Raw genomic sequence first — 49,255 nt, 5'->3', positions numbered from 1 at the left:
TCGCCGCATGCGGCTTGAAACCCCTGCTACGCCCAGCGTCCCGCGGCTTCGATTCCCGCCGCCTTGGGTGCGTGGTGGAGGCGAAAAGCAAGAAATCGCTTGGCGATTTCCCTCTAGTTAGAGGAATCGGAGAGCCTTGCGCTTGCAAGCGCAAGTCGCTGCGCAGGTTCGCCGCATGCGGCTTGAAACCCCTGCTACGCCCAGCGTCCCGCGGCTTCGATTCCCGCCGCCTTGGGTGCGTGGTGGAGGCGAAAAGCAAGAAATCGCTTGGCGATTTCCCTCTAGTTAGAGGAATCGGAGAGCCTTGCGCTTGCAAGCGCAAGTCGCTCCGCAGGCTCGCCGCATGCGGCTCGAAACCCCTGCTACGCCCCGCGTCCCGCGGCTTCGATTCCCGCCGCCTCGTTGGCGCAAACGAAAAAAAACCGTCCACTGGACGGTTTTTTTGGATGCTATGGTGGAGGCGGCGGGAATCGAACCCGCGTCCGCAAGCACTCTACAGACAGTTCTACATACTTAGCACTGCCATTTAATTTAACCGGTACAACGCGGACGTGCACGCTGTGTACAAGCGAGTTACCTATTATTTAGTCGAATACTAAGTAGCCCAGTATCAGACGAGTCCCTGTAAATGACTCTAGAGCTTTTAACGGCCCACCCCAGGGACGAGGTGTTCTAGAGCTAACAGCAATTAAGCTGCCAGTGCGTACGAGTTATCGTTTGCAGTTAAGTTTTTTCAGGTTGTATTTACGAGGTAGCCCGCCCTCGGTATGCCCTGCACTGCTTTGCAACCCACGTCGAAACCAGGTCGCCCCCACAGAACGTTCATTGTAGCGCAAACGGGGGCCGCGTGCGATGTCTGTGCCCATGGCGCGCGCAGGTCATGCAGCGCCGATGCAGGGGGCGCAGCACCCCGCCATCGGCCCCGCTGACGCTGGCAGACGTCGCCCTTGCCCGTGGCGAGGCGGCGCGCGTTTGATGGAGCGCAAGGGGTGTTATTGCGCGCCAGTTCGGGAAACGGACGGGGGCTGGAACGCTGGCGCGTTGTCGTATGCTCGACCCATGGTGAATGACTTCGGAGGCGATCATGCGCGCTTTGGTGTTTCACGGACCCGGGCAACGTGCCCTGGAAGAACGGCCGATGCCCGCGCTGACCGCGCCCGGCGATGCCGTCGTGCGGCTCACCCGTACCACCATCTGCGGCACCGACCTGCATATCCTCAAGGGCGATGTGCCCAGCTGTCAGCCCGGTACCACGCTGGGGCACGAGGGTGTCGGCGTGGTCCATGCGGCAGGGCCGTCCGTCAGTGGCTTTCGGGTAGGGGAGCGGGTACTCATTTCCTGCATTACGTCCTGTGGCCGTTGTGAATATTGTCGCCGAGCCATGTACTCGCATTGCCTCGATGGGGGCTGGATACTCGGCAACCGTATCAATGGTACCCAGGCCGAGTACGTACGGGTGCCCCACGCCGATTTCAGCTTGCACCACATCGCCGATGGCGTCGACGAAGCGGCACTGACTATGCTCAGCGATGTTTTGCCGACGGGGTTTGAATGCGGCGTGCTCAACGGAAAGGTGCAGCCGGGTGGCAGCGTGGCCATCGTCGGCGCCGGGCCGATCGGGCTGGCGGCACTGCTGACGGCACAGTTTTTTACGCCCGCCGTCCTCGTCGTCATCGACCCCGACAGCAAGCGCCTGGAACTGGCGCAGCGCTTCGGCGCCACCCATTGCATGAAGCCAGGCGCCGATAGCGCCGCGCAAGTGATGGCCCTCACGGGCGGGCGCGGCGCCGATACCGTCATCGAAGCGGTCGGCGTGCCAGCAAGCTTCGCCTTGTGCGAAGAGCTGGTGGCGCCGGGCGGGGTGATCGCCAATGTCGGCGTGCACGGCACCAAGGTCGATCTGCATCTCGAGCGCCTGTGGTCGCATAACATCAGCATCACCACGCGCCTGGTCGATACCGTCACCATCCCCCAACTGATGCGGGCCGTCAGCGCGCGGAAAATCGACGCCAGCCAGTTCATCACGCACCGCTTTCCGCTGTCCCAGATCGAAGACGCCTACCAGACCTTCGGCGCCGCGGCACAAAGCGGGGCCGTCAAGGTGGTTATCGAAGTCAGTGACTAACACCGGCCATACAGGCGAACGCCAAGGCCTGGTTTTTCTATCGCATCACAACTCTGGAGTTCACCACATGAAAACGATTCACTCGACCTTGCTAGCCGCTGTTCTGGCTGTTGTAACGGCACTGACGCTGCCCGGCAGCGCTGTCCTGGCCCAGACCAGCCCTGCCGCCGCGGCAACGCAGGCCGCGCCCGCCGCTGCCACGCCCAGCGCCACCACCAGCCGCCAGGAAGCTGCCGCTGCCAAGCGCGTCAGCGAGGCGGTTGCCGTGGTCGCCCGGATGGAAGCGGTGCCAAGCATGAAGCCGTTGCTGCAAACGGCCAAGGGGGTGTTCATTATCCCGACCTATGTGCGCGCTGCGCTGGGCGTGGGGGCGACCGGCGGCGCCGGGGTCTTGCTGGTCAAGCGGCCCGATGGCAGCTGGAGCGATCCGGCCTTCTATAACCTGGGCGGCATCAGCGTGGGTGCCCAGGCCGGGGCCGAAGGGGGACCGGTGGCGCTGGTGCTGAACAACGATGTGGCGGTGTCGAAGTTCATGCAAAAAACCGAGTTTTCGCTCAATGCGAATGCGGGTCTGACCATCATCAACTGGGCCAAGATGGTGCAGGGGACGGCAGGCGATGGCGACGTCGTCGTCTGGACCGGCACCGAAGGGCTGTTCGGCAACGTGGCGGCCGTCGGCATCAACGGTATTCGCTACAGCCAGAATGCCAATAATGCCTACTACCGCCAGACGGTGGCAGCGCAAGACGTGATCGCGGGCAAATACACGAATCCCCAGTCCGAGCCCTTGAAGCAAACACTGGCAAAGGCCGCCGCCAAGTCCTAGCGCCGGCGTGGCGTTCCGGTGCCCGCGCACTAGCGGGTGCTCTGGCAGACAGGTCGTGCCTTGGCGTGTCGGCAGGCAGTCGTTACGCCGGCGAGAGATATCGAGTTGCACCACGCCGCTGGCGTGTCAATGCGACGCTACCAGTCGCACCGCGACGCTGGCGTGCGAATAGGGGATTGAAAGGCGCACCGGGACGCTGGCATGGTAATGGGGATTCAAAGGCACACCGCGACGCTGGCGTGGCGATGAGCGATTGAAAGGCGCACCACGACGCTGGCATGGTAATGGGGATTCAAAGGCACACCACGACGCTGGCGTGGCAATGAGCTATTGAAAGTCGTACGGCTAAGCTGGCGTGTCGATGGGCGCGTGAAAGTCCTACCGCCACGCGGGAGTGCGGGTATGTGGCCGTGCGCTTGATGGCCGCACCGGCCGCAGCACTACGCTGGCGTGTCGGCGCGCGTCTGCGCAGGCGTCAGTTCACGCAGGGCGTGCAGCAGGTCCAGTGGCGAATCGAGCAGGTAGTCGGCGCCCCAGTGCACGGGTTCGAGTTCGCCGCAGTAGCCCCAGGCGCACGCCACGGTGACCATGCCGGCGGCGCGGCCCGCTTCGATGTCGCGCAGGTCGTCGCCCACGTACCAGCAGTGCTCGGGGGCGACGTCGAGCCGGCGCGCGCCTTCGATCAAAGGGGCAGGGTGGGGCTTGGAAAAACCGGTGGTGTCGCCCGAGACGATGCAGCCGGCATGCGCCAGGCCGATCTGCGGCATCAGCGGATCGGTAAAGCGCGCCGGCTTGTTGGTGACCACGCCCCATGCCATGCCAGCGGCGCTGATGCCGTCGAGCAGTTCGACGACGCCGTCGAACAAGGTGCTCTCGACCGCCATCGCACCCTGGTAGCGCTCGAACCATTGCACGCGCAATTCTTCGAAGCCTTCGTCGGCGGGCTGCAAGCCGAAGGCGGCGCCGATCATGCCGCGTGCGCCGGCCGATGCGGTGGGACGCAGCACGGCGTACGGGGTCGGTTCGAGGCCCCGCTCGGTGCGCAGGAAGTTGACGGCGGCGGCCAGGTCTGGCGCGGTGTCGGCCAGCGTGCCATCGAGGTCGAACAGGATGGCACGCGGTGCCGACGTCGGAAGAATACGGGTCATGAAGTTTCTTGAGGGATTACAGCGGTTTCGAGCAAGCGATCATGTAGTTGACGCTGGTGTCGGCGTTGAGCGAATACACCTTCGTGAAGGGGTTGTACGTCATGCCCTTGATGCCATCGAGCTGCAGGCCAGCCTGGCGCACGAACTGCGACAGTTCGGCCGGCGTGACGAACTTGGCGTAGTCGTGGGTGCCCTTGGGCAGCAGGCGCAGCACGTATTCGGCACCGATGACGGCGAACAGGTAACTTTTCGGATTGCGGTTGAGGGTCGAGAAAAACACCTTGCCCCCCGGTTTGCACAGGGCGGCGGCGGCGCGCACGATCGAGGCGGGGTCGGGCACGTGCTCGAGCATTTCAAGACAGGTCACGACATCGAACTGGCCCGGCTCGCGCGCGGCCATGTCCTCGGCGGAGATCAGCTCGTAGCGCATCGTCACGCCCGCTTCGAGGCTGTGCAGGTCGGCCACTTTGAGGGCTTTCTCGGACAGGTCGATGCCGGTCACGTCGGCACCTTTGCGGGCCATCGATTCGGCCAGGATGCCACCACCGCAACCGATGTCGATCACCTTGCGCCCGTTTAACGGGGCGCGCGCATGGATCCACTCGAGGCGCAGCGGGTTGATGTCGTGCAGGGGGCGGAATTCGGACGTCGGATCCCACCAGCGGTGGGCAAGGTCACTGAATTTCTGGATTTCGTGGGGGTCGGCGTTTGCATTCATGGGGGGAATCATAGCGGGTATTTGCGGGCCTGGGCGAACGGGTGAGAATTTGCGCGTGTCACCATAAAAAAACCCCGCCGTGGCGGGGTTCATGGAAGAGCGTCCCAGCACCGTGCCAGGCCGCCCCGCCGTAGCAGGGTGGCCTGGCACAGCGCCGTAGCGCTGTTCAAGAATTACTTCGAGCGGGTACCGACGACTTCGATTTCGACGCGACGGTTTTTGGCGCGGCCTTCGGCAGTCTTGTTGTCAGCCACGGGCGCTTTTTCGCCTTTGCCTTCGGTGTAGATACGGTTCGCTTCGATACCTTTGTCTTGCAGGTACGCTTTGACCGCTTCAGCACGACGTACCGACAATTTCTGGTTGTACGCATCGGTGCCGACCGAGTCGGTGTGACCGACGGCGATGATGACTTCCAGGTTCATGCCTGCCAGTTTCGAGCTCAGGTCGTCCAGGCTGGCTTTGCCGGCTGGTTTGAGGACGGCTTTGTCGAAGTCGAAGAAGGCGTCAGCCGAGTAGCTCACTTTTTCCGACACGGCCACTGGCGCGGCAACGACAGGTGCCGGTGCTGGTGCTGCTGGTGGTGGTGCGATCACGGGTGCTGGCGGCGCGACGCATTTGCCGTTTTCCAGTTTTTCTGGAGCTACGCACAGTGGCAGATCGCAACCTGGAACGGCATCGGCCGGGGTCCAGTAGCCAGTACGCCAGCACAGGCCGAACGGGTTGCGGGCGATCACGCCGCGCGCATCCTGCACATAAGCACTGTAAGGGGAGTTGGCCTTGATGTCGACGCTCAAGGGGGCATACGGTGGGGCGGTCGGCGCGCTGCTCTGGGCGTAGGCGCTGCCGGCCATCGCTGCGGATGCGGCGAGAACGAAGGTGGCTAATTTATTCATGTTTCTTCTTCCTTTCGGGGGGTAATATCCGCAGCAAACACTGCGCAACTGGCGTGCATGGACAGAATAGTAACATCAACTTAAGCGGTGTTCGCGACCTGCTTGCGAAACAGGCAATTGAATTTCCCGGCCATTTTGCCACACCCGGCGAAGCAGTACGACGCTGCCATGAACCTTTCCCTAGCCCTTTTTCAGTGCACGTTGTTTCCTTGCAACATATGCACCATGCACCGTGAAGGTGCTTGACAAGCGCGCGCTTGGTGCGGTTTTGGCTACATTGCCCAGGTACGGAATTGTTCTATAGCTATTCGTGACATGGTAAAATCCTTCGCTTGCAGCGCCTGTACGGCCGCCTGCGCCGCTTGAAGCATAACCATATATAGCCTGAGACCAGCCCCCCGCAATGGATCAATTCGCAAAAGAAACAATTCCGATTTCCCTCGAAGAAGAGATGCGCAAGAGCTATCTCGATTACGCCATGAGTGTGATCGTCGGCCGCGCCTTGCCGGATGTGCGCGATGGCCTCAAGCCGGTGCACCGCCGCGTGCTCTTCGCCATGCACGAGATGAACAACATCCACACCCGGCCCTACGTCAAGTGCGCCCGCGTGGTCGGTGAAACCATGGGTAAGTACCACCCCCACGGCGACGCCTCGATCTACGACACGCTGGTGCGGATGGCCCAGGATTTCTCGCTGCGCTACACGCTCGTAGACGGCCAGGGCAACTTCGGCTCCATCGACGGCGACTCCGCCGCGGCGATGCGTTACACCGAGTGCCGCCTCGACAAGATCGCCAGCGAAGTGCTGGCCGACATCGACAAGGACACGGTCGACTTCCAGCCCAACTACGACGGCAAGGAAAAAGAGCCGACCGTCCTGCCCACCCGCATCCCGAACCTGCTGATCAACGGTTCCTCGGGGATCGCCGTGGGCATGGCGACCAATATTCCGCCGCACAACATCACCGAGACCATCAACGGCGCGCTGCACGTGCTGCGCAATCCCGATTGCTCGATTGATGAACTGATCGAGATCATCCCGGCGCCGGACTTCCCCACCGCCGGCATTATCTATGGCGTCTCGGGCGTGCGCGACGGTTATCGCACCGGCCGTGGCCGCGTGGTGATGCGCGCCAAGACCCACTTCGAGGAATACGGCAAGGACGGCGGGCGCATCGCCATCATCGTCGATGAGCTGCCCTACCAGGTCAACAAGAAATCGCTGCTCGAGCGTATCGCCGAGAACGTGCGCGACAAGAAACTCGAAGGCATCAGCGATATCCGCGACGAGTCCGACAAGTCGGGCATGCGCGTGGTCATCGAGCTCAAGCGCGGTGAAGTGCCGGAAGTGGTGCTCAACAATCTGTACAAGCAGACCCAGTTGCAAGACACCTTCGGCATGAACATGGTGGCGCTGGTCAATGGCCAGCCGAAGCTGCTCAACCTCAAGCAGATGCTCGAGTGCTTCCTGGCGCACCGCCGCGAAGTGGTCACGCGCCGCACCGTGTTCGAACTGCGCAAGGCGCGCGAACGGGGTCACATGCTCGAAGGCCTGGCCGTCGCGCTGGCCAACATCGAAGACTTCATCGCCATCATCCGCGCCGCACCGACGCCGCCGGTGGCCAAGACCGAACTGATGGCCCGCTCGTGGGATTCCTCGCTGGTGCGCGAGATGCTCACCCGCACCGCCGCCGGCGGCACCATCGGCGGCATCGAAGCCTTCCGTCCCGAGCATTTGCCCAAGCATTACGGCATCCAGGCCGATGGCATGTACCGCCTGTCGGACGAGCAGGCCCAGGAAATCCTGCAGATGCGCCTGCAACGCCTGACCGGTCTCGAGCAGGACAAGATCGTCGCCGAGTACAAGGAAATCATGGAGCACATCGCCGATCTGCTCGACATCCTGTCGAAGCCATCGCGCGTGACCACCATCATCACCGACGAACTGACCGTCATCGTCAACGAATACGGCACCGGCAACAAGGACGTGCGCCGCTCGGCCATCGAGATGAACGCCACCGACCTGGAAACGGAAGACCTGATCACCCCGCAAGACATGGTGGTGACCCTGTCGCACACGGGCTACATGAAGTCGCAGCCGATTTCCGAGTACCGCGCGCAAAAGCGTGGCGGCCGCGGCAAGCAGGCCATGGCGACCAAGGAAGAAGACTGGATCGACCAGCTGTTCATCGCCAACACGCACGATTACATCCTGTGCTTCTCCGACCGCGGCCGCATGTACTGGCTGAAGGTATGGGAAGTGCCGCAGGGTTCGCGCAATTCGCGCGGCAAACCGATCGTCAATATGTTCCCCCTGCAGGACAACGAGAAGATCACCGTGATCCTGCCGTTGTCGGGCGAGAACCGCACCTTCCCGGAAGACCATTACGTGTTCATGGCGACCTCGCTCGGCACCGTCAAGAAGACGCCGTTGCGCGATTTCTCGAATCCCCGCAAGGCCGGCATCATCGCGGTCGACCTCGATGACGGCGACTTCCTGATTGGCGCCGCCCTCACCGACGGCGAGCACGACGTCATGCTGTTCTCCGACTCCGGCAAGGCAGTGCGCTTCGAGGAATCCGATGTGCGTCCGATGGGCCGCACGGCGCGCGGCGTGCGCGGCATGAACCTGGAAGAGGGACAGAACGTCATCGCCCTGCTGGTGGCGGAAAATGAGCAGCAGTCGGTGCTCACGGCCACCGAAAACGGCTACGGCAAGCGTACCCCGATCACCGAGTACACGCGCCACGGCCGCGGCACCAAGGGCATGATCGCCATCCAGACCAGCGAGCGCAATGGCCGCGTGGTGGCCGCCACCCTGGTCGAGCCGAAGGACGAGATCATGCTCATCACCACCGGCGGCGTGCTCATTCGCACGCGCGTTTCCGAGATCCGCGAAATGGGCCGCGCCACCCAGGGCGTGACCCTGATCGCGGTGGAAGACGGCACCAAGCTGTCGGGCCTGCAGCGCATCGTCGAGACCGACCTGGAAGACGTGGTGACCTTGCCGGGCGCCTTGCAGGCGGAGGAACCGGAGTCGCGGGCGCCGACGGTGGGCAATCCCTTGCCGCCGGAAGCGTCGAGCGACAGCGACCTGCCGCCCGAGGGCGACGCGGGCAGCTAAACAGCAGCAACTGAAGGGGGAGCCGCGGCTCTCCCTTTTTTTCTTTATACTGGGTGCATTCAGTACCCTGGTAACCGTGCAGGAATCGCTTTGACCCACATTTACAATTTTTCCGCCGGCCCCGCCGTCTTGCCGAAAACGGTGCTCCAACAGGCCGCCAGCGAGATGCTCGACTGGCACGGCAGCGGCATGTCCGTGATGGAGATGAGCCATCGGGGACCCGAATTCATCTCGATCTACCGGCAGGCCGAAGCGGATCTGCGCGAACTGCTGGCGGTGCCGGACAATTACCGTATCCTGTTCCTGCAGGGCGGCGGACTGGCCGAGAACGCCATCGTGCCGATGAATTTAGTGGGGCGCTGCGCCGGGTCGCCCACCATCGATTTCGTCCACACCGGATCCTGGTCCGGCAAATCGATCAAGGAAGCGGCCCGCTACGCCCGCGTCAACGTCGCCGCCAGCGGCGAGGGCGAACAATTTACCAGCGTGCCGCCGCAAGCGTCGTGGCGCCTCACCCCCGGCGCCGCCTACCTGCACCTGTGCACCAACGAGACCATCGACGGCGTCGAGTTCGACTTCGTGCCCACCGTGCAGGGCGCGGTGCCGCTGGTGGCCGACATGTCCTCGCACATCCTCTCGCGCGTGATCGACGTGTCGCAATACGGCGTCATCTTCGGCGGCGCGCAAAAGAACATCGGCCCGGCCGGCCTGACCCTGGTGATCGTGCGCGAGGACCTGCTCGGCCATGCGCTGTCGATCTGCCCGTCCGCCTTCGACTGGAAGACGGTGGCCGACAACGACTCGATGTACAACACGCCGCCCACCTACGCCATCTATATTGCCGGCCTGGTGTTCGCGCACCTGAAGCAGCAGGGCGGGGTGGCGGCCATCGAAGCGATCAACATCGAAAAAGCGCGCCTGCTGTACGCCGCGCTCGACGCCGACGATTTTTACAGCAACCGGGTGGCGCCGGCCAACCGCTCGCGCATGAACGTGCCGTTTTACCTGCGCGACGAGACGAAAAACACCGAATTCCTGGCCGGCGCCACCGCGCGCGGCCTGCTGCAACTGAAGGGCCACAAGTCCGTCGGCGGTATGCGCGCATCGATCTACAACGCGATGCCGATCGAGGGCGTGCAAGCCCTGGTCGATTATTTGAACGAATTCGCCGGCCGCTGAAACGATGCGGCCGGCCGCGCCCCGGCCGCCTGGCCGGGGCGCTCCCTTCGAACCAATGTAAGCGAATCATGACAGACAAACTGACTCCCTTGCGCGTGCAGATCGATGCGATCGACGCGCAACTGCTGGACCTGTTGAACCAGCGCGCCCGCCTGGCCCAGCAAGTAGGCCACGTCAAGGCCGAGACGCGCGCCCCCGTGTTTCGCCCCGAGCGCGAAGCGCAAATCCTGCGCGGGGTGGCCGAGCGCAATCCCGGCCCCCTCAAGAGCGCCGACCTGCAAACGATTTACCGCGAAATCATGTCGGCCTGCCGCTCGCTGGAAAAGCGCGTGGTGGTGGCCTACCTGGGCCCGGCCGGCACGTTTTCCGAGCAGGCCGTCTACCAGCAGTTCGGCGGCGCCGTCGACGGCCTGCCCTGCGTGTCGATCGACGAAGTGTTCCGTGCCACCGAGGCCGGCACCGCCGACTTCGGCGTGGTGCCGGTTGAAAATTCCTCGGAAGGGGCGATCAACCGCACGCTCGACCTGATGCTCGCCACCACCGCCCTGATCAGCGGCGAAGTGGCGATTCCCGTCCATCACAGCCTGATGAGCAAGACGGGCTCGATGGACGGCGTCACCGTGGTGTGCGCCCACTCGCAGGCGCTGGCGCAGTGCCAGGGCTGGCTCAATCAGCACTACCCGCAACTCGAACGGCGCGCCGTCGCTTCGAACGCCGAAGCGGCGCTGATGGCCGCCAACGACGCCACCATTGCCGCCATCGCCAGCGAGATGGCGGGCGAGCAGTACAAGCTCGGCGTGGTGCAGGCGCACATCCAGGACGACCCGCACAACCGCACCCGCTTTGCCATCATCGGCCACCTGCAAACGAACCCGTCGGGCCTGGACAAGACCTCGATCGTGATGGCGGTGCCGAACAAGGCCGGCGCCGTCTACGAAATGCTGGCGCCGCTGGCCACCAACGGCGTGTCGATGACCCGCTTCGAATCGCGCCCGGCGCGCATCGGCACCTGGGACTACTATTTTTATGTGGACATCGAGGGCCACGGTTTCGATCCCGCCGTCGCCAAGGCGCTGGTCGAACTGAAAGACCGCGCCGCCTTTTTCAAGGTGCTCGGCTCCTACCCCGTCAGCCTGTAATTTCAAGAAAAGAGATTTTATGAACAAGCCCGACCTTTCCTCCTTTGGCCCCGACTACGTGCGCGCCATCGCCCCCTACCAGGCCGGCAAGCCGATCGCCGAAGTGGCGCGCGAGTTCGGCCTGGATGAAGCGGCCATCGTCAAGCTGGCATCGAACGAAAACCCGTTCGGCGTGCCCGACTCGAGCCGCGCGGCGATGGCCGCCGCGGCCGCCGAACTGGGGCGCTATCCGGACGCCAACGGCTTCGCCCTGAAAGCGGCGCTGGCCGAGCGCTACCAGGTGCCGGCCGACTGGATTACCCTTGGCAACGGCAGCAACGACATCCTTGAAATCGCCGCGCACGCCTTTGTCGCCGCCGGCCAGTCGGTGCTGTATTCGCAGTACTCGTTCGCCGTCTACGCGCTGGCCACCCAGGGCGTGGGCGCGCGCGCCATCGTCGTGCCCGCCAGTGACTACGGCCACGACCTCGACGCCATGCTGGCCGCCATCGCCGACGATACCCGCCTGATTTTCATCGCCAACCCGAACAACCCCACCGGCACCTTCATCCCCGCCGCGCGCATCCAGGCCTTCCTCGACCAGGTGCCGCGCCATGTCGTCGTCGTGCTCGACGAGGCCTACAACGAATACCTCGACGCCGAACACCAGTTCGAGTCGGCCGACTGGGTGCGCAACTACCCCAACCTGATGGTCTCGCGCACCTTCTCGAAAGCCTACGGCCTGGCCGGCCTGCGGGTGGGTTTTGCCATTGCCCAGCCGGCGCTGACCGACCTGATGAACCGCATCCGCCAGCCTTTCAATGTCAATTCGCTGGCCCAGGCGGCAGCCATTGCCGCGCTCAACGACAAGGCGTTTCTGGCCCGGGGCGCCGCCAACAACCGCGCCGGCTATCGCCAGTTCGTCGAAGCGTTCGACGAACTGGGGCTCGAATACGTGCCGTCGTTCGGCAATTTCGTGCTGGTGCGGGTGGGCGCCGAGCCTGACGCGGGTGCGCGCGTGAACCTGGCCTTGCTCAAGCTGGGCGTGATCGTGCGCCCGGTCGGCAACTACGGTTTGCCGAACTGGCTGCGCGTGTCGATCGGCCTGCCGGCGGAAAATGCCGTGTTCATCGGCGCCCTCAAGAAAGTGCTGGGCTGATGCTCGATAAAGTCGTCGTCATCGGGGTCGGCCTGATCGGCGGCTCGTTCGCGCTGGCCCTGAAACAGGCCGGCGCGGTGCGCGAGGTGGTGGGCATGGGCCGCTCGCGGCAGGCGCTCGAGCGCGCCCTCGCACTGGGCATCGTCGATGCCATCACCAGCTCGCCCGAGGAGGCCCTGCGCGGGGCATCGCTGGTGCTGATCGCCACGCCGGTGGCGCAGACGGGGGCGATCCTGGCGGCGCTGGCGCCGTTCCTGGAAGCGGGCACCATCGTCACCGACGCCGGCAGCACCAAGAGCGACGTGGTGCTGGCCGCGCGCGCCGCGCTGGGCGACAAGCTGCACCAGTTCGTGCCGGGCCACCCGATTGCCGGGCGCGAGTCGAACGGTCCCGATGCCGCCATCGCCGACCTGTATGCAGGCAAGAAAACCGTGCTCACGCCGCTGCCCGAGAACCGCCACGGCGACATCGAGCGGGTGGCCGACGCCTGGCGCGCCTGTGGCGCCGCGATCCACCAACTGAGCCCGCAGCAGCACGACCAGGTGTTCGCCGCCGTCAGCCACCTGCCGCACCTGCTGGCCTTCGCGCTGGTCGACGACATCGCGCGCAAGCCGCATGCCGACCTGCTGTTCCAATACGCCGCCAGCGGCTTTCGCGACTTTACCCGCATCGCCGGCTCCTCGGCCGAAATGTGGCGCGACATCTCGCTGGCCAACCGCGACGCGCTGCTGGGCGAATTGGACGCCTATCTGGCACAATTGACGACGCTGCGGGGCCACCTGGCCGGGCACGACGGCGCCGCCATCGAGGCCGTCTACGCCAACGCCCGCCGCGCGCGCCGCGCCTGGACGGGCGAAATCGAAGCGGGTGAACCCGCCGCCCCCCGCAGCGCCGAATAATTCAAGGATTTTCCGCATGAGCCAAGTCAAACACTATCCCGCCCACATCGACCTGCCGGCGGCTATCCACGCCGCCGGCACGGTCACGCTGCCGGGTTCGAAATCGATTTCGAATCGCACCTTGCTGCTGGCCGCCCTGGCCGGCGGCAGCACCACCATCATCGACCTGCTCGCCTCCGACGACACCATGGTGATGCTGGGCGCGCTCCATTCGCTGGGCATCAAGTGGGAGCAGATCGACGCGCGCACCCACCTGGTCCATGGCGCCAACGGCGTGCTGCCCGTGCACCAGGCCGATCTGTTCATGGGCAACGCCGGCACCGCCATCCGTCCCCTGACCGCGGCCCTGGCCGTGATCGGCGGCGACTACACCCTGCACGGCGTCTCGCGCATGCACGAGCGGCCCATCGGCGACCTGGTCGACGCCTTGAACGCCGTCGGCGCCCAGATCGAGTACACGGGCGAAGCGGGCTTTCCGCCCCTGCGCATCCGCCGCGGCCACATCCACGCCGCGACCATGTCGGTGCGGGGCAATGTGTCGAGCCAGTTCCTGACGGCGCTGCTGATGGCGGCGCCCCTGATGGCGCGCGAGCACGCCGTCACCATCGCCGTCGAGGGCGAGCTCATTTCCAAGCCCTACATCGAAATCACCCTCAACCTGATGCGCCGCTTCGGCGTGACGGTCGAGCAGGACGGCTGGCAGTCGTTCACGGTGCAGCCGGGCCAGCACTACACCAGCCCCGGCACCATCCACGTCGAAGGCGACGCCTCGTCGGCGTCCTACTTCCTGGCCGCCGGCGCGATCGGCGGCGGGCCGGTGCGGGTCAACGGCGTGGGCGCGGCCAGCATCCAGGGCGATGTGCGCTTTGCCGACGCGCTGGCGGCGATGGGCGCCACCATCACCCGCGGCGACACCTGGATCGAGGCGTCCGCCGACGGCCCCCTGCACGCGATCGACATGGATTTCAACCATATTCCGGACGCCGCCATGACGATCGCGGTGGCCGCGCTGTACGCCGAGGGCACCTCGACCTTGCGCAATATCGGCAGCTGGCGCGTGAAAGAGACCGACCGCCTCAGCGCCATGGCCACCGAGCTGCGCAAGCTGGGCGCGACGGTGGAGGAGGGCGCCGACTACCTGCGGGTGACGCCGCCGGCGCAGATCGCCGCCGCCACCATCGACACCTACGACGACCACCGGATGGCGATGTGTTTTTCGCTCGCCTCGCTCGACGGCAAAATCCGGCGCGGTAACGTGATGCGCATCAACGACCCGAAGTGCGTCGCCAAGACCTTCCCCGATTACTTCGAGACCTTCGCCTCGATCGCGAAGAACGAGTTGTTTTAGGCGCGCGGCCTGACCCACCAGCATGGCAGCGCCTGCCTCCTCCCATAAAGAAGAAAAATGTCCCATTCCACCATCCCCGTTATCGCCATCGACGGCCCCACCGCCTCCGGCAAGGGCACCGTCGCCCACAAGGTGGCCGACCGCCTCGGCTTCCACTACCTCGACTCGGGCGCGCTGTACCGCCTGACGGCGCTGTCGGCGATCCGCCGCGGCACCGACCTGGCCGACGAACACGCGCTGGCCAAGCTGGCCGAACACCTGCCGGTGCACTTCGCCGGCCCGGCGATCCTGCTGGCCAACGAAGACGTCAGCGCCGCCATCCGCGCCGAACAGGTGGGCAACCTGGCCTCGAAGATCGCCGCCCTGCCGGCGGTGCGCCAGGCCCTGTTTGCCCTGCAACTGGGTTTTCGCAAGGCGCCCGGCCTGGTGGCGGACGGGCGCGACATGGGCACGGTGATTTTCCCCCATGCGCCCCTGAAGATTTTCCTCACCGCAAGCACTGAGGCACGCGCGCAACGCAGATATAAGCAATTGATTGACAAGGGAATTTCTGCTAGTATGAAAGACCTCCTGTCAGATCTGAAAGCGCGCGACGATCGCGATATGCATCGCGCCGTCGCCCCTTTGGTCCCTGCGGAAGGCGCCCACCTGCTCGACACTTCCAATATGACGGCCGATCAGGCCATTGAGGAAGTACTCGACTGGTGGGCACAGCGCAACGCGAAGTAAGCGCGCGCTAACTGCGGCGCCCCAGGCTGATGCTATCAATATGACGGCCGAAGCCGGCCCTTGAGGTAGTGAGGATCGCGGCGCAGCGAGCAGGTGAAAGTCCTGGCAGTAAAGTTGTAAAAATGCAATATCGTGGTGCCCGCCGCGGCAATGGTGTCGACGGCAGGCGTGGTTCAACCTCAACCCAGTTTAAGTCGCCTCCTGCGAACTCTGCTGGCTAACTCGTGTACAAACTATGTCAACAGCAACAACTGAAGCAACTGGTATGGAAAGTTTTGCAGCGCTCTTCGAGGAATCGTTGTCGAAGCAAGATATGCGCTCCGGCGAAGTTATTTCCGCTGAAGTCGTGCGCCTCGACCACAATTTCGTGATCGTCAACGCCGGCCTCAAGTCCGAAGCTTTTATTCCCATCGAAGAATTCAAGAACGACCAGGGCGAACTGGAAGTTCAAGTCGGCGATTTCGTTTCCGTAGCGATTGAATCGCTGGAAAACGGCTTCGGCGACACCATCCTGTCGCGCGACAAGGCAAAACGCCTGGCGTCGTGGCTGGCTCTGGAAAAAGCCATGGAATCGGGCGAGATCGTCGTCGGTACCGTCAATGGCAAAGTCAAGGGCGGCCTGACCGTTCTGACCAACGGCATCCGCGCGTTCCTGCCCGGCTCGCTGGTCGACACCCGTCCTGTCAAGGACACCACCCCGTTCGAAGGCAAGACCCTGGAATTCAAGGTCATCAAGCTCGATCGTAAGCGTAACAACGTCGTGCTGTCGCGTCGCGCCGTCATCGAAGCATCGATGGGCGAAGAGCGTCAGAAACTGATGGAAACGCTCAAAGAAGGCACCGTCGTTACCGGTATCGTCAAGAACATCACCGACTATGGCGCTTTCGTCGATCTGGGCGGCATCGATGGTCTGTTGCACATCACCGACCTGGCATGGCGCCGCGTGCGTCACCCGTCGGAAGTGCTGACGGTTGGCCAGGAAATCACTGCCAAGGTCCTGAAATACGATCAAGAAAAGAACCGCGTCTCGCTGGGTGTCAAGCAGCTGGGCGACGATCCCTGGACCGGTCTGTCCCGTCGTTACCCACAAGGCACCCGCCTGTTCGGTAAAGTCACGAACCTCACCGACTACGGCGCATTCGTCGAAGTCGAGCAGGGCATCGAAGGCCTGGTCCACGTGTCGGAAATGGACTGGACCAACAAGAACGTCGCTCCTAACAAAGTCGTCCAGCTGGGCGATGAAGTTGAAGTGATGGTCCTGGAAATCGATGAAGAGCGTCGCCGTATTTCGCTGGGCATGAAACAGTGCAAAGCAAATCCATGGGATGACTTCGGCGTGACCCACAAGAAGGGTGACAAAGTCCGCGGCGCCATCAAGTCGATCACCGACTTCGGCGTGTTCATCGGCCTGGCTGGCAACATCGACGGTCTGGTGCACCTGTCCGACCTGTCGTGGACCGAAACGGGCGAAGAAGCTGTCCGTCGCTTCAAAAAAGGTGACGAACTCGAAGCCATCGTGCTGGCCATCGACGTTGAGCGCGAACGCGTTTCGCTGGGCGTCAAGCAGCTCGAAGGTGACCCGTTCAACAACTTCGCCGCCATGAACGACAAAGGTTCGCTCGTCACCGGTACCGTCAAGTCGGTTGAGCCTAAAGGCGCTGTCATCGGCCTGTCCGAAGAAGTCGAAGGCTACCTGCGCGCTTCCGAAATCTCGCGTGACCGCGTGGAAGACGCCGGCACCCACCTCAAAGTGGGCGATTCGGTCGAAGCACTGGTCATCAACATCGATCGCAAAGCGCGCAGCATCCAGCTGTCGATCAAAGCGAAAGACAATGTCGATACCCAGGAAGCGATGCAGAAAATTGCAGCAACCTCCGACAACAATGCAGCTTCGGGCACCACCAGCCTGGGCGCACTGTTGAAGGCCAAGTTCGATAACAAGAACTAATAGTCGGAACGCTTCAGATGACGAAGTCCGAGTTGATCAACCGCCTCGCTGAGCGTTACTCTCAGCTGGTGGCGAAAGATGCGGAGTACGCTGTCAAAACCATTCTCGATGCGATGACCAATGCACTGTCCACCGGTCAGCGCATCGAGATCCGCGGTTTCGGCAGTTTTGCCCTGAACAGCCGCCCACCCCGCATCGGCCGCAATCCGAAGTCGGGCGACAAGGTGATGGTCCCGGAAAAACGGGTGCCCCACTTCAAGCCCGGCAAGCAGTTGCGCGAGCGTGTCGATGCGATGGTCGGGCAGCCGATCATCGAAGATTAGTCTTCTGCCAGTACCGCAGAAAAACGGCGTCCCGGACGCCGTTTTTTTTCGCCGTTTTTTCGCTGGCTTTTTGCCGGCTTTTTGCCGGCTTGTTGCCGGCTTGTTGCCGATGTATGCCGTTTTTTCGCCGGATCGCTCGCTGCCCCCGCAGTGACCGCAAGGGCGCGCCGCCGTGGCGTGGCGCCATGCTTTGAATAAATCCCCCCGATGTGAGACACTTCGCATTTCGACCCCATCGGGACCTGGCTGATGAAATTGGTATCCACCCTCGTTGGATTGATCCTGTTTGTGCTGTTCTTCAGTTTCGCGCTGAAAAACACCCAGGCAGTCGACCTGCATTTTTTCCTCAATTACGAACTGCGCGGCCCGCTCGTGCTGATGCTGCTGGCGTTCTTCGTCGCTGGCGCCGCCCTGGGCATCCTCGCCGTGACGCCGACGGTGTTCCGGCACCGCCGCGAGCGCACGCGCCATGAAGACACCATCTCGGCCCTGCAAAACGCCCAGGTGAGCACCAGCAGCGCGCCGCAGCCCGACAGCGTGGCGACGCCCCGTTGAGCGCGCCCGGCCCGCGCCGTCCCTCTCACCTCACAACAAAAATAATTCATGGAATTTGAACTCTGGTGGCTGCTTGGCATCCCCTTCTTTTTTGCCCTCGGCTGGATCGCCGCGCGGGTCGACATCAAGCAGTTGCTGGCTGAATCGCGCAGCCTGCCGGCGGCCTATTTCAAGGGCCTCAATTTCCTGCTGGCCGACCAGCATGACAAGGCCATCGACGCCTTCATCGACATCGTCAAGCTCGATCCGGAGACGGCCGACATGCACTTCGCGCTGGGCAACCTGTTCCGCCGCCGCGGCGAGATCGAACGGGCCATCCGGGTCCACCAGAACCTGCTCTCGCGTCCCGATCTGCCGCTCGAGCAGCAGCAGCACGCCCAGTACGAACTGGGCATGGATTACCTGAAGGCGGGCCTGCTCGACCGCGCCGAAGAGACCTTTAATATGCTGCTCGAAAGCGCCTACGCCGTGCAGGCGCGCCGCGCCTTGCTGGAGATTTTTCAGCGCGAGAAGGAATGGCGCCGCGCCATCGACGCCGCGCGCGGCTTGCAGGAATCGGGCGCCGGCGCCCGCCAGAAGGAAATCGCCCAGTTCTATTGCGAGCTGGCGCAGGACGCGCTGGTGCAGATGCAGGTGGTCGAGGCCATCGCGCTGCTCGACCAGGCCCTGCTGGCCGACCGCAAGAACGTGCGCGCCACCATGCTGCTGGGCGACGCCCAGCTGGCCCAGGGCGAGGTCGAGGGCGCCCTGCTGACCTGGCGCCGCGTCGAGCAGCAAAGCGTGCCGCACGTGGCGCTGGTGGCGGCGCGCCTGATGGACGGCTACCGCAAAGTGGGGCGGCCGCAGGAGGGCGTCAACCTGCTGCGCGCTTACCTGGCCGAGGCGTCCTCGATCGACCTGATCGAAGTGGTGTTCAAGGCCGTCATCGAGCTCGACGGGGTGGAGGCGGCCAAGCTGGTGGTGGTCGAAGAGCTGCGCCGCAATCCCACCTTGCTGGGCCTGGACAAGCTGCTCGAGGCGCGCCTGATGGACGCGCCGGCGGCGATCTGGGAAGAGCTGTCGATGGTGAAGAACCTGGTGCACGGTTACACCCAGAAGCTGGCCCGGTACCAGTGCAGCCAGTGCGGTTTCAAGGCGCGCCAGTTCTACTGGCAGTGTCCCGGCTGCAGCCGCTGGGAGAGCTACCCGCCGCGCCGTACCGAAGAACTCAATGTGATGAACTGACGCGGGGCGAACGACCATGAAGATCACCATTATCGGCACCGGCTACGTCGGCCTGGTGACGGGCGCCTGCCTGGCCGAACTGGGCAATGACGTGTTCTGCCTCGATCTCGATGGCGCCAAGATCGCCCTGCTCAACAGCGGCGGCATTCCCATCCATGAGCCGGGGCTGGCTGACCTGGTGGCGCGCAACCGCGCCAGTGGCCGCCTGCGCTTTTCGACCGACATCGCCGCCTCGGTCGCGCACGGTGTGCTGCAGTTCATCGCCGTTGGCACCCCGCCCGACGAAGACGGCTCGGCCGACCTGCAGTACGTGCTGGCGGCGGCGCGCAACATCGGCCGCCACATGCGCGGTTTTAAAGTCATCGTCGACAAGTCGACCGTGCCGGTGGGGACGGCCGAGCGCGTCGGCGCGGCGCTGCGCGAGGAAATCGACGGCGCCGGCCAGGAGGGCGGCGCCAGCTTCACGGTGGTGTCGAATCCCGAATTTCTCAAGGAAGGCGCGGCGGTCGAGGATTTTCTGCGGCCCGACCGCATCGTCATCGGCCACGACGGCGACGCGGCGGGCCTGCGTGCGCGCGAGCTGATGAAGAAACTGTATGCGCCGTTCAACCGCAACCATGAGCGCCTCTACTGGATGGACGTGCGTTCGGCCGAATTTACCAAGTATGCCGCCAACGCCATGCTGGCCACCCGCATCTCCTTCATGAACGAACTGGCCAACCTGGCCGACCGGGTCGGGGTTGACATCGAGGCAGTGCGCCACGGCATCGGCTCCGACCCCCGCATCGGCCACAGCTTCCTGTACGCGGGCGCCGGTTACGGCGGCTCGTGCTTCCCCAAGGACGTCCAGGCGCTCGAGCGCACCGCCCGCAGCCACGACCAGGACCTGCTGATCCTGCGCGCCGTCGAAGCGGTCAACGAGCGCCAGAAGCTGGTGCTGGGTGAGAAGGTGGTGGCGGCCTTCGGCGAAGACTTGACGGGCCGCCATTTCGCCGTCTGGGGCCTGGCCTTCAAGCCCAACACGGACGACATGCGCGAGGCCCCCGCGCGCGTGCTGCTGCGCCAGTTGCTCGCGCGCGGGGCCAGCGTCGCCGCCTTCGACCCGGTGGCGATGGCGGAAGCGCGGCGGGTGCTGGCACTCGACCTCGATGCCGCCCAACTGGCGCGCGTGCGCTTTGCCGAGACCGCGCTGGACGCCTTGTCGGCCGCCGACGCCCTGATCATCGTCACCGAGTGGAAAGCCTTCCGCAGTCCCGATTTCGAGGCCATCAAGGCCTGCCTGAAAACCCCGCTGGTATTCGACGGCCGCAATCTGTTCGAACCTGCCCAGATGGCCGAAGCGGGCATTCAATACCATGGCATCGGCCGCTCCGTGCTGACCCGCCATTAAACTAAGAGACTATGCACGCATCTGCCCCCAGCCGACTCCTGACCCCCGACAGCAATCCCCACATCGCCGCACCCGACCTGTCGGCGGTGCGCATCCTGGTGGTGGGCGACGTCATGCTCGACCGCTACTGGTTCGGTGAGGTCAGCCGCATTTCGCCGGAGGCACCGGTGCCCATCGTGCGCGTGGAAAAGCGCGAGGAACGCCTGGGCGGCGCCGCCAACGTCGCCCGCAACGTCGCCTCGCTGGGCGCCCACGTGGGCCTGCTGGGCGTGGTGGGCGCCGACGAAGCGGGCGAGCAGGTGGCCCAGTTGCTGGCCGAATCGAGCATCCACAGCTACCTGCAGCGCGACAGCGCCATTTCCACCATCATCAAGCTGCGCGTGATCGGCCGCCAGCAACAACTGCTGCGCATCGACTTCGAGGACGCCCCCACCGACACCGTGCTGCGCGATAAGTTGACCGCTTTCAACAGCAAGCTGGGGCAATACGATGTGATCATCCTGTCGGACTACAACAAGGGCAGCCTGGTCAATGTGGCTGACATGATCCGCAGCGCCCGCGCCGCCGGCAAGGTGGTGATGGTCGACCCGAAGGGCGACGATTTCTCGCCGTATGCGGGCGCCTCCATCCTGACCCCCAACAAGTCCGAACTCAAGCGCATCGTCGGCAGCTGGAACAGCGAGCAGCAACTGGCCGACAAGGCCCAGGCCCTGCGCGTCGAACTGGGGCTGGACGCCTTGCTGCTGACCCGTTCGGAGGAGGGCATGAGCTTGTACAGCGCCCACGAAATCCTGCACATGCACGCCGCCGCCAGGGAAGTCTACGACGTCTCCGGCGCCGGCGACACCGTCATCGCCACCATGGCCGCCATGCTGGGTGCCGGCATGTCGATGGCCGACGCCCTCATCACGGCCAACCGGGCCGGCGGCATCGTGGTGGGCAAACTGGGCACGGCGACGGTGACGCGCGCCGAATTGTTCGGCGCCGGTTTGTAGGGCCCTTGCGCGCGCTCATCAGTGCGCCGTCAACGCCGCGCCCGCGTGGCCGTTGATTGGTCTCGGGCGGCATGTGCCCCCCGTGAACCATTTACGGAGACACACTATGATCAAGCAACTGATGCTGGCAGTGGCGACGCTGGTCGCCACCATGGGTTTCGCCATGGCCCAGGTCGATGTCAACAAGGCCGATGCCCCCGCGCTCGATGGCATCAAGGGCATCGGGCCGAAAACCTCGAAGGCCATCATCGACGAGCGCACCAAAAACGGTCCCTTCAAGGACTGGGCCGATTTCGAGAAGCGGGTGCAGGGGGTGGGCGAGAAGAGCGCGCGTAAACTGTCGAGCGCCGGCCTGACGGTGGGCGGCAAGCCGCTCGACGGGACCAGCGTGGCGGCGGCGCCGAAAGGGGAGGCGAAGAAGGCCGCCGCGACCGCGAAATAAACCGCACGAGACCGGCAGGCGCGCTGCCGGTCTCGCCGCTGCCACTGGTGCTCGCGGGCATCGGGTGGCATCTCATCAAACGCAAACAGACGCTCCGGCATACAATGGCAGCTTGACCGAATAGCCAGAGAGAGCCATGTCTTACAAGACCATCCAAGATACGATCGGCAACACGCCACTGGTGCAGCTGGTGCGCCTGCCCGGCGCCGATGCGGCGGCCCGCAACAACATCATTTTGGGCAAAATGGAGGGGGACAATCCCGCCGGCTCCGTCAAGGACCGCGCCGCGCTGTCGATGCTCAAGCGGGCCGAGGAGCGTGGCGACATCAAGCCGGGCGACACGCTGATCGAGGCCACCAGCGGCAACACGGGCATCGCGCTGGCCATGGTCGCTGCCGTGCGCGGCTACAAAATGGTGCTGCTGATGCCCGATAACCTGTCGATCGAGCGGCGCCAGAGCATGGCCGCCTACGGCGCCCAGATCGTGCTCACGCCCAAGACGGGCGGCATGGAATATGCGCGCGACATGGCCGGGCAGATGCAGCGCGAAGGCAAGGGCATCATCCTCGACCAGTTCGGCAATGGCGACAATCCGCGCGCCCACTACGAAACGACGGGCCCGGAAATCTGGCGCGATACCGACGGCCGCGTCACCCAGTTTGTCAGCGCCATGGGCACCACCGGCACCATCATGGGCGTGTCGCAGTACCTCAAAGAGCGCAACGAGGCGGTGCGCATCATCGGCGCCCAGCCGGAAGAGGGCTCCTCGATTCCCGGCATCCGCAAGTGGCCCGAAGCCTACCTGCCGAAAATTTTCGATCGCGCCAGGGTCGACCAGATCGAAAGCGTCAGCCAGGCCCAGGCCGAACACATGGCACGCCGCATGGCGGCCGAAGAGGGGATTTTCTGCGGCATCTCGGCCGCCGGCGCCTGCGAAATCGCCCTGCGCGTGTCGCAAACGGTGGAGAACGCCACTATCGTGTTCATCGTCTGCGACCGCGGCGACCGCTACCTGTCGACCGGCGTATTCCCCGCCTGAGGCGGGTTTGCGGCGCGCATAAAAAATGCCGCCATCCCGCGCAGCGGGAGGTCGGCATCATGCATGTTTCATGCTTGCAGGCCCGGACAGGGCGAACGGGCGCAGGCGGGCAGGCGGCGACAGGGTGTCGCCGGCAAGCCTTTATGCCTGTGGCTCGCCTTCTTTTGGCTTGAACTGCTTGTCGCTGATACGGAATTTGTTGCGACGATCGCCCATGAGGTAGCGCAGGTCGCGAATCGACAGATCGCTCACTTCGTGCATGCGGATCAGCAGCGAGGCGCCAACCGGCAGGCGGTGGTGGCGGATTTTCGAGATGACGGGCGGCGCCACTTCGAGCGCGCGCGACAGGGCTGCATCATTTTTCAGACGCAGGTTTTCGATCAAGGTGTCGAGCAACCGATTAGGGTTGTATTGCAACAGATCGTCCGAATCCGAATCGCTGTTCATGTCAATGCCGACTTGGTTTGTCATTTTCGATCATTCCTATTTGAGTTGTGCTACTGGTTCATAGACTCGGCGTTCGCGCTGCTACAACCATGTAAATTAATGCTGACTGCAATGGTTTCCGAGAACACTTTGGAAAATATATACACAATTGTACAAGAATTTCCAATGTAATACCTGACAGCAATAAATTTTTACGTTTTGTGTGTCGTTTATTGTTGTCGCTATGCAACGTAGCCACAGTGCAATTCTCTCACATCTACGCTGATGGGGAATTGTTGTCTGATTAAAGTTAAGTGTAGAGCAATTTGCCGATTTTGGCCGCACGAATGGAAATGAATGTGATGTCGTTGCAAGTTTTAGGGGAGTATCGGGAAAACTGGTGCAGGTTGCAATGATCAGCTCGTACGTTCCTCCTTGATACTCCCGGGGAGTATCAAGGAGGAATCGTTAAAGCCCTGGTGTCAGAACGGCACGCCTTCGTTACAGTTGATTACAAAGTTTCCCACTTCACAATGCGCCACCGGCCCGTGCCTGGCGAATCGTGCGTCCCAGATCGATGACGGACATGGCATAGAAGTAACTGCGGTTGTACTGGGTGATAGCGAAAAAATTATCGCTTGCCAGCCAGTATTCTGTTGCTTCTGCGCCATTCTGCAGGTCGACCAGGCCGAACAGGGTGTCGGCGGGCAGCGCCGCCGCCACCGTCACGCCGGCGCCGGACAGTTGCTCCGGCGTATAAGTCGCTTTCAGACCCTGGCCGATCATGCCCTCCCAGGCGCGGCTGGCAGACACCTGGGCGGGATACACGGCGCTCTGGCCCGGTGCGGGGCGCCAACCGTGCTGGACGAGGAAATTGGCGACGCTGCCGATGGCGTCGACCGGCGAGCCGCGCAAGTCGATCTTGCCATCGGCATCGAAGTCGACACCATAGGCCAGTATGCTGCCGGGCATGAACTGCGGCAGGCCAATGGCGCCCGCAAACGAGCCGATCAGGCTAAACGGATCGATATTCGATTTGCGCGCCAGCAGCAAGGTGTTTTCCAGTTCGCCCCGGAAAAATGCCTGGCGCGCCAGCCGGTTCGGCGCGTCCGGGTAGGCAAACGCCAGCGTGGTGAGCACGTCGAGCGCGCGGAAGCGTCCGGTGTTGCGACCATACACGGTTTCAACGCCGATGATGCCGACGATGATTTCCGCCGGTACGCCGTACTGGGCTTCGGCGCGCGCCAGCACGTCGGCGTAGCGGTTCCAGAATTCGATGCCGGCATTGATGCGCACCGGTTCGATGAAGCGATCGCGGTAGGCCTGCCAGTTCTTCGGCTTGCCCGGCGGCGCCGGTTTGACCAGCTGGACCGCCGCGTCGATGTAATTGACCTGTTCCATCACCGCTTTGAGGGCGGCCGCGTCGAAGCTGTACTTGCTGACCATGTCCGCTTCGAAGTCGGCTACCGCCTGCCAGCCGCGGAAGTTGACGGGCTCGCCCTGGACCTCGAGCTTGCGCGCGGCGGCCAGCGCGGCGGCCGCGGCAGCGGCCTTGGCCGCCTTGCCGCCGGCGCCCCTGGCGGCGCGTCCCGCGGCGAGCACCTTGAGCGCTTTCGGATGGCGCTCGGCCTTGTGCCTGGTGGCGCCCGGTTTTTTCTCGGCGGCGGCGCGGGCCGGCTGGGGCGCGAAGGCCAGGCTGGCGGCCAGCAAGCTCGCCAGCAGGGCCGGCACGCTCAGGCACGCACGCAGGCGGGGACGGTATTTCAGCAGAGACGGCGAGACGATCATCAAAGTTTGGTCAACAGATTTTTCAGGCTGGCGCGCAGCCCCGGCGGAGCTGGCTGCGCGCCATATTTGTAAGCGACGTACAGCCGCAGAAAGTCGGTGGCGGCCTGCTTGCGCGCCGGCGCGATGGCGGCGGCGGCGATGCGCCGGCCGAAGTCGAGCGGGCCCTCGGCGCTGGCGCGGATAAGCCCGTGGCGCGCCAGTTGCAGGCACAGCGCCGAGTATAGCGCATCGACCGGATCGCCCTGGCGCCGCTGGCGCCTGGCGTGCAGCAGCGCCAGCAGGGCCGCCGCCAGTGCCAGCGCGCCCCAGTTGCGCGGATCGCTGGCGCTGGCCGCGAGGGCGTCGACGGCGCCCCGCTGGCGCTCGGGCGTGTAGTTGAGCACCCACTGGTTCCAGCCGTTGTTGAGCGCCGCCGCGCGAAAGCGCAACTGGCCCAGCAGCGAATCGTCGTCGGCGCCAAAGTTGATCAGGCCGTCGAGGGCGGCGATGCCGAAGGGATTGCCGCGGCGGGCCGGGCGGCTGGCGCCGCGCAGCACCCGGCCGGGCGCCACCGCCGCCGTCGGATCGACGCGCAGCCAGCCATGCCCGGCCAGCCACACCTCGGCCCAGGCGTGGGCGTCGGACTGGCGCACCGTCATGAAGCCGTCGACGGGATTGATTTCGCCACCCTGGTAGCCGGTGACGACGCGCGCCGGCACGTCGGCGGCGCGCATCAGGAACACGAAAGCGCTCGCATAGTGTTCGCAAAAGCCGCTGCGGGTCTGGTACAGGAAGGCGTCGACGCTATCGCGCCCCAGCCGCGGCGGCTCGAGCGTGTAGACGAATTTTTCCTGGCGAAAGCTGCGCAGCACGGCGTTGATGCGTTCGACGGGATTGGCCTGGGCGCGCAGGGCCAGGCCGGCCGCCCGCGCGCGCGGATTGGCGCCGTCCGGCAGGCGCAGCCAGCGCGCATCGTCGGCCAGCGTGGCGTCGGCCTGCAGCCGGTAGTGGGGATGCGAGACGACGGCGTAGCGCACGCGCTGGTCGAGCGGCGCCGCGGCGGTGAGTTCGCGCGCCGCGCTGAGGGTGCTGGCGGCGCCGCCGACGGCGGGCGCGGCGTCGGCCAGGTCGAGTGCGAACAGCCAGCGCTGGCCGCTGGGCTCGAGGGTGACCTCGTGGCGCACGGGAGCGCCCTGCCAGCTGTGGCTGACCGCGCGGGCGCTGTCGGCGCCGCTGGCGGCGCCCTGGGTCCAGCTGCGGCCATCGAAATCGGCCAGCACCAGGCCGCGCCAGTAGCGCAGTGGCGGCGCCGGCGCGGCATCGAGGAAACGCACGCGGAAGGCGGTCTCGTCCGATTGTGCCAGCCGCGCCAGCATGCCCGGCGTCATGCTGCTGGACATGCCGGTGCGACCGATGGCGGCGTCGTCGGGCATGCCCCACAAGGGACCGGGCAGGCGCGGGAACACCACGAACAGCAGCGCCGCCATCGGCAGCGCCAGCAGCACCAGGCGCGCCGACAGCCACAGGCGCCGGCGCAGCGGCGGCACCGCACCGGTAAACTGAAACGACAGCTGGGCGGCGAACAGCACCACGATCGCCGCCAGCATCAACAGCGCCGTGCCCACGCCCTGGGCGTAAAAGAAGGTGGTCAGCAGCAGAAAAAAGCACAGGTAGATGACCACATATAAATCGCGCCGCGCCCGCATTTCCAGCATTTTGAAGGCCACCAGCAGCACCAGCGTGGCGACGCCGGCATCGCGTCCCAGTACCGTCTGATAGGTGAGCCCGATGCCGCCGACGGCGCCCACCGCCAGCGGCACCAGCAGGCTGGTGGGCGGCAGGCGGGTGCCGCGCACGGTGATCGCCACCCGCCACGTCATGGTCGCCAGCGACAGCGCCGTCACCCACAGGGGCAGGTGCAGCGCGTGCGGCGCCAGCACCAGCAGGGCGCCGGCCAGCAGCAGCAGCGTGTCGGCCTTGTCGCGTGGCAGCCGGGCGATGAAATTTTTCAGCCAGGCGCGCAGCGCCGCCAGCGGCGCGCGCGCTTTCACAGCGCCGCCCCGCTGCCGTACAGAGCCAGCGCTTGCAGGCATGCTGCCTGGTGCGCGGCGCCGTGGCCGGCTTGCAGGTGCAGGCTGCCCAGCCTGAAACCGTAGGGCAGGCCGCGCTGCTCGGCCATCAGCACCCAGCGCGTCATGCGCGACAGGCGCGCTTCGACGGGCACGGTGCTGGCGATGGCGGCGAAATCGAGCACCAGTTCATCGGCGCCGCCCCCCTCGAAATGCTTGGTCACCAGCTGGCCGCCGTGTTCCAGGTCGAGGCGGGCGATCTGGCGCCACGCCAGGCTGCGCATCGAGTCGCCCGCCTGGTAGTTGCGGATGCCGCCGAAGTCGTCCTGGCCGGCGCTGCCGCGGCCGTCGTCGGCGTTCGCGCCCGCCAGCGGCAGCGCCGGCGCCTCGCTTTCGGGGAAGGGATAGACCAGCGCGCGCATGGCGGGCTGCCAGTAGCCCCAGGCGCGGAACAGGCCCAGCGGAAACCGCGTCACCAGGCGCACGCGCGGCGCCGCCAGCGACCCGCGCACGCTGGTCGGGCAGGCCAGCGTCAGCAGCGTCTCGCCGCCGGCCGCCGCGTCGGTCAGGTAACGGGGGCCGGTGCCGACGAAATCGACGCCGATGGCGTAGCGCTCGAGCGCGCTGCGGTTGATCAGGACCAGCTCGAAGCGCGCTTCGGCGCCCGCGAACACGGGGGCCACGCGGCCGGCGCGCAGGCGCAGATTGGCCAGGTTGCGGTAGGTGAGCAGCATGTCGACCAGGCCGCAGGAAACGAGCAGGAAGGCCAGCGCGAAGCCCAGGCCCAGGTTGTAGTTGGTGGCGCCCACCAGCAGCACCAGCACCAGCGCGCAAAAGCCCAGGCCCGCGTTGGTGGGCAGGATGTAGACGCGGCGCCGGTGCAGCAGCACTTCGCCGCTTTCCGCGCCGTGCAGGGGGAACAGCAACTGGCGCAAGCGCCCCTCGAGGCGGCGCAACAGCCCGGCCCGGCCTGGAACGGGCGGGGCGCCGGCGCCGGCCTGGCTTGCTGGACCGCTCATTGCGTCCTCAGACGGGCACGGACTGCTGCAACTGCAGCACCAGGTCGCGGCTGGCCACGGCCACGCCGTGCGCCGATTTCAAGGGCCGCAGCCGGTGCGCGCAGACCGGCACCAGCACCGCCTGCACGTCTTCCGGCACCACGTGGTCGCGCCCTTCCAGCGCGGCCCAGGCGCGCGCCGCACGCAGCAGGGCGATCGCGGCGCGCGGCGACAGGCCTTCGGCGAACAGGCCGTCATGGCGCGACGCGTGCGCCAGCGCCTGCACGTAGTCGATCAGCGCGCCCGAGGCATGGATGGTGCCCAGGGCCTGCTGGGCCGCCACCAGTTCGGCCGGTTGCATGGCCGCCGGCAGGGCCCGGAGCATGGCGCGCCGGTCCTCGCCCATCAGCAGGGCGCGCTCGGCGGCGGCGTCCGGGTAGCCCAGCGACAGGCACATCAGGAAGCGGTCGAGCTGCGACTCCGGCAGGGGAAACACGCCCACCTGGTGCGACGGGTTCTGGGTGGCGATGACGAAAAATGGCGTCGGCAGGGGCCGGGTGACGCCATCGGCGCTGACCTGGCGCTCTTCCATCGCCTCGAGCAGGCCCGACTGGGTCTTCGGCGTGGCGCGGTTGATCTCGTCGGCCAGCAGCACCTGCGTGAAGATCGGCCCCGGATGAAACACGAAGCCGTTTTTTTCCCGCTCGTAGACGGAGATGCCGGCCACGTCGGCCGGCAGCAGGTCGCTGGTGAACTGCACGCGGTTGAACTGCATGCCCAGCGAAATGGCCAGCGCGTGGGCCAGGGTGGTCTTGCCGACTCCCGGCACGTCTTCCACCAGCAGGTGGCCGCCGGCCAGCAGGCAGGTGAGCGCCTGCCGCACCTGCACATCCTTGCCGACGACGATCTGGCCCACCTGGCGGGCCACCGCATGCAGTTTCTCGAACATTGCTGCCTTTTTGTCAACTGGTTCAACGACAGGCCGGTCGCACACCGGCGCCACGGTGTGCCGCGCGCCTGCACGGGCCGCGCGTGGCATGGTAAATTAGCAGTAGCGCAAGCTTTCGCGCATAGTGCAGCCTTGGCAAAGATTCTATAAGAGAAACGGCGCCCAGTCTGAAAAACATGGCACGAGGATATAAATATTACTCTATGAGCACAGCCATCTACAGCCATCCTGATTGTCTGCGCCACGAAATGGGCGATTGGCACCCGGAGTGTCCCGCCCGCCTGGAAGCGATCGAAGACCAGTTGATCCGCGCCCGCCTGGACGGCCTGTTCGAACGGCGCGACGGGCCGCTGGCCGAGATCCCGGCGGTGTTGCGCAATCATAGCCTGGAAGCGCTGGCCGTGATCCGCGACAATCTTCCCGCAGCAGGCGCGTACTATCCGATCGACGGCGATACCATCCTCAACGCCCACAGCTACCAGGCGGCACTGCGCGCGGCCGGCTGTGCCATGGCCGCCACCGACGCCGTCATCGCCGGCGATATCGACAACGCTTTCTGCGCGATCCGTCCGCCCGGCCACCATGCGCGTCCCGGCAATGCGATGGGCTTTTGCCTGTTGAACAATGTGGCGCTGGCGGCGCTGCAGGCGCTCGACGGCCACGGCCTGGAACGGGTGGCCATCATCGATTTCGACGTCCACCACGGCAACGGCACGGCCGAATCGTTCCACGACGACCAGCGCGTGCTCATGTGCAGCTTCTACCAGCATCCGTTCTATCCTTACAGCGAGCCGGAGCCGGAAACGGCCAACAGCGTTAACCTGCCGGTGCCGGCCCGCAGCGGCGGCGAGCTGGTACGCCAACTGGTGAGCGCGCACTGGCTGCCGGCCCTGCACGCGTTCAAGCCCCAGATGATTTTTATTTCCGCAGGATTCGATGCGCACCGCGAAGATGATCTGGGCGACATGGCGCTGGTCGAGGCCGACTACAGCTGGATGACCCGGCAGATCATGGCGGTCGCCGCCGAACATGCGCAAGGGCGCATCGTCAGCTGCCTCGAGGGCGGCTACAACCTGTCGGCGCTGGGGCGCAGCGTGGTGGCGCACGTCAAGGCGCTGGCGCAGATCGATTGACGCAGAGCGCACCGCAGGCTTGAACTTTCGCCCCCGCCGCCCACTCCAACCCTGTACGAGAAAACACGGGAGGGCGTCATGAACAAGGCGGTGCTGCGGGTGTGTCTGTTGTTGCTGCTGTTGCTGGGTGCGCTCCCGATGAGCGCCTCGGCCGCCAATTACACCTTGTGGATCAACGGCCGGGGTGCGGGTGGCGCCATCGGCAACTACCAGGATTTCAGCTACTGGGGGCCGGGCCAGGTCAGCGCCGGCGTGGGCAAGCAGGCCGTCAACTGGGACGGTGTTGGCAGCATCGCCGGGCAAAGCGGCATCGTGCGCAATGCCCTCGACTGCTTCTGCACGGGCAGCAACTGGTGCTACATCGCCGCCTACAGCGCGGGCGACCCCATGATTGGCTACAACCTGGCCAACTATGGCGGCTCCCCGCGCAGCGTGACCAATGCGACGCCGAACGGGGCCGGGGTGTGCGCGCCGGCCGGCCCCGGCGCGCCCACGCAAACGGGCTGGAACATCAAATGGATCCGCGTTGCCGCCGGCGCCGCGGGCGGCACCGAACTGGCCGACGCGGGCGCCTGGGCCACCGGCGAAGCGCTGGCGCGCGACCTGCGCACCACCACCATCCGCGCCATGTACAACCACAACGACACCCGCGGCCTCATGTTCTACATGTATGCGGGCGCCCGCGGCACCTTCTATTCGTTTCTGTTGCCGGGCCAGGACGATGAAGTGGTCGCGTACCACAGCGCCGGCGGCGTCGCCGGTGCGGGCGGCGGCGCCTATTGCAACCCCCGCGACTGGTTCTGCCGCGACCTGACGCTGGGCACCCAGCCCAACGAGGGCGGTACGCCCAAGTGGAATTTCCACTCCGTCAGCCTGCGCGACGATGGCGAGCGTTACACCCATTATCTGCAGGGGAACTGGCAGGGCATCACCGCGCCGATGCGAGCCGATGTGGAGGCGACGGCACTGTAGGGCACAGCCGGGTGCGTGATCAGCTTCGTGCCGGTGCCGCGCTGGCTGCCGCGGTCAGGGCTGTACGCCTTTTTTGCGCGCGCTAAATCGCTTGCCCTTGATGACGACCACGGCCGCCTAAGGCGGAATGGCGATCGGTGTGGCCTGCCCGGCGAACGGCTTCGCCGGCGCCAGCGTCGTCGTGAGCTGCGCCATGTCGCTCTGGTGCGGGCTGGCAGGGCTGGCAGGGCTGGCAAGGTCGGCAGGGTCGGCAGCGGCAGGGGCAGGGGCAGACGGTCTGGCGGCGCGGACGTCGTACTCGGCACTGGCGGCGGCCAGCAGGGCCGCCGCGCTCAGCACGCCGACGAGGATGTTCCTGTCTTTGACGGGGGCATGGGGAGTTCCTTGGCGACGAGAAAGGTATTATTTTTTCTGATGGGCAACTTCTTGCGGGGGATCAGGCAAGGGAAAGCCCGGCGATACGGGGTGCGGCAGACCTGGGGCACGGCGCCGGGACCAACAAAGCGCTGCGAGAAAGTCGCGGGGGAGGGGGCGACAACGTAAAATAGCGGGATTGTCCAAGAGTGAAAGCCCAGCATGTCGATCCAATGGTACCCAGGCCACATGAACGCCGCCCGCAAAAAGGCGGCCGAACAGATGGAGAACACCGACCTGGTGATCGAAGTGCTTGATGCGCGCCTGCCCGAGGCGAGCTGCAATCCCATGGTGGAAGAGCTGCGCCTGTTTCGTCAGCGGCCCTGCCTGAAAATTCTCAACAAGGTCGATCTGGCCGATCCCGCCGCCACCGCCGCCTGGAGCGCTTATTACGATGCCCAGGAAGGCGTCACCGCCTTCCCCATGACGACCAAGAAGCCGGCCGATGTCGCCCGCATCCCGGCGCTGTGCCTGTCGCTGGCGCCCCACCGCGGGGTGCCCACCAAGCCGCTGCGCATCATGATCATGGGCATTCCCAACGTGGGCAAGTCCACCCTGATGAACGCCCTGTTGAAAAAGAAGGTCGCCAAGGTGGGCGATGAGCCAGCCGTGACCAAGATCCAGCAAAAACTGTATCTGGGCAAAAATATCATCCTCGTCGACACGCCCGGCATGCTGTGGCCAAAGATCGCCCTGGCCAGCGACGGCCTGATGCTGGCCGCCAGCCACGCCGTCGGCTCGAACGCGCTGATCGAAGACGAGGTGGCGGTGTTCCTGGCCGAAGTGCTGCTCGAGCGCTATCCCGCGCTGCTGAGCACCCGCTACGGCTTCAAGACCGAAAGCCTCGACGGCATCGGCGTGATCGAAGCGGTGGCGGCGCGGCGCGGCTACCGCCAGAAGGGCGGCGACCTCGATTTCGAAAAGGCCGCGCACACCTTCCTGCAGGATTACCGCACGGGCGTACTGGGACGTATCAGCCTGGAAACTCCCGCGAGCCGTGCGGCACAGTTGGAACTGCACGCCGTGGCGATGGCGGAAAAGGCGGCCAAGGCGGCGGCCGTGGCGGCTGAAAAAGCGCTGAACGCGGCACGCGGCAAGCGCGGCGGCTAGTGAACTCCCTCAGCCGATGGCGGCGAATGCGTCTGGCTTAGCCGGCAGCACCTGCCTTCAGCGACGCAAGAAACATGGCCATCTTCGACGAAGCGACAAGCGCCGCTGGACCGACGAACGCAAGGTTCGTCTTGAAGGCCGACATCGTCAAGCCGATGTTGCCGAGTAGTCCCGCTGCCACGCCATGACGCCAACGCACATTGCGCGGCACTGTGCAAGGCGCTTTCCCATCATGGGAAGGTCAAGTCCAAACCGAGCTTGCTGCTAAGGACGAAGGTGAGGAACACCAGCACCGCGACCAATAGCACGAACACTGCGGCCACCTTGCCGACCGTGCGTAGCAGCGCGCGCTTGTCCTGCTCCTTCTTGCCTTGATCGTAATGCCACTTGATGGCGAAGAACATGCCCGTGCCGAGCACGAGCGCCTTGAACGTTACCAGCACTATCGGGATCCAATCCATCATTTTGCGTATTTCCAGGCTATTACTTGATACTGTCTATCGTGAGGAACACTACCTCAACACGCTGCCTGAGCAGCTTCATCGTTCGTTCAAACCAGCGCCCAGGCATCCTGTTTGAACCGGTCATTCCCTCTACCTGCGGCACGTTCTGAAGCATACTACCTAAAAGCAATTTCCATACATTGAGACAAAATGTCCCAGTTAAAAAACATACAAGGTGAAAATTTTTCCACCTGGTTGCCCCGATTGGCCGGAAACAAAGGGCCGCGTTTTTTGCAGATTGCCGATGCCTTGCAGGCGGCGCTGGCAGACGGATCGCTCAAGCCGGGCGACCGTCTGCCGCCGCAGCGCCAGCTGGCAGCACAGCTCGACGTTGACCTGACGACGATTACACGCGCCTACGACGAAGCCAGGCGTCGCCACTTGCTGGAGGGCCGCGGCGCGCGCGGCACCTATGTCGCGGCGCCGAAGGTCGAATTGACCTCGATCCTCGACCTGAGCATGAATACCCCACCGCCGCCCGCTGGCGTGGACTTCGACGACATGTTGAAACAAGGTTTGTCTCAAGTAATGATGAGGGCAGACAACGAATTGCTGATGACCTACCACGTGGCCGGGGGCAGCGCCTCCGACCGCCAGGCTGGCGCCACATGGCTCGCACCGATGTTTGGACCGCTCGATCCCCGGCAGGTCCTGGTCTGTCCCGGTGCGCAAGCGGCGATCGCCGCCTTGATCCTTGCGCTGACGGTGCCTGGCGATGTGATCCTGGCCGAGCCCATCACTTATCCGGGCTTGCGTGCCGCGGCGACCCAGTTCGGCCGGCGCATCATTGCGGTGGACGCGGACAGGCACGGGATGGTGCCTGAACTGCTCGAGCAAGCGTGCCGCCAGCACAAGAGCGCCCTGGTCTACCTCAATCCCACGTTGCAGAACCCGACCGCCATCACCATGCCCGAACGCCGGCGCAAGGCGCTCGCCAGCATCGCGAAGCGCTGCAAGGTGCGCATTCTCGAGGACGATCCCTACTGGCGCCTGGCCGACACCCCGCCACCACCTGTTGCCACGTTTGCCCCGGACCAGGTGGTCTACATCGGCACGCTGTCGAAATGCCTGACGCCCGGCTTGCGGGTCGCCTACGTGCTGATACGCGACCCGCACGAACGCGAACGGTTTCTGGTCGCGTTAAGGTCATTTTCGCTGATGGTCGCACCCTTGACGGCGGCACTGGCCACGCAGTGGATACTCGACGGTTCGGCTGAGCGATTGATGGAAGGCGTGCGCAAGGAGGCGCGCCTGCGCCACCGCATGGCCCGGGATATCCTTGCCGGGCGTTACAGCGGCCTCGGCGACGGCCTGCATGTGTGGCTCGAGTTGCCCGCGTACTGGAACTGCTCGCAGTTTGCGCATGCCGCCGACAGCGAGGGCATCGCCGTCACGCCGGCGCAGGCGTTCGCCACTGGCAGCGTCTCGGCGAATGCCATTCGAATCTCCTTGGGCAGCATCAAGGACCGTGGACGCTTCCAGGCCGGTCTGCACCGGCTCTCTCGCCTGCTGGCGCGGCGGCCCGGCTCCCTCAACGCCGCCGTGGTGTAACGCGACGCCATGACGGCACGGCCAAGGCGGACGGCCCGTGACCATCCGCCTGCCCGCGGCGCCCGGCGCCCCGCTTACGCAGCCGCTGCTGCGCCGAACCTGAAACTCGACACCGCCAGGCTGCCGAAAAACGCGTCCTCGTGATACACGCAGGCCGCCACTTCCTGTTCGGCCGCGCCCAGCGCCACGAACAGCGGCACCAGGTGGTCTTCGCGCGGATGCGCCACGCGCGCGGACGGCGCCGCGCTCCAGCGGCGCAGCGCGGCGCTGCGCTGAGCGGGGGGCAGGTCCAGCAAGACGTGCTGCAACCAGCCGTCGAACTGCTGCGAGGCCAGCTTGCCGCCGGGGCCGAACTGGCGCAGGTTGTGGAAGGACAGGCCGCTGCCGATGATCAGGACGCCTTCGTCGCGCAAGGGCGCCAGTGCGCGGCCCAGGGCCAGGTGGGTTTCCGGATCGTAGCCGTGCTTGATGGACAATTGCACCACCGGCATGTCGGCCTCCGGGTAGACGGGGACCAGCATGGAAAACGTGCCATGGTCGAAACCGCGCTGTTCGTCGAGCGTGACGGGGTGGCCGGCCGCGCGCGCCAGTTCGGCCACCCGCTGCGCCAGTGCGGGATGACCGGGCGCCGGGTAGCTGACCTGGTAGGTGTGGGGCGGAAAGCCGCCGTAGTCGTAGATCATGCCCGGCGCGGCGCCCGATGACACCATGAAATCGGCCGCTTCCCAGTGGCTCGTCACCACCAGCACGGCGCGGGGCCGCTGGCCCAACTGGCGCGGCATGTCCACCAGCGATGCTTCGAGCTGATCGTAGGCGCTGCCTGTCTGGTCCTTCATGAACGGCCACGGACCGCCGCCGTGCGAAACAAAATAGGTGGGCAAGGTACTCGACATCGCAAACTCCTTCAGGGCAATCGGGGCGAAAGCGGGCGCTTTCGCCGTCAAAGTAAAACTTGTACTAGCTAGTACTATTATGCGCCTCTTTAAGCGTAATTCAAGGCCCGTCGTGCCGCCTGCACCAACGGCGCCCGTGGCATGGGGCGCGCCGCAGCATATAATGGCGGGGTTTTGGTGCCCGCCGGCGTGATCTCGCCGGCAGTTAAACGGGAAACACCAGGCCCAGGCGCCGCGCGCCGCCGGCCTCACGTGTGCTGCCCCCGCAACGGTCAACCAGCCTCGTCCGCTGCCGCAAGGCGCGGGCGAGAGCCGCCTCGAATACCACCACGTGCGCGTGGGAAGGTGAGGCGGTGAAGCTGGTGAGCCCGGATACCGGCCAGACAGGGGAAAGCGCCGACCGGCGCTTTCATTGAATCCGGCTTGCGGGGACGCATGGCCGGAAACGCATTGCAAAGACTGCTCACCATGATGTTCATTTCCCATTCCCGGCGCCCGCGCGCCGTCCAGCCGCTCGTCCTCGCCGCCCTGTTGTCGGCCTGCTTCGCCAGCGCCGCCCACGCCAGCGGCAGCAGCGGCAGCGCCGATGCCCCCGCCGCCAGCGATCTGCCCACCGTGCTCGTCACCGGCTCGCGCTTTGCCAATCCGCTGGCCCTCGCGCCCATCGGCGCCACCGTCATCAGCGCCGAGGACATCCGCCGCGCCGGCGCCACCGACGTCAACCAGGCCATCCGCAAGGTCGGCGGCGTGTTCGGCCGCCAGAGCCTCGACGCCAGTCCCGACTTTTCGCTGGACCTGCGCGGCTTCGGCACCAACAGCGCCCAGAACATGGTGGTGCTGGTCGATGGCGTGCGCCTGTCGGAAAACGAACTGGCCAATCCGGTGCTCTCGGCCATCCCCATCGACACCGTCGAACGCATCGAAATCGTGCGCGGCGGTAGCAGCGTGCTGTATGGCGACGGCGCCACCGGCGGCGTGATCCAGATCATCACCCGCCGCGGCAGCGCCGCCCGGGCCACGCGCGCCTCCCTCAGCGCCGAAATCGGCACGCTGGGCGCGCACGACGCCCGCGCCTCGGTCGCCACCAGCTACCGCGGCGTGGCGCTCGACGCCGCCATTGACAATCAGGCCAGCGACAACGACCGCGCCAACAGCCGCTACCAGGCCAGCACCTTCAGCGGCGGCGCCCAGTTTGCGCTGGGCGACGGCCACATCGGCGTGCGCGTCGACAGCGCCCGCCAGAAATCGCGCTTTCCCGGTTCGCTCACGCAAGCGCAGTTCGATGCCAATCCCGGCCAGAGCCTGACGCCGGACGATTTCGGCGCGCAGGACAGCGACCGCGTCAGCGCCGTCCTCGAGCAGCGCTTCGGCGCCGTCGACCTGGTGGCCGAATTGTCGCACCGCGAAAAAACCGTCAAGGCCCACTACGTCGCCGACTTCGGTTTCGGGCCGTCCGTCTCGGACGCGCGCTATGCCACGGCGCAGACGCAGTTCTCGCCCCGCCTGCGCCAGCGGGCCCGCTTCGGCGCCATCGACAACGAACTCGTTGGCGGCGTCGACCTGCTGCGCTGGAAGCGCCGCACCAGCGCCGATTTCTCCAACGCCGATGCGCGCCAGAGCTCCCGCGCCGTGTACGTGCGCGACGAGCTGCGCTTCGACGGCGCCCATGCGGCCCGCCTGGCCGCCGGCGTGCGCCACGAAGTGTTCGACAAGGACACCACCGACACCCTGAGCTACCCGGCGGCCAGCGATCACGCGGGCCAGTCGCTCAATGCCTGGGACCTGCAGGGCAGCTACGCCATCGTGCCGGCGCTGACGCTGCACGCCAAGGCCGGCCACAGCTACCGCCTGGCCAACGCCGATGAAAACAGTTACCGCTCGTCGAGCGCGATCCTGGCGCCGCAGACCTCGCACGACCTGGAGGCGGGCGCCAGCTGGGCCGACGATGGCAATGCGCTGGCCGTGCGCCTGTTTCGCCATCGCCTGGTCAACGAGATTTATTATGATCCCACCGTGCTGGTCAATGGTTTCCCCGGCGCCAACACCAACCTCGACGCCACCGAGCGCCGCGGCATCGAACTCGATGGCCAGCTGCGCCTGGCCGCCGCCTGGCGGCTCAGCGGCCACGCCCAGCATCTGACGGCGCGCTTCACCGACGGCGTCAACCGCGGCCGCGCCCTGACCCTGGTGCCGGCCAACATGGTGAGCGCGCGCCTGAGCTGGACGCCGGGCAGCGGCCGTTCGGCCGACCTGGGTGCCCAGTGGGTCGACCGCCAGCGCTTCGGCAGCGATTTCAGCAACAGCTGCACGGCGCAGATTGCCGCCCACACGACGCTCGACGCCCGCCTGGCGCAGCGCGTGGGCCCATGGGAATTCGCGCTGGCAGGCAGCAACCTGGCCGACAAGCGCTTCACCAGCCAGGCCTTCAGCTGCCGCGCCGGCATCTATCCGGAAAACGGCCGCCAGCTCAAGCTGTCGGCGCGCTATGATTTTTAAGGGCGCGCTGGCGGGGCTGATGCTGACGGCGCTGACGGCGGCCCCTGCCGGCGCCGCCGTCAGCGTCGTCGACGATGCCGGCCACCGCGTCACTCTGGCTGCGCCGGCCCGGCGCGTCATCGCGATGGCGCCCCATATCACCGAGCTGCTGTTCGCCGCCGGCGGCGGCGCCCAGGTGGTCGGCGCCATCAACTACAGCGATTATCCACCAGCGGCCAGCCAGGTGCCGCTGGTGGGCAGCGACGAGCGCATCGACCTGGAACGGCTGATTGCGCTCAAGCCCGATCTGCTGGTGGTCTGGCAAAGCGGCAATACCGCGCGCCAGCTGGCGCAGTTGCAGCAACTGGGCATCGCGCTGTTCTTCAGCGAGCCACGCACGCTCGAACAGGTCGCCACCAGCGTCGAGCGGCTGGGCGCCTTGCTGGGAACGACGGCGCAGGCGGCGCCGGCGGCGGCGCGCTACCGCGCCAGCATCGCCGCGCTCAAGGCGCAATACGGGGCGCGCCCGCCCGTGCGGGTGTTTTACCAGGTCTGGGACCAGCCCTTGTACACGCTCAGCGACCGCCACATCATCGGCGACGCCATTCGCCTGTGCGGCGGCGTCAACGTGTTTGGCGGCCTCAAGGTGGTGGCGCCGTCGGTGGGCATCGAAGCGGTGCTGCAGGAAAATCCCGAAGCGATCTTCGGCAGCGAGGCGCACGATGCGGCCGACCTGGGCATCGGCATGTGGCAGCCCTACCGGCGCCTGCTCGCGGTCGAGCGGGGCAACCTGTTCCGCCTCGACGGCGTGCTGCTGACGCGCCCGGGACCACGGCTGGCGCTGGGTGCGGCGCAACTGTGCCAGAAGATCGAGCTGGCCCGCCAGCGCCGCACGGCGCCGCCCAATCAGTAAGCAAATGCAATATTCCAGCCGCCGTGCCGGGGGCTGGCCAAAAAAGTGGTAATCTCGCGTCGTTCATCGACCTCATTGATAAGGATTTTCATGCCTTCCCTGCGCATTCTCGTTGCCGCCCTCGGCCTTGCCGCCGCCACCGCCTTCGCTTCCCCGGCCGACCCGAAACTGGGCGTCGATTACGTCCAGCTGGCCAGCCCGCAAGCGGCCCAGGTCGTGGGCAAGAAGGTCGAAGTGATCGAATTTTTCATGTATCACTGCCCCCACTGCTACGTGCTGGAACCAACCCTGGCCGAATGGGTCAAAAAGAACGCGGACAAGGTGATCTTCAAACGCGTGCACATGCCGTTCCGCGGCGCCACCGATCCTGAGGCGCATCTGTACCTCACGCTCGAAGCGCTGGGCAAGCTCGAAGAGTTGCATCCGAAAGCGTTCAAGGCCATGCACGTCGAACGGGTCAACCTGGCCAACGAGCAGGTCGCGCAGGATTGGGCCGTCAAAAATGGCGTCGACAAGGCGAAGTTCCTCGATGCGTGGAACTCGTTCGGCGTCATGACCAAGCTCAAACGCCTGCCCGCCACCCTGGCCGCCTACAAAGTGGAGTCGGTGCCGACCCTGATCATCGACGGTCGCCTGATGACCTCGCCGGCCGTGGTCGATGCGGGCAACAAGGGCATGAATGAAGCGGCGCTGTCGAAGGCGACCATCGAAGTGCTGGACAACCTGGTTAAAAAAGTGGCAGCGACGAAATGAATGAGAAGGAAGGCAAGCTTCTGAAAATCTACGACGGTTCCGCCCCCGTCGAAGAAGATTTGTTCGAGCGCAGTTATGTCAACCACCTGGCGTGGACCCTGGCCGTGCTGTTCGGCGGCCTGGTGATCTGGCTGGCCATTGCCCTGGTCAATGCGGAGAACCAGCGCAATGCGCTGGCCACGGGGCAGTGTGCCGATCCCCTGTTCAAGGGCGAACTCGACAAAAAGTGCCTGGTCATGGTCCGTTCGCGCGATCACTGGTGGCAGCACTTGTGGTACGGCATGACCCATCTGCAGCAGTCGAACCTGAAGTAGGCGCCGCGCCGCTGGCGCTGCCGCGGCGGCCTCTCCTTGCCCTGCAAGTCGAGATGTATCAAGCAACTATGTGGCGCGTAAAGTTACGGCAAGAAATAAATATTATTGCATAACAAGCAAACGTGTCGTATATTTGACGCCTTGTGTCATTGATGACACCGCGCTCCCGTCTTCGTGCTGCGTTCGTGTGTTGCTTGTGCGAAGTCATGCATTGCCGTGCATGCGCGCCGTGCCAGGGCGGCGCCTGTCGTCACACGATGCCCCCGCTTGCTTGCAAGCCCTTATCGCGCCCGACACCCAGGTTTATGTTACGTATTTTCTGCAAGATGCCGACCCGCGGCCGCGCCGCGCTGACGGTCGGCCTTTCCCTGCTTTGCGCGCTGCCCGCGTGCGCACAAAGCAGCGGCGACGACGGCGCCTTGCCGGCCTGGCAATTTGCCGGTTACGGCAGTGCCGGCGTGGTCCATTCCAGCGAGAAGGCGGCCGACTTTACCGCCAACGTGCTCAATCCTGGCCGCGCCGGCTATTCGCGCCTCTACAGTTACGATGTCGACAGCCGGCTGGCCGGGCAGCTCAATTTCAGCATGACACCGGCCTGGTCGGCCGTGCTGCAAGTGGTCGTCGAGCGCAATATGGGCCATGATTTCTCCCCCGCCATCGAGTGGGCCAATCTGAGCTACCGCTATTCGCCGGAACTGAGCGTGCGGGTCGGGCGCATCGCCCTGCCGGTGTTCCTGCTGGCCGAATACCGCAAGGCCAGCTACGCGCTGCCCTGGGTGCGCCCGCCCGTCGAAGTGTATTTTGCGCTGCCCTTGTCGAGCAGCGACGGCATCGATGCGAGCTACCGCTGGCGCGCCGGCGGCGCCCACAACGTCACCCAGGTCTCGCTGGGCCGCACCAGTGTGCGCCTGTCGGACACGGCCCGGTTCCGCGGGCGCGAGCTGCTGGCGCTGAGCAATACCGTCACGCTCGACGCGCTGACGGTGCGCGCCAGCGTGCTGACGAACCGCCTCGAAGTCGATGTCGCCCGGCCCCTGTTCAATGCGTTCGCGCAGTTCGGCCCGGCCGGGCAGGCGCTGGCCGACAAGTACGACGCCAGCAGCAAACGCACCGCCGTGGCCACGCTGGGGTTCAACTACGATCCCGGCCACTGGTTCCTGATGGGGGAGATCGGGCGCTTCAATGCGCACTCCTTCCTCGGCAATAAATCCGTGGCCTACCTGAGCAGTGGCGTCCGCTACGGCGCCTTCACCCCGTATGCCAGCTATGCGACATCGCGGGCGAACCAGTCCACCACCGAAGCGGGGCTGGCGCTGACGGGCCTGGCGCCACAGGCGGCCGCGCGCGCCAGCTTCCTCAATGCCCAATTGAACGTTTTGCTGAGCAAGATCGCCGTCCAGCACACCAGCAGCGTCGGCGTGCGCTGGGATTTCATGCCCGACCGCAGTCTCAAGCTCCAGTACGACCGCCTGCGACCCGACGGCGGCACCAGCGGCACCCTGATCAACGTCCAGCCGTCGTTCCAGTCCGGCCATCCCGTGCACGCGCTCAGTGCCATGCTCGATGTGGTGTTCTGATGGGTTTGCCTTGAACCTCGCCGCCCGATCCCTGCAAGCGCTGGCGCTGGCGCTGGCCATGCTGTGCGGCAGCGCAATAGCGGGCGAACTGGTGGTGATCGTCTCCGCCAAGCGCCCGGCCCTGTCCATGACTGCCAGCCAGGTGGCCGACATCTTCCTGGCGCAGGCCGAGCGCTTCCCGGACGGCGACAACGCCACGCCGCTCGACCTGGCCATCGATTCGCCCTTGCGCGGCCAGTTCTACGCCAGGGTGACGGGCAAGTCGCCCGCGCTGGTGCGGGCCTACTGGACCAAGATGGTGTTCACGGGACGCGGCATGCCGCCGCGCGAAGTGGCCAGCAGCGTGGCGATGCGCCGCCAGGTGGCCGCCAATGTCTCGCTGATCGGCTACATCGACAGTGCCGCCCTTGACGACAGCGTGCGTGTCGTCCTGACGGTTGGCAAATAAGCGTGCGCTCAGGGGTCTCATTTCAGCCAGGCGAGTGCGGTGCGCCAGCGGTTTAAGTCGTCCCGCCTGGGCAACGCCGGCCTGGCCATGTTCAAACTGGGCGCGGGCATGCCCTGGTCGCTGCCCCTGTTCGCCGCGCTGCTGCTGATCGGCATCTGGTGCGCCACCTTGCACTTTATCGAGATCGAGCGCGCCTACGCGGTGCGCGCCGCCAGCGCCTCGCTGGCCGACCTGATCGACACCTACGAGGCGCAGGTCGCGCGCAACGTGGGCGGCATTGAACAGACCCTCAAGACGGTGAACTACGCCGTCAAACTGCACGGCACCGCCGGCGCGCTGGCCGCCTTGCAGGGCGAAGACCTGCTGCCGTCGGCGCTGATCTACGCCGTCAGCGTGGCCGGCGCCGACGGCACGGTGATGGCCAGCCACCCGGCGTCAAGCGTGGCCTCGGTGGCGCGGCAAGCGTTCTTTCGCTACCACCTGGGCAATCCCTCCGATGCCGTGCTGGTGAGCGGCGCGAGCGATCCGCGCCAGACGGAGAAGTCGGTGGTGCATTTCTCCAAGCGCCTCACCGATGGCACCGGGCGCTTCATCGGCGTGGCCGTGCTGGACGTCGATCCGGCCTATTTCACCAGTGCGTACGAACCGTCGCGCCAGGGCGCGCAGGGCATGCTGGCGCTGTACAGCGCGCCCGGCACCTGGCTGGCGGTGCGGGTGGGCGAGCACCTGGCCGCCAACCGCGCGGGTGCGGCGCCGCTGGCCGACCCGCTGGCGGCCGCGCCCGCCGCCTGGGACGGCGTCAAGCGCTTCAGCGCCGTGCGCCAGATGCGCCGGCTGCAGCTGGCGATGGTGGTGGGGCTTGGTGAGCAAGAGCAGATGGCCGCTTTCGAGGCGAGGCGGGTGAGCCGCCTGTGGCAGGCGGGCGGCGCCAGCGTGCTGCTGCTGGCGCTGGTGGGCGCCGTCTGGCTGTGGTCGCGCCAGGGCGCCGAGACGCGGCGCAGCATCCGCCTGGCCCAGCAAACCTACGAGGCCGCCTCGGAGAGCAACCAGGACGCCTTCTTTGTGCTGCACAGCGTCGTCGACGAGGGCGGCGCCATCGTCGACTTTCGCATTTCGGCGGCCAACCGCCAGGCCGAGACCCTTACCGGCCTGAGCCGCGAGGACCTGCAGCGCAAGACCGTCGGCAACTGGATGCCGGAGGCCTACGTCAACGGCACCTTCGAGCGCCTGGTGCACGCCACCAGCATGGGCGGGGTGCACGAAACGGAGGTCGAAAACACCACCACGCAATTGAAGGGGGCCTGGCTGCACCGGCAACTGGTGGGTGTCGAGGGCGGCGTGGTGGCGATCATCCGCGACGTCAGCGAGCGCAGGATGGCCGAAGCGAAAATCCTGCACATGGCGCGCCACGATGCGCTCACGGGCATGCCCAACCGGACCTTGCTGCACAGCCGGCTGGTGCAGGCGATCAGCCACGCCCAGCGCCGCCATGGCGCCGTGGTGGTGGCCTTTGTCGACCTGGACAACTTCAAGATGGTCAACGACGGCCTCGGCCACAAGGGCGGCGACGAACTGCTGGCGCAGATCGCCGGCCGCATGCGCCAGTGCCTGCGCCGCCAGGACACGCTGGGGCGCTTCGGCGGCGACGAGTTCGTGCTGATCCTGCCCGTCTACCGCCAGCGCCAGGACGATTGCGTCGCGCTGCTCGAACGCATCAACGAGGTGGTGCGCCAGCCGCTCAGGATCGACGACCATGCGCTGCAAGTGAGCTGCAGCATCGGCGTGGCCCTCTACCCGCGCGACGGCGACAACGCCGACAGCCTGCTGGTGCACGCCGACGTGGCCATGTACAGCGCCAAGGCGGCGGGGAAAAACCAGTGCCGCTGGTACACCGAGGCGATGAACGCCAAAGCCGAACACAAGCTGGCGCTGGTCGAGCAGTTGCGCGGCGCCCTCGATGGCGAGCAATTCAAGGTGGTCTACCAGCCCAAGTTCGATGTCGGGACGGGCCTGATGTTCGGGCTCGAAGCGCTGGTGCGCTGGCACCATCCCGAGCGTGGCGTGATCTCGCCGCTCGACTTCATTCCGCTGGCCGAGGAAAGCGGCGTCATCGTCGCCATCGGCCGCTGGGTGCTGCACAGCGCCTGCGCACAAAGCGCCGCCTGGCAGCGCGCCGGGCTGCCGCCGCTGGTGATGTCGGTCAACGTCTCGCCGCGCCAGTTCGATGACACCCATTTGCTCAGCGATGTGGGCGCGGCGCTCGAAGCGAGCGGCCTGGCCCCGCACTTGCTTGAGCTGGAGGTGACGGAAAGCCTGATCATGCGCGACCTGCAAGGCGCGGTGGAAAAAATGGCCCGCCTCAAGGCGATGGGGCTGCTGCTGTCGATCGACGATTTCGGCACCGGTTATTCGAGCCTGTCGTCGCTGAAAACCTTTCCGATCACCACACTGAAGATCGACAAGTCCTTCATCGGCGACCTTGCCACCAGCGCCGACGACCAGGCCATCGCCCGCGCCATCATCGCGCTGGCGCACCAGCTCAATTTGCGCGTGATTGCCGAGGGCGTCGAGACGCAGGAGCAATTTGCCTTCCTGCGCGATAACGGCTGCGACGAGGTGCAGGGTTACCTGTTTGGCCGGCCCGCCTCGGCCCAGCAGATCGGCGAGCTGCTGCAGCGGCAGCGCCATGCCATGCTGGCCGCGCCCGATGGCGGCGGCGCCGGCAGCGGGTGGGCCGGATAAAAAAATCCGCCGCAGCGGATTTTTTTTGACCAATCTGTTTCGACGGATCAGGCGATCCGTCAGTGCGATCAGGCCGCGTTGGCGCTGACCTGGTCCCAGTTGACCAGGGACCAGAACGCTTCGACGTACTTGGCGCGGGCGTTGCGGTAGTCGATGTAGTAGGCGTGTTCCCAGACGTCGCAGGTGAGCAGGGCCTTGGCATCGGTGGTGAGCGGGGTACCGGCGTTGGAGGTGTTGACGATTTCCAGCGCGTCGCCTTTTTGCACCAGCCAGGTCCAGCCGGAACCGAAGTTGCCCAGTGCCGATTTGTTGAACTCTTCCTTGAACTTGTCGAACGAACCCCACTTGGCGTTGATCGCGTCGGCCACGGCGCCGGTCGGTGCGCCCGTGCCTTGTGGCGTCAGGCCGTTCCAGTAGAACGTGTGGTTCCAGACCTGGGCGGCGTTATTGAAGATGCCACCGGAGGATTTTTTGACGATCTCTTCGAGCGACAGCGCTTCGAACTCGGTGCCCTTGATCAGGTTGTTCAAGTTGGTCACGTAGGTCGCGTGGTGCTTGCCGTAGTGGTACTCGAGCGTTTCCTTGGAGATGGTTGGCGCCAGGGCGTCCAGGGCGTACGGCAGGGCTGGCAGAGTATGTTCCATGTCTTGTCCTTTTATTGATGTTGGTTTGAAAAATCTGGTCGGAACCGCGTTAATGATACGCAAACGAGGCTTATTGTAAAACGGATGGCGCGAAGCTGCATATTTTGGCGGCGCCCGCGCGGCCAGGGGCGAAGCAGTGTTATCAGCGCAACTGTTCCTGCACCGAAGCGACCCCCACTTGCACCGTGCCTTCCGCCAGCCGCACCGTCAGCAGGTCGTGCGGGTGGATCGCGCCCGGCGCGCGCAATGCGTGGCCGGCGCGGTCGCTGACGATGGCGTAGCCGCGCTCGAGCGTGCGCTGGGGGTTTAACAATTCGAGCTGCGCCGCCAGCGCCGCCAGCGCGTCGCGGCGCGCGCGCAGCTGATTGGACATGGCGCTGCCGGCATGACGCTGCTGGGCGGCGATTTCCTGGCGCCAGGCGCGCACATCGGGGCGCTGGCGCTGCCAGCGCGCGCGCAGCTGGGCCAGTTCGTAGCGCTGCGTGCCGACGGGCGCGCGCGCCGCGTGGGTGAGGGCGGTGGCCAGGGCCTTCAGTTGCAGGCGCTGGCCGCCGATGCGCGCCGACGGGCTTTGCAGGCGGCGCGCCAGGTTGTCGAGCGACTGGCCGGCGTCGCCCAGGCGGCGCTGCATGGCGCGGCGCAGGTCGATGACGTCCGCGTTGAGCGAGCTGAGCCAGTCGGCCCGCGGCGTCACCGCCAGCTCGGCCGCGGCGGTGGGGGTGGCCGCGCGCAGGTCGGCGCTGAAGTCGGCGATGGTGAAATCGGTCTCGTGGCCCACCCCGGAAATGACCGGCATGCTGCAGCTGACGATGGCGCGGGCCACGCTCTCTTCGTTAAAACTCCACAAATCCTCGATCGAGCCGCCGCCCCGGCACACCAGCAGCACGTCGACCTCGGCGCGCTGCGAGGCGCTGGCGATGGCGGCGGCGATGCGCTCGGCCGCGCCCTGGCCCTGCACCGGCGCCGGGTACAGCACGATGCGCACGTGTGGCGCGCGCCGCCTGAGCGCGGCCAGCACGTCGCGCAGGGCGGCTGCCTGCAAGCTGGTGACGATGCCCACGCTGCGCGTGAACAGGGGCAGGGCGCGCTTGCGCTCGGGGTCGAACCAGCCCTGCGCACCCAGCCGCTCTTTCAGGCGCAGGAAGGCTTCAAACAGTGCGCCCACGCCGGCGCGGCGGATCGCCTCGACATTGATCTGGTAGTCGCCGCGCGCGCCGTACAGGGTCACCAGGGCGCGTACCTCGACCTTGTCGCCTTCGCGGGGAAGAAAGCCGGCGTACTGGGCGCGGCCCCGAAACATCACCGCGCGCACCTGGGCGGCGTCGTCTTTCAGGGTGAAATACCAGTGGCCGGAACTGGCCTTGGTGAAATTGGAGATTTCGCCGCCGATCCAGGTCAGGGGGAAACTGCGCTCGAGCAGGCGCGCCACCTGCTGGTTGAGGGCGGTGACGGTGAGCACGGGCGGGCCGGCGAAGGGTGCGTCGGGGTCGGCAGGGAGCAGGGAATCGAAACGGGTTTGCATGGTCGTTGGTGAAGTCCACAGGAGAAACGGGCGGTCATGCTTATGTCACAAATTAGCCGCCACTTCAAGTTCTTATTTCAAGTGCTTGATTTTTAAAGAAATTCACAACTGCATCAATTTGTCTCACGTGGTGTTTCGCCTTAAGAATCAAGGACTTTGCGTGAACGCGGGCAAGTTGCTCACAAAGTTATCCACACAAACTGTGCGTAAATCAAGGGAGCCGAGGCCATTGCCCACTGCCTAAAATTTCATCGTCAATGATATTAATCAATGAAATCAAGGGCTTGATGCCTGCTCCCCGTGCTTGCACACATTGTTATCCACATTTCGTGTGCAAAACACGGTGCGCGGCCATCTGCTGCCACTTCGACAGCATGCCACAAGCGCAAAAAGCCCGTCCAGCGCCTTGAGGCGGCCAGAACGGGGCGCATGCCCGATTTTTATGCACTGAAACAATTCCCTTAAGAATCAACGCACTTGGGCCACAGTGCGGCGCTTGCGCACAATCTTATCCACAAAAGGTGTGCAGAAGAATGGCCCGACGGTGGACAAGTCGCGGGCGGCGGGGGAAATGCTGCCTGCCTGCATTTTATGCAGTAGGAAATTATCCTTAGGAATCAAGGCACTGGCGCTCCGATCCGGCGCTTGCGCACAATCTTATCCACACAAAGTGTGCAGAAGCCTTGTGCGTCGGAAAACTGAACAATCGTGGCAGCTTTGGCGGTTTTGCCGGACAGGCGGGCGCCGGCAGCGTCGCTGGCCGGCATTTATAGGGAAAATCGGCCAATTTGGCACACAAATCGCAGTCTGCCTTGTTTTTGTGCAATGCCATTTTTCCTATAAGAATCAATCACCTGGGGCGAGCACCGCTTGCTTGCACACATTCTTATCCACAGAAGCTGTGGTGAACTGCTCTTGCCGAGAGGCTAGCAACACGTTACATTGCCGCATTCGACCAGTGTCGCGTTCCTTACCTTCGGGAGTTTCATTTGCTTGCCATTCTTCAAGCTGCCGGCTGGCCAATCTGGCTGTTGCTGATTGCCTCCATCGTCGCCCTGACCCTGATCATCGAGCGCCTGATCTACCTGCGGCGCACCAAGATTCTGCCGAAACAGCTGCTCACGGAAGTGATCCGGGTGTACCAGAACGGCCAGGTCACCCCGGACATCATCAACAAGCTGGAAAACAATTCGCCGCTGGGCGCCGTGCTGGCGGCCGCCTTGCGCAACATCGATGCGCCGCGCGAGATCATGAAAGAGTCGATCGAGGAAGCCGGCCGCGGCGTGGCCCACGTGCTCGAGCGCTTTCTCACCACGCTGGGCACGATCGCCTCGCTGGCGCCGCTGATGGGCCTGTTTGGCACGGTGGTCGGCATGATCGAGATTTTCGGCGCGCAAAACGCCACCGGCACCAATCCGGCCCAGCTGGCGCACGGCATCTCGGTGGCGCTCTACAACACCGGCTTCGGCCTGGCCATTGCCATGCCCGCGCTGGTGTTCTACCGCCACTTCCGCGCCCTGGTCGACTCCTTCATCATCGACATGGAAGGGCAGGCCGTCAAATTCGTCGACGTCGTGCACGGTGCCCGCAAATGATGGACTTCAGACGCGGCCGCAAGCGCGAGGATCCGGAGATCAACCTGATCCCGTTCATCGACGTCTTGCTGGTGGTGCTGATTTTCCTGATGGTCACCACGACGTACAGCAAATTTACCGAGCTGCAAATCACCTTGCCCACCGCCGACGCGGAAAAGGCGCTCGACCGGCCGTTTGAAATCAACGTCACCGTCGATGCCAAGGGCAACTACACGGTCAATAACAAGGCGGTCGCCTTCGTCTCCGTGGCCACGCTGGCCGAGGACATGAAGGCGGCGGCGCAAGCGGGCCAGGCGGCCGGGGCG

The 49,255-nt window shown here is 65.2% G+C and carries 43 protein-coding genes, 1 other RNA gene and 1 riboswitch (1 of these 45 running past the window's edge); of the genes, 30 read left to right on the top strand and 14 right to left on the bottom strand.

Annotated features, from left to right (window positions below):
- Nucleotides 1-452: 452 nt before the first annotated feature.
- Nucleotides 453-813: a transfer-messenger RNA gene (ssrA, locus tag ACP7EY_RS12075) on the bottom strand.
- Between the two features lie 271 nt (nucleotides 814-1,084).
- Here ssrA and ACP7EY_RS12070 point away from each other — a divergent pair.
- Both ACP7EY_RS12070 and ACP7EY_RS12065 read left to right on the top strand, forming a co-directional pair.
- Nucleotides 1,085-2,125: a zinc-dependent alcohol dehydrogenase family protein gene (locus ACP7EY_RS12070; protein ID WP_426193780.1), complete on the top strand. Its 1,041-nt coding sequence runs from the start codon at nucleotides 1,085-1,087 to the stop codon at nucleotides 2,123-2,125.
- A gap of 67 nt (nucleotides 2,126-2,192) precedes the next feature.
- Complete coding sequence (locus tag ACP7EY_RS12065; RefSeq protein WP_426193778.1) at nucleotides 2,193-2,951, top strand: lipid-binding SYLF domain-containing protein; 759 nt, start codon at nucleotides 2,193-2,195, stop codon at nucleotides 2,949-2,951.
- A gap of 440 nt (nucleotides 2,952-3,391) precedes the next feature.
- Here the strand turns inward: ACP7EY_RS12065 and ACP7EY_RS12060 are convergent, their stop codons facing one another.
- The 3 genes from ACP7EY_RS12060 to ompA form a co-directional block, all read right to left on the bottom strand.
- Nucleotides 3,392-4,099: an HAD family hydrolase gene (locus ACP7EY_RS12060; protein WP_426193776.1), complete on the bottom strand. Its 708-nt coding sequence runs from the start codon at nucleotides 4,097-4,099 to the stop codon at nucleotides 3,392-3,394.
- Between the two features lie 16 nt (nucleotides 4,100-4,115).
- Nucleotides 4,116-4,817, bottom strand: coding sequence for a bifunctional 2-polyprenyl-6-hydroxyphenol methylase/3-demethylubiquinol 3-O-methyltransferase UbiG (ubiG, locus tag ACP7EY_RS12055; protein ID WP_426193774.1), 702 nt, complete (start codon nucleotides 4,815-4,817; stop codon nucleotides 4,116-4,118).
- Nucleotides 4,818-4,990: 173 nt separating this feature from the next.
- Nucleotides 4,991-5,710, bottom strand: a complete 720-nt coding sequence (gene ompA / locus ACP7EY_RS12050; protein ID WP_426193772.1) for an outer membrane protein OmpA — start codon at nucleotides 5,708-5,710, stop codon at nucleotides 4,991-4,993.
- A 403-nt stretch (nucleotides 5,711-6,113) separates the two neighbouring features.
- Here ompA and gyrA point away from each other — a divergent pair, with 403 nt between their 5' ends.
- The 15 genes from gyrA to cysM all read left to right on the top strand — a co-directional run bounded on the left by gyrA (nucleotide 6,114) and on the right by cysM (nucleotide 23,182).
- Nucleotides 6,114-8,834 (top strand): DNA gyrase subunit A, encoded by a 2,721-nt coding sequence (gyrA, locus tag ACP7EY_RS12045; protein WP_426193771.1) that lies wholly within the window; start codon nucleotides 6,114-6,116, stop codon nucleotides 8,832-8,834.
- A gap of 90 nt (nucleotides 8,835-8,924) precedes the next feature.
- Nucleotides 8,925-10,013, top strand: coding sequence for a 3-phosphoserine/phosphohydroxythreonine transaminase (gene serC / locus ACP7EY_RS12040; protein WP_426193770.1), 1,089 nt, complete (start codon nucleotides 8,925-8,927; stop codon nucleotides 10,011-10,013).
- 68 nt (nucleotides 10,014-10,081) lie between these two features.
- Nucleotides 10,082-11,152 (top strand): prephenate dehydratase, encoded by a 1,071-nt coding sequence (gene pheA, locus ACP7EY_RS12035; RefSeq protein WP_426193768.1) that lies wholly within the window; start codon nucleotides 10,082-10,084, stop codon nucleotides 11,150-11,152.
- A gap of 19 nt (nucleotides 11,153-11,171) precedes the next feature.
- Nucleotides 11,172-12,290: a histidinol-phosphate transaminase gene (hisC, locus tag ACP7EY_RS12030; protein WP_426193766.1), complete on the top strand. Its 1,119-nt coding sequence runs from the start codon at nucleotides 11,172-11,174 to the stop codon at nucleotides 12,288-12,290.
- Nucleotides 12,290-13,189, top strand: coding sequence for a prephenate dehydrogenase (locus ACP7EY_RS12025; RefSeq protein WP_426193764.1), 900 nt, complete (start codon nucleotides 12,290-12,292; stop codon nucleotides 13,187-13,189). Before hisC ends, ACP7EY_RS12025 begins: the two co-directional genes overlap by 1 nt.
- Nucleotides 13,190-13,205: 16 nt before the next feature.
- Nucleotides 13,206-14,537 carry a 3-phosphoshikimate 1-carboxyvinyltransferase gene (gene aroA, locus ACP7EY_RS12020; RefSeq protein ID WP_426193762.1) on the top strand — a complete coding sequence of 444 codons (1,332 nt, stop codon included), beginning with the start codon at nucleotides 13,206-13,208 and terminating at the stop codon, nucleotides 14,535-14,537.
- Between the two features lie 57 nt (nucleotides 14,538-14,594).
- A complete protein-coding gene (cmk, locus tag ACP7EY_RS12015; RefSeq protein WP_426193760.1) occupies nucleotides 14,595-15,266 on the top strand; it encodes a (d)CMP kinase in 672 nt (223 codons plus the stop codon).
- A gap of 235 nt (nucleotides 15,267-15,501) precedes the next feature.
- On the top strand, nucleotides 15,502-17,214 hold the full coding sequence (rpsA, locus tag ACP7EY_RS12010) for a 30S ribosomal protein S1 (RefSeq protein WP_426193758.1): 1,713 nt from the start codon (nucleotides 15,502-15,504) through the stop codon (nucleotides 17,212-17,214).
- 17 nt (nucleotides 17,215-17,231) lie between these two features.
- Entirely contained in the window at nucleotides 17,232-17,537 is a 306-nt protein-coding gene (locus ACP7EY_RS12005; protein WP_072787195.1) for an integration host factor subunit beta, read from the top strand.
- 249 nt (nucleotides 17,538-17,786) lie between these two features.
- Complete coding sequence (locus ACP7EY_RS12000; RefSeq protein WP_426193756.1) at nucleotides 17,787-18,092, top strand: LapA family protein; 306 nt, start codon at nucleotides 17,787-17,789, stop codon at nucleotides 18,090-18,092.
- Between the two features lie 48 nt (nucleotides 18,093-18,140).
- A complete protein-coding gene (gene lapB / locus ACP7EY_RS11995; protein WP_426193754.1) occupies nucleotides 18,141-19,316 on the top strand; it encodes a lipopolysaccharide assembly protein LapB in 1,176 nt (391 codons plus the stop codon).
- 16 nt (nucleotides 19,317-19,332) lie between these two features.
- Entirely contained in the window at nucleotides 19,333-20,706 is a 1,374-nt protein-coding gene (locus ACP7EY_RS11990; RefSeq protein ID WP_426193752.1) for a UDP-glucose dehydrogenase family protein, read from the top strand.
- 11 nt (nucleotides 20,707-20,717) lie between these two features.
- Nucleotides 20,718-21,701 carry a D-glycero-beta-D-manno-heptose-7-phosphate kinase gene (rfaE1, locus tag ACP7EY_RS11985; protein WP_426193750.1) on the top strand — a complete coding sequence of 328 codons (984 nt, stop codon included), beginning with the start codon at nucleotides 20,718-20,720 and terminating at the stop codon, nucleotides 21,699-21,701.
- 106 nt (nucleotides 21,702-21,807) lie between these two features.
- A complete protein-coding gene (locus ACP7EY_RS11980) occupies nucleotides 21,808-22,143 on the top strand; it encodes a ComEA family DNA-binding protein (protein ID WP_426193748.1) in 336 nt (111 codons plus the stop codon).
- 136 nt (nucleotides 22,144-22,279) lie between these two features.
- Nucleotides 22,280-23,182: a cysteine synthase CysM gene (gene cysM / locus ACP7EY_RS11975; protein ID WP_426193746.1), complete on the top strand. Its 903-nt coding sequence runs from the start codon at nucleotides 22,280-22,282 to the stop codon at nucleotides 23,180-23,182.
- 141 nt (nucleotides 23,183-23,323) lie between these two features.
- On the opposite strand, the gene ACP7EY_RS11970 is transcribed toward cysM, so the two are convergent.
- The 5 genes from ACP7EY_RS11970 to ACP7EY_RS11950 form a co-directional block, all read right to left on the bottom strand.
- Nucleotides 23,324-23,653, bottom strand: a complete 330-nt coding sequence (locus tag ACP7EY_RS11970) for a hypothetical protein (RefSeq protein ID WP_099788908.1) — start codon at nucleotides 23,651-23,653, stop codon at nucleotides 23,324-23,326.
- A 483-nt stretch (nucleotides 23,654-24,136) separates the two neighbouring features.
- Entirely contained in the window at nucleotides 24,137-25,396 is a 1,260-nt protein-coding gene (mltB, locus tag ACP7EY_RS11965) for a lytic murein transglycosylase B (protein ID WP_426193744.1), read from the bottom strand.
- Entirely contained in the window at nucleotides 25,396-27,468 is a 2,073-nt protein-coding gene (locus tag ACP7EY_RS11960) for a transglutaminaseTgpA domain-containing protein (protein WP_426193743.1), read from the bottom strand. The genes mltB and ACP7EY_RS11960 overlap by 1 nt, the downstream gene beginning before the upstream one ends.
- Nucleotides 27,423-28,463 carry a DUF58 domain-containing protein gene (locus ACP7EY_RS11955; RefSeq protein ID WP_426193741.1) on the bottom strand — a complete coding sequence of 347 codons (1,041 nt, stop codon included), beginning with the start codon at nucleotides 28,461-28,463 and terminating at the stop codon, nucleotides 27,423-27,425. Before ACP7EY_RS11955 ends, ACP7EY_RS11960 begins: the two co-directional genes overlap by 46 nt.
- Nucleotides 28,464-28,470: 7 nt before the next feature.
- The gene (locus ACP7EY_RS11950) at nucleotides 28,471-29,391 is read right to left on the bottom strand and encodes an AAA family ATPase (protein ID WP_426193739.1); all 921 of its coding nucleotides are present in this window, start codon (nucleotides 29,389-29,391) and stop codon (nucleotides 28,471-28,473) included.
- 203 nt (nucleotides 29,392-29,594) lie between these two features.
- Between ACP7EY_RS11950 and ACP7EY_RS11945 the strand changes: the two genes are divergently transcribed.
- The 3 genes from ACP7EY_RS11945 (at nucleotide 29,595) to ylqF (ending at nucleotide 33,020) form a co-directional block, all read left to right on the top strand.
- Complete coding sequence (locus ACP7EY_RS11945) at nucleotides 29,595-30,524, top strand: histone deacetylase family protein (protein WP_426193737.1); 930 nt, start codon at nucleotides 29,595-29,597, stop codon at nucleotides 30,522-30,524.
- Between the two features lie 78 nt (nucleotides 30,525-30,602).
- Nucleotides 30,603-31,496: a hypothetical protein gene (locus tag ACP7EY_RS11940; protein ID WP_426193735.1), complete on the top strand. Its 894-nt coding sequence runs from the start codon at nucleotides 30,603-30,605 to the stop codon at nucleotides 31,494-31,496.
- A gap of 576 nt (nucleotides 31,497-32,072) precedes the next feature.
- On the top strand, nucleotides 32,073-33,020 hold the full coding sequence (gene ylqF / locus ACP7EY_RS11935) for a ribosome biogenesis GTPase YlqF (protein WP_426193733.1): 948 nt from the start codon (nucleotides 32,073-32,075) through the stop codon (nucleotides 33,018-33,020).
- Nucleotides 33,021-33,057: 37 nt separating this feature from the next.
- Here the strand turns inward: ylqF and ACP7EY_RS11930 are convergent, their stop codons facing one another.
- Nucleotides 33,058-33,231, bottom strand: a complete 174-nt coding sequence (locus tag ACP7EY_RS11930; protein WP_426193731.1) for a Na+/H+ antiporter NhaA — start codon at nucleotides 33,229-33,231, stop codon at nucleotides 33,058-33,060.
- Nucleotides 33,232-33,250: 19 nt separating this feature from the next.
- On the bottom strand, nucleotides 33,251-33,484 hold the full coding sequence (locus ACP7EY_RS11925) for a hypothetical protein (RefSeq protein ID WP_426193729.1): 234 nt from the start codon (nucleotides 33,482-33,484) through the stop codon (nucleotides 33,251-33,253).
- A 189-nt stretch (nucleotides 33,485-33,673) separates the two neighbouring features.
- Here ACP7EY_RS11925 and ACP7EY_RS11920 point away from each other — a divergent pair, with 189 nt between their 5' ends.
- Nucleotides 33,674-35,074: a PLP-dependent aminotransferase family protein gene (locus ACP7EY_RS11920; RefSeq protein ID WP_426193727.1), complete on the top strand. Its 1,401-nt coding sequence runs from the start codon at nucleotides 33,674-33,676 to the stop codon at nucleotides 35,072-35,074.
- 74 nt (nucleotides 35,075-35,148) lie between these two features.
- Here the strand turns inward: ACP7EY_RS11920 and ACP7EY_RS11915 are convergent, their stop codons facing one another.
- A complete protein-coding gene (locus tag ACP7EY_RS11915; protein ID WP_426193725.1) occupies nucleotides 35,149-35,967 on the bottom strand; it encodes a DODA-type extradiol aromatic ring-opening family dioxygenase in 819 nt (272 codons plus the stop codon).
- A gap of 158 nt (nucleotides 35,968-36,125) precedes the next feature.
- A riboswitch (cobalamin riboswitch) is annotated at nucleotides 36,126-36,365 on the top strand.
- 52 nt (nucleotides 36,366-36,417) lie between these two features.
- Here ACP7EY_RS11915 and ACP7EY_RS11910 point away from each other — a divergent pair.
- The 7 genes from ACP7EY_RS11910 to ACP7EY_RS11880 all read left to right on the top strand — a co-directional run bounded on the left by ACP7EY_RS11910 (nucleotide 36,418) and on the right by ACP7EY_RS11880 (nucleotide 45,189).
- Complete coding sequence (locus tag ACP7EY_RS11910; RefSeq protein WP_426193723.1) at nucleotides 36,418-38,463, top strand: TonB-dependent receptor family protein; 2,046 nt, start codon at nucleotides 36,418-36,420, stop codon at nucleotides 38,461-38,463.
- Nucleotides 38,453-39,355, top strand: a complete 903-nt coding sequence (locus ACP7EY_RS11905; RefSeq protein WP_426193721.1) for a cobalamin-binding protein — start codon at nucleotides 38,453-38,455, stop codon at nucleotides 39,353-39,355. Before ACP7EY_RS11910 ends, ACP7EY_RS11905 begins: the two co-directional genes overlap by 11 nt.
- Nucleotides 39,356-39,445: 90 nt before the next feature.
- On the top strand, nucleotides 39,446-40,108 hold the full coding sequence (locus tag ACP7EY_RS11900) for a thiol:disulfide interchange protein DsbA/DsbL (protein ID WP_426193719.1): 663 nt from the start codon (nucleotides 39,446-39,448) through the stop codon (nucleotides 40,106-40,108).
- A complete protein-coding gene (locus ACP7EY_RS11895; protein WP_426193717.1) occupies nucleotides 40,105-40,422 on the top strand; it encodes a hypothetical protein in 318 nt (105 codons plus the stop codon). Before ACP7EY_RS11900 ends, ACP7EY_RS11895 begins: the two co-directional genes overlap by 4 nt.
- Before the next feature lie 305 nt (nucleotides 40,423-40,727).
- A complete protein-coding gene (locus tag ACP7EY_RS11890; RefSeq protein WP_426193715.1) occupies nucleotides 40,728-41,999 on the top strand; it encodes a hypothetical protein in 1,272 nt (423 codons plus the stop codon).
- Between the two features lie 10 nt (nucleotides 42,000-42,009).
- Nucleotides 42,010-42,447 carry a phosphate ABC transporter substrate-binding protein gene (locus ACP7EY_RS11885; RefSeq protein ID WP_426193713.1) on the top strand — a complete coding sequence of 146 codons (438 nt, stop codon included), beginning with the start codon at nucleotides 42,010-42,012 and terminating at the stop codon, nucleotides 42,445-42,447.
- Nucleotides 42,448-42,486: 39 nt separating this feature from the next.
- Nucleotides 42,487-45,189 carry a bifunctional diguanylate cyclase/phosphodiesterase gene (locus ACP7EY_RS11880; protein WP_426193711.1) on the top strand — a complete coding sequence of 901 codons (2,703 nt, stop codon included), beginning with the start codon at nucleotides 42,487-42,489 and terminating at the stop codon, nucleotides 45,187-45,189.
- 68 nt (nucleotides 45,190-45,257) lie between these two features.
- On the opposite strand, the gene sodB is transcribed toward ACP7EY_RS11880, so the two are convergent.
- Both sodB and xseA read right to left on the bottom strand, forming a co-directional pair.
- On the bottom strand, nucleotides 45,258-45,833 hold the full coding sequence (gene sodB, locus ACP7EY_RS11875) for a superoxide dismutase [Fe] (RefSeq protein WP_426193709.1): 576 nt from the start codon (nucleotides 45,831-45,833) through the stop codon (nucleotides 45,258-45,260).
- Nucleotides 45,834-45,975: 142 nt separating this feature from the next.
- Nucleotides 45,976-47,355, bottom strand: coding sequence for an exodeoxyribonuclease VII large subunit (xseA, locus tag ACP7EY_RS11870; protein ID WP_426193707.1), 1,380 nt, complete (start codon nucleotides 47,353-47,355; stop codon nucleotides 45,976-45,978).
- A 989-nt stretch (nucleotides 47,356-48,344) separates the two neighbouring features.
- Here xseA and ACP7EY_RS11865 point away from each other — a divergent pair.
- Both ACP7EY_RS11865 and ACP7EY_RS11860 read left to right on the top strand, forming a co-directional pair.
- Entirely contained in the window at nucleotides 48,345-48,950 is a 606-nt protein-coding gene (locus ACP7EY_RS11865) for a MotA/TolQ/ExbB proton channel family protein (protein WP_426193705.1), read from the top strand.
- On the top strand, nucleotides 48,950-49,255 hold the 5' portion of the coding sequence (locus ACP7EY_RS11860; protein WP_426193828.1) for an ExbD/TolR family protein. 141 nt of this gene lie beyond the right edge of the window; the window shows 306 of its 447 coding nt (coding positions 1-306); it begins with the start codon at nucleotides 48,950-48,952; the stop codon falls past the right edge of the window. The genes ACP7EY_RS11865 and ACP7EY_RS11860 overlap by 1 nt, the downstream gene beginning before the upstream one ends.

Origin of the sequence: Massilia sp. DWR3-1-1 (genome assembly GCF_049898325.1) — a bacterium.
Lineage (GTDB): Bacteria > Pseudomonadota > Gammaproteobacteria > Burkholderiales > Burkholderiaceae_D > JAFCUW01.
The sequence above is the reverse complement of the archived record's forward strand: the minus strand, read 5'-3'. Positions and strand labels throughout refer to the sequence as shown.

Bases quoted from the DNA above. Each gene is read 5' to 3' on its own strand.
- ACP7EY_RS12070 (WP_426193780.1), top strand. From the start codon at position 1,085: ATGCGCGCTTTGGTGTTTCACGGACCCGGGCAACGTGCCCTGGAAGAA.
- ACP7EY_RS12065 (WP_426193778.1), top strand. From the start codon at position 2,193: ATGAAAACGATTCACTCGACCTTGCTAGCCGCTGTTCTGGCTGTTGTA.
- ACP7EY_RS12060 (WP_426193776.1), bottom strand. From the start codon at position 4,099: ATGACCCGTATTCTTCCGACGTCGGCACCGCGTGCCATCCTGTTCGAC.
- ubiG (WP_426193774.1), bottom strand. From the start codon at position 4,817: ATGAATGCAAACGCCGACCCCCACGAAATCCAGAAATTCAGTGACCTT.
- ompA (WP_426193772.1), bottom strand. From the start codon at position 5,710: ATGAATAAATTAGCCACCTTCGTTCTCGCCGCATCCGCAGCGATGGCC.
- gyrA (WP_426193771.1), top strand. From the start codon at position 6,114: ATGGATCAATTCGCAAAAGAAACAATTCCGATTTCCCTCGAAGAAGAG.
- pheA (WP_426193768.1), top strand. From the start codon at position 10,082: ATGACAGACAAACTGACTCCCTTGCGCGTGCAGATCGATGCGATCGAC.
- hisC (WP_426193766.1), top strand. From the start codon at position 11,172: ATGAACAAGCCCGACCTTTCCTCCTTTGGCCCCGACTACGTGCGCGCC.
- ACP7EY_RS12025 (WP_426193764.1), top strand. From the start codon at position 12,290: ATGCTCGATAAAGTCGTCGTCATCGGGGTCGGCCTGATCGGCGGCTCG.
- aroA (WP_426193762.1), top strand. From the start codon at position 13,206: ATGAGCCAAGTCAAACACTATCCCGCCCACATCGACCTGCCGGCGGCT.
- cmk (WP_426193760.1), top strand. From the start codon at position 14,595: ATGTCCCATTCCACCATCCCCGTTATCGCCATCGACGGCCCCACCGCC.
- rpsA (WP_426193758.1), top strand. From the start codon at position 15,502: ATGTCAACAGCAACAACTGAAGCAACTGGTATGGAAAGTTTTGCAGCG.
- ACP7EY_RS12005 (WP_072787195.1), top strand. From the start codon at position 17,232: ATGACGAAGTCCGAGTTGATCAACCGCCTCGCTGAGCGTTACTCTCAG.
- ACP7EY_RS12000 (WP_426193756.1), top strand. From the start codon at position 17,787: ATGAAATTGGTATCCACCCTCGTTGGATTGATCCTGTTTGTGCTGTTC.
- lapB (WP_426193754.1), top strand. From the start codon at position 18,141: ATGGAATTTGAACTCTGGTGGCTGCTTGGCATCCCCTTCTTTTTTGCC.
- ACP7EY_RS11990 (WP_426193752.1), top strand. From the start codon at position 19,333: ATGAAGATCACCATTATCGGCACCGGCTACGTCGGCCTGGTGACGGGC.
- rfaE1 (WP_426193750.1), top strand. From the start codon at position 20,718: ATGCACGCATCTGCCCCCAGCCGACTCCTGACCCCCGACAGCAATCCC.
- ACP7EY_RS11980 (WP_426193748.1), top strand. From the start codon at position 21,808: ATGATCAAGCAACTGATGCTGGCAGTGGCGACGCTGGTCGCCACCATG.
- cysM (WP_426193746.1), top strand. From the start codon at position 22,280: ATGTCTTACAAGACCATCCAAGATACGATCGGCAACACGCCACTGGTG.
- ACP7EY_RS11970 (WP_099788908.1), bottom strand. From the start codon at position 23,653: ATGACAAACCAAGTCGGCATTGACATGAACAGCGATTCGGATTCGGAC.
- mltB (WP_426193744.1), bottom strand. From the start codon at position 25,396: ATGATCGTCTCGCCGTCTCTGCTGAAATACCGTCCCCGCCTGCGTGCG.
- ACP7EY_RS11960 (WP_426193743.1), bottom strand. From the start codon at position 27,468: ATGCCTGCAAGCGCTGGCTCTGTACGGCAGCGGGGCGGCGCTGTGAAA.
- ACP7EY_RS11955 (WP_426193741.1), bottom strand. From the start codon at position 28,463: ATGAGCGGTCCAGCAAGCCAGGCCGGCGCCGGCGCCCCGCCCGTTCCA.
- ACP7EY_RS11950 (WP_426193739.1), bottom strand. From the start codon at position 29,391: ATGTTCGAGAAACTGCATGCGGTGGCCCGCCAGGTGGGCCAGATCGTC.
- ACP7EY_RS11945 (WP_426193737.1), top strand. From the start codon at position 29,595: ATGAGCACAGCCATCTACAGCCATCCTGATTGTCTGCGCCACGAAATG.
- ACP7EY_RS11940 (WP_426193735.1), top strand. From the start codon at position 30,603: ATGAACAAGGCGGTGCTGCGGGTGTGTCTGTTGTTGCTGCTGTTGCTG.
- ylqF (WP_426193733.1), top strand. From the start codon at position 32,073: ATGTCGATCCAATGGTACCCAGGCCACATGAACGCCGCCCGCAAAAAG.
- ACP7EY_RS11925 (WP_426193729.1), bottom strand. From the start codon at position 33,484: ATGATGGATTGGATCCCGATAGTGCTGGTAACGTTCAAGGCGCTCGTG.
- ACP7EY_RS11920 (WP_426193727.1), top strand. From the start codon at position 33,674: ATGTCCCAGTTAAAAAACATACAAGGTGAAAATTTTTCCACCTGGTTG.
- ACP7EY_RS11915 (WP_426193725.1), bottom strand. From the start codon at position 35,967: ATGTCGAGTACCTTGCCCACCTATTTTGTTTCGCACGGCGGCGGTCCG.
- ACP7EY_RS11905 (WP_426193721.1), top strand. From the start codon at position 38,453: ATGATTTTTAAGGGCGCGCTGGCGGGGCTGATGCTGACGGCGCTGACG.
- ACP7EY_RS11900 (WP_426193719.1), top strand. From the start codon at position 39,446: ATGCCTTCCCTGCGCATTCTCGTTGCCGCCCTCGGCCTTGCCGCCGCC.
- ACP7EY_RS11895 (WP_426193717.1), top strand. From the start codon at position 40,105: ATGAATGAGAAGGAAGGCAAGCTTCTGAAAATCTACGACGGTTCCGCC.
- ACP7EY_RS11890 (WP_426193715.1), top strand. From the start codon at position 40,728: ATGTTACGTATTTTCTGCAAGATGCCGACCCGCGGCCGCGCCGCGCTG.
- sodB (WP_426193709.1), bottom strand. From the start codon at position 45,833: ATGGAACATACTCTGCCAGCCCTGCCGTACGCCCTGGACGCCCTGGCG.
- xseA (WP_426193707.1), bottom strand. From the start codon at position 47,355: ATGCAAACCCGTTTCGATTCCCTGCTCCCTGCCGACCCCGACGCACCC.